We start from the raw sequence: 57,369 nt of genomic DNA on the forward strand, positions 1-57,369 counted from the left end.
AACTCTGTTTAACCCAGTCATCATAGGTATTTTTAAAATTCTCGATTTATAATGTGATCCAGAAATTCTCTTCTTTGCGTAAAAAATTTGCATACGTGAACGGATTTTTTACAAATCAACAGATCATTTTTTCATTGCAAAAATCAGATGTCTGCCACTGTTTCTGTCCTGACGATAAGAGAAGCCATCAGGGCTTGAATACGTGCATGTACGATCGATGGAGATCTGTTTTGTTGGAACTCCAGCCAGCTCGCATTGCTTTTTTACTATTGCTTGATTATCGATGTGGTATTTGGTTGTTCGCTCATTGAAATACATGAATTCTGTGGCATAGCCAAGAGCATCAAATTTTAAAAAGACATCTTCATCGACTTCAAAACGCTGTTGACTAATGGCAGCGCCGATCTGGATTTCCAAATCTGACGGGTTGCATTGTTCTGCCTCAATCAAGTGATGCAGTAATTTAGCTGTAATTTCTTTGATGGTGCCTTGCCAGCCGGAATGGACAACTCCGATAAGACCTGTGTGTGTGTCGTGGAGAATGACCGGCGCACAATCTGCGGCAAAACTGCAAAGAACCAATCCAGCGTCATAGGTATACAAAGCATCCGTGTCGCTGAAGGCATCATTTGTATCAGAGGCACCACGACCTCTATCTTCCAAGGAGACTTTCTTGAAGTTTGCGCTATGCGTCTGTTGTGTACAAACAAAATCTGGGAGTCGAACCTCTAAAAAGCCCGCCAATTTTTCCCGATTTGCTAGAACCAATTGTGAATTCTCACAGGCATGCAAGGCCATATTATTAAGTTCGGGTTCAGCAACATCTTTTAAGGTCATACCTGATATCAACTGAGTATTGTTTACATATAATTTTGTTTTCATTTTAATCACCTTCTTTAAATATAAAGCAAGATAAAATAGTTGTACAGGGAGGATATGGTGTGCAGTCCATACTTAGACAATAAAAAAAGACAGTCCCGCAGCTGCATGAATCACAGCGGAGGTCTGTCTTTGGTGAGTGTTCTTATACTATTGTAGCGGGTTTAGCAAGAGCGTCATCGACAGAAACAAACTCATAGCCAAGGTCTTTTGCGACTGCTTCATAAGTTACGCTGCCGTTTGCTGTGTTGACACCAAGCTTCAATGCCGGGTTTTCATCAACTGCTTTTTGGACGCCTTTATTGGCCATTTGAAGTGCATAGCCGACAGTGACATTCGTCAACGCAATTGTTGATGTGCGCGGAACAGCTCCAGGCATATTGGCAACTGCGTAATGAACCACATCATGTTTTACATATGTTGGCTCGTCATGGGTGCTGATGCGGTCTGCTGTTTCAAAAATGCCGCCTTGATCGATAGCGATATCGACGATAACAGATCCAGGGTTCATCGATTGAACCATTTCCTCTGTCACTAATTTAGGTGCTTTTGACCCTGGAATCAACACTGCTCCAATAACCAAATCCGATTCTTTCACTGCTTGTGCAATATTGAAAGGATTAGAGATCAATGTTGTCACATCTGTTCCGAAAATATCATCCAGTTGGCGCAGGCGTTCCGGGCTCAAATCGATAACTGTCACTTGTGCCCCGAGACCAATGGCCATTTTTGCAGCATTGGTTCCTGCCACACCACCGCCAATGATCGTTACTTTTCCACGTTGCACACCTGGTACACCAGATAGCAGGATTCCTTTGCCGCCATAAACTTTTTCAAGGAATTGAGCGCCAACTTGAGCCGCCATTCTTCCAGCTACTTCACTCATTGGCGTCAACAAAGGAAGAGTACGGTTAACCGATACCGTTTCATAGGCTACTGCAGTTACTTTGTGATCCACTAATGCTTGTGTCAGTGATGGTTCAGCTGCAAGATGTAAATAAGTGAACAACAATAGGTCTTCACGGAAGTATTGGTATTCAGAAGAAACAGGTTCTTTTACTTTCATCACCATTTCAGCAGCCCACGCTTCTTGAGCTGTAGCGACCATTTTCGCACCTGTAGCAGTGTAATCTTCATCCGTAAAGCTGCTTCCAAGACCAGCACCTGTTTCGATGATGACTTGATGACCAGCCCTTACAAAAGCATCCACGCCAGCAGGAGTGATTGCTACTCTGTTTTCATTGTTTTTGATTTCTTTTGGAATTCCAATAATCATTTTTTCTTCCCCCTCTAAAACGTGTGGTGTATATATCCATAAGTATAGCGGGAAGCCCATCGTTCTTCATTGTATGAAATAAAGAAAGAAAGCGGTTTCTTTTGTGAAATTTCACAAAAACCTATTCCTCATCCATTTTTCGAGCTTTCAAATCAAGGAAAATACCGATCTTTTCGTGAACATTGTTTAAGCGGATGCCGCCAATTTCCGATATGCGCTTTATTCGGTAATGAAGCGTGTTGGTGTGCACAAAGAGCTTTTTAGCGGCATCGTTCATATTGCTGTCCTGTTGGATGAAGACTTCAAGTGTTTTCAGTAAGTTTGAATTGTGGGATTGGTCATATTTCTCAAGCTTTCCGATGGCGGGATGTTCATAATGCCTGATCCGCTGTTCTTTTTGGATGAGATCCAAATAGCGGTAGGCTCCCAGATGCCGGAAATGACAAACATTTTTCAGCTCTTCAGGAAAACGTTCTTTCATCTTCAGCACTTTCAATGCTTCCTGATAGCTAGTCTTTGCGTTGTCAAACGCCTGATAACTGGTTCCAGCGCTTCCTTTAATGTCTAGTATTGAAAAACGGTTAGCCATTTCAGATATAAAAAATGAGATGAAGTCGTCAAAGGCTTTGTCATCAGCTTGTGAAGAGTGAGGAGAAGCAATGAGTATCAATTCCTCTTCCATGACTACTAAAAAATGATTAGTAATTTTTTGGCTGGTCGTAATCAAATAAGAAATTTGTTCTTCCATTTTTCGTGTAATCTCCTGCTTAAAGTGGAACACTAAAACAGTAAAGCTGTCTGGCAGCTTTAAATTCAAATCATGAAATTTAGATTGGATTTCTGACAGAGTTTTGCTTTGGCCGGTCAATAGCTGCCAAAGAAAATCCTGATAGTTTTCTTCTTTTCGTTTCCTGTTTTGATGAAGTTTTGACATCAAAGGCGTAGCAGCAATGGCTGCATCCTTCAACAGTTCTAATTGTGCATCATCCAGTTTTTTCGGGCCTTCAACAACCCAAATATAACCTAGAATTTCATTGTTTTTCCGTATAGCGATAGCTACTCGGTCGCGAAGTCCAATGTCTTCGATATGAGGGATGCGTAAAGCGGAATCCGACTGCATCAAATTAGGAATAGCACCCACTTTCCAAAGGCGATTGATGACCTTCTCAGGAACCCGTTGGGAAATGATTGTGCCGATTCGAGCGGAATCAGTATCATCTTCATGGGAGCTGTAGGCATGCAAACGGTGATTGTTGTCTTCGATTGTAGCCGGACACATCAAATTTTCTTGGATGCTGTCGACCAATTCTTTCAGGTCGAAAAAAGATTTTTTAAATGGGTTTTTATGTGGCATGTCGTACATGAAGCAACTCCTTTAGCGGTGCTTTTTTAAAATCCGCTTTCATTAATACTTATACTTCAGTATAACCAAAATAGGCGGCTTACTCTAGAGCTTCAGGGAAGCTCAGCAAGATTTGATAGGGGAAAAAAGGGAAGTAAAGTCTTTACAAGCAACATATCAGGGTTTATGGTTATGGAAAAAAGAAGTATTTGAAACTACTCTATAAATTAGACTGTAAAAAAACATTCATCATCCTAATGGAAGCTCATAAAAAGTTAGCATTTGATCTAACTGAGAGTTTAGTGGAAATTGTTTCAGTGCTAAAAAAGGGGGGGTATTATGCCGATAGAAATTATCCGAAATGATATTACTAAAGTGGAAGTGGATGCACTTGTCAATGCAGCAAATTCCCAATTACAAATGGGTGGAGGAGTGTGTGGAGCGATTTTTCGTGCAGCCGGTGCGGAAGATCTGCAAGAAGCATGCGATGAATTAGGATTTTGTCCTATTGGGGAAGCGGTATTCACCGATAGCTTCCGTCTGCCTTCAAAATACATCATTCACACAGTTGGCCCGATTTGGCGGGGAGGCAGCCATGGAGAGGAGAATCTACTGCGTTCATGCTACCGGAATTCGTTGGAAGTGGCAAAGTCGCTTGACTGTGCTTCAGTTGCGTTTCCGTTAATTTCTGCAGGTATTTACGGTTATCCGAAAGACCGTGCACTGGAAGTGGCGGTTGCCGAGATAGAAGCCTTTTTGAAAGAAAATGAAATGCAAGTGTATATGGTGCTGTTCGGCAATTGAACGTCGCGCCTACCTTCAGCAAAAGTAGATCAAAAATAAAATAAGCCGCATTTTAGTGTTGGAAATGCGGCTTATTTTTGATGTTTTTTTATTTTGGTGTTGATGCGAGTGAATAGGTATTTGTCAAAGGAATATTGTATTTTACGTCTGCAGCGGTTCCTAGTGGACAGGAGTTCAAACGAAAATGGTCGATGGCATCTCCAATGACTTGTGCATGTTTTTGCAGCTGCAATTGATCAAATGAGATGTAATCAATGGACAATAGGGAGTCAGAAACCTTTATCAACCGGATAGCCTGTTCATCTAACACTGCAGCAAGCTGAAGAAACGTCCAGTTTTCGCGTGCTGCGATCGAGTTGAAGTGATTATGGCCATTAATGTATAAACCTACGCCTTGCTTTTTAGAAAGAATCTCCCAAATCGGAATGTCTGGATGGATGCAGCGTTTGTCCTTTGTAGAATTCTTGGTAGTTCCGTAGATCGGGTGATGCCCAAAAACAAGTAAAGGACGATTTTCGGTTTTTTTGATGACCGCCGACAGCCAATTTTGCTGTACTTCGTCCAAAGTCCCGCCCCAATTGGCAAAATTCTGTTCTTGTGCAGTATCCAAAAACGCCAATTCAGCAAACTCTGTTGAAACATGATGAAAACCTTGTTGTCCAGTAATGGCAAGCACTTCTTTGCGTGTCATCCCGTATACATCATGGTTGCCAAGAACATGCTTAAATGGCTTACCGTGCTTTTCGATTATGGAATAGACATCTGCCAATTCGTCCTGTGTTCCAAAGTTGGTCAAATCCCCAATCGATACGTAAAGGTCTGCAGGAATAGAGAAAAAATTTTCTAGAAAAATCTCATAAAAAAGCTGTCTGTCTTTTTTGATAAACGAATAGGATTCTTTTAACGTCGGATAATGCAAATCACCAATTACTGCAATTTTCATCAGATCCTCTGCCCCTTTCATGTTTTTCTAACTCCAGTATCTCAAAAGATTGTTAAGCTGCTTTTGAGGGGGCGTAAAGAATTAAAACATTTAGCAGATGAGGGCATTACTTCGTTTTCAAGACACCGCTATCAACCAAATTATTCAAAGCACCTATGTTTTTAAAACGGAAATATCCGCTCAACCGGTTCAAGTCTTTTTGTGTCCACTCTGCGTACTCCGAATTAAGCTCATAGTTCTGCTCCAATTTCAGCATTAAGGTTTTGGCAAATTCAATTTGCTTTGTAGTTAAGGGCTTTTCTTCAACTTTCGCTTTGTTGGCTGTAAGCTGCTTTGTCACTGCAGAAGGGGAGTTGATGGTTTTATGGATTTCTTCGGTGTAGAATCCTTTTTTTATCCATGCCAGGTCATCTCTCGTAAGGTTGAACCATTCACCTTCCAAGCGTTTATCGGAAAAATGGTGATGGAAGGCAAGTTCAGTCTGATGATGATCGGCTGTTTTAATGAGGAAAATAAGTTTGTTTTCAAAAGGGAGTTTTACATTGAAAACATTCATTCGTCTGTCGATGTGTTTGGTTTTACCAATTTTAAATGATCCGGTCATGTATTCTTGGACAAAATAAACATAGCCCGGAGCTTTTCCGGTCATTACAGGGAGTTGGATGATTCGATCAAGCTCCTGCTGGTTCGATTCAAAAAGATAAATTTTATCTATGTCTATTTTAGAAGTTAAGGCTTGTTTGGCAGAAGGTTCTTGAGTTTTAGTGAATTTATTTAGAAATTTTTTGAACATGATCCATGCCTCCTCGTGAGGATTGTAATATATTAGTTGGATATTTATATTATAGTATAAGCAAAGGCGTTTTAGAGGATAGAAGTTCAAAAAATGTAAAATTATTTACTAACAAGGATGATATTGGAAGGGAAGAAGGGATAATCAATGAAAGTGAAGATGAGCAAGGCGCAGTTACAAACAACAGATGAAATTTGGAATGCGGTTATTGAAGTTATAAGTGAAGATGGACCTTTAGCTGTAGACCCGATTTGGAGTGAAGCCTGTATGGCTTTTCACTATTATTCTGAAATGGAAAGTGGGGGACATGAGAGTTTGCTTAATGGATCTCAAGAATACATAGAACAACAAGGATTTCCACTTTTTTTGGAACAGCTAATCCATACTCTTCAGAAAATCGGTGCTGCAGATTATGCAGAAATCGAGAAAAAATACGGCAATAAGATCGGTCATTTATTTTTGGCTATGGGTAGGGTGGAAGAAGATGAAAAAGCTTTTTATGAAATCATTGAAAAAGCGGATCAAGAATATTATCTCTTAGATGGGGATATTTAAACGATAATGGAACATTATTTTGTAGCGATCCATGAACAATTGATCGAAGTAATCGACCTCTAAATAAGATCGCATCTCCAATAGGAACAGATCTCTTTACTGAGCGTTTCATTTTATTTTTAAAAAATGCTTGAAGAGGGGAGGGGAGCTTTTTGAAGAAAAAACCGAACATATTGATAGCTGGCTCAGTTCTGGAGACGTTTCTGAATGCTGTCTCATTACTGACCTTTTTTTGCTGCTTGTGTTTTTGCTGTTTCAATATGGGACATTGCCAGATCAAGTGCCAGGTCATTATAACAGAGCGGGGGATGTCGATCGCTGGGATAGAAAAGAAGGGCTGTTCATTTTACCGATAATAGCAATTGTATTATGGATCAGTATGACGGTGCTTGAGAAATATCCGCATAGGTATAACTATCTGAATCTTACGGAGAAAAATGCAGAGATCCAATATCAAAATGGCCGTTTGATGGTACATACATTGAAAAATGAAGTCTTGATTCTATTTAGCTTTATCAGTTTTAAAAATGTGAAAATAGCTTCTGGAGCTTCCGAAGATATCGGAGTGCTCTTTATGCCCATTTCCGTGGGAGTGGTGCTTGTCACCATAACATTTTTTGTAGTTAGAATGCTAAGAAACTAAAAGTGGGACAATTTCAACAAGCTTTCCACAGTTGCACACAGCAAATGATGGTTATCCACAATTTCTGAAAGTTGTTAACTTTTTGACAATACAACTGTACTAATAAATAAAGTAAATTAAGATTGCTTTAATACAGTCGTATTAAATAGTTTGAAAATTATTATTATTCTGATAGTATTGAAATATGCCTAAACTAATTGACCTTACTGAACGGAAACAGTTAATCGCACAGGCCACGTGGAAAATCATGCTGCAACAGGGAATCGAAGACATATCAGTTAGAAATATTGCCAAGGAGGCCGGGTTGTCTTTAGGCGCATTGCGCTATTATTTTTCATCACAGGAAGAGCTTATGCTTTTTGCAGAAGCATTGGCTTTTGATCGATTGACAGATAAAACGAGCGAAATCTTTCAGGAAGAGCTGAGCCCATTGGAAAAAATTATTAACGTACTAATGGTATTTCTGCCGAGCAAGGACGAACTGGAGACTGAAGCCAAGGTAAGGTTGATTTTCAAGCTGCATGGCGCTCATAAAAAGAAAGAATATCGGGAACAACAGGATGTTGCATTACAGGCAATCAAAAACATCATGTCGAATCTAATTTTATTGAATTTGCTAAAAAAGGGTCTGGATGTGCCACTTGAGACGGACAGGCTGATCAATTTATTAGATGGTATGGTTTTAGATACTATCGTCAGGCCAGACCATTCAACTAAAGAACAGCAAAGAAAGATGGTTGTCTATCATTTAAATACCATCTGTAAAGAAGATGTTGGTGGATAAAAAGGACCTGCAGCAAAGACGGATAAATCGTCTTTGCTGCAGGTCTTTTTGTATTAGCAGAAGAAAGTTCATAAGACATAATAAAATTGATTATTCAGAAAAAACTAACATCTTTTGATGGGAATATGCTACCATTTAAATAAAGTCTTATTGCACGTAAATTACTTTTCTTCTATATAGAAAGGGTGAGACAAGATGTGATAGCAGGTGTTTTAACACGAATACAGACATCCTCACTGCATTATGCATTAATTTTTTTGCTTTTTACCTGTCTTTTTAGCATAACTAATTTCAGAAGAGAGGGATTCACATGGCTGAAGGTAAAAATCGTGCACGGATCCAACGTTTTGGCAGTCATTTAAGCGGCATGATTATGCCGAATATCGGTGCGTTCATTGCTTGGGGGTTAATAACGGCATTATTTATTCCAGATGGCTGGTTGCCGTATGAGCCGCTTGCGGCATTGGTCGGTCCGATGATTACGTATCTTCTTCCTTTATTGATCGGTTTTACCGGTGGACGCCTTGTTTATGACTTTAGAGGTGGTGTTCTTGGGGCCACTGCTACTATGGGAGTTATCGTAGGTGCTGACATCCCCATGTTCCTCGGTGCCATGATTATGGGGCCGCTTGCAGGCTACCTGATGAAAAAAGTCGATCAGCTTTTTTTGGACAAAATTCGTGCTGGATTTGAAATGCTTTATAACAACTTTTCTGCCGGTATTTTAGGTGCCATTTTGGCTGGTATTGCGGTATTAGGGGTTGGACCGATTGTAAATTCGCTGACCAATAGCCTGGCAGCCGGAGTCGAAGTCATCGTCAACAATGGACTTTTGCCACTGGCAAGCATTATTATCGAGCCTGCAAAAATACTGTTCCTGAACAATGCCATTAACCATGGATTATTGAGTCCGCTTGGTGTGGAGCAAGCAGCTGCAAATGGAAAATCCATTTTGTTTCTATTGGAAACAAATCCAGGACCAGGACTTGGCATTCTATTGGCTTTCAGTATTTTTGGTAAAGGTATTTCCAAAAGTTCAGCACCCGGAGCCGCTATCATTCAATTCCTCGGTGGTATCCATGAAATCTACTTCCCTTATGTTCTGATGAAGCCATTATTGCTTCTGGCAGTTATCGGTGGCGGGATGAGCGGTGTGTTCACTTTTGTTCTTTTGGATGCTGGATTAGTAGCTACCCCTTCACCCGGAAGTATCTTTGCCCTGCTTGCCCTGACCCCACAAGGCAATTACATCGGAGTTGTATTGGGAGTAGTTGTCGCTGCAGCTGTCTCGTTCACTATCGCTTCGGTTGTTCTCAAAACTACTAAAGACGTGGAAGAGGATTTAACTGCTGCAACCGGCAAGATGGAAGAAATGAAAGGTAAGAAAAGTGCAGCAGCGGGATATCTGGCTCCGCAAGCAGCACAGGGACCAACAACCACTTCCGATAATGAGGTATTGCAAGAAGGGGCAGTGGTTACTTCAGATCCCGGTATGAAAGAAGCAGAACAAGTACGCCGTGTCGTCTTTGCCTGTGATGCTGGAATGGGATCAAGTGCCATGGGAGCTTCTTTGTTGAAAAATAAATTTAAAAAAGAGAATATCGATATTCCAGTGACCAATACCGCCATCAGTCAATTGCCGGATGATGCCGATATTGTCGTAACCCATAAAGATCTAACACCACGTGCAAAAGAAAAACTGCCGCAAGCCGAACACATTTCAGTAGAAAATTTCATGAACAGTCCGGAATACGATAAACTGGCTCAACGGTTAAAAAAATAACTGCTGAAATGAAATTATGACACACAAATGGGAGTGATGAAAATGGCACAAGCAGTATTAAAACGAGAGAATATCAAGTTGAATGTCTCATTGTCTACAATGGAGGAAGGAATTCGTTATACCGGAGGAATTCTAGTGGAAAATGGCTATGTCGATTCCGCATACGTTGACAAGATGCTGGAACGGGAAGGAATGGCATCTACTTTTATGGGAAACAGCCTCGCTATACCCCATGGTACAGAAGATGCCAAAGCCAATGTATTGGAAACGGGCATTTCAGTCGTCACTGTTCCTGAAGGAGTCGATTTCGGCAGCGGCAATATTGCAAAAATCCTGATTGGCATTGCCGGCAAGAATAATGAGCATTTGGAGATCCTTTCAAATATTGCTATTGTTTGTTCGGAAGAAGAAAATATCTACAAGATTCTAAATGCTACATCGGAAGATGAAATAATGGATTTGTTCAGCGATGTAAGCTGAACGGCATCCTTTCAATTCAATACGGCAATCTAGGTAAAGCTGACTAGTGGAGTGCTATTATATGAAGAAAGTCTTTGAGAAGATTTTTTATAAAGATGATAGGGTGTCATCGTTACGTTCTGAGATAAACGCCGCTGCGATCGAAGTTTGTGAGGAACAGTAGAGCCAACGAATTACATGAAACAGTAAAACCAGCAGATACCGTTTAGTTTGGTGCCTGCTGGTTTAAACTTTTGAATCAATAAACTAAAAACAGCTTACATAAAGAGGCATAAGTGACGCAATTAATTTTTTTTATAAAACTTCTGTTTGTTAATAGTTTGTTCATATTTGCTCTGTATACTAAAACTATGAAAAATCATTGGAGGTTGATGGAAATGAGCAAAGCCTTATTTTATGAAATTCCAAAAATGAAAACAGCAAGAGAAATTGTCAAAAATTTAAAACAGCAAGGCATTAATGCAGAATTATGTAAAAAGGCAGCAGTTCATTAGTATGTACATAAAATAAACCTAGCTGGCATTAACGCCAGCTAGGTTTATTTGTTTCAAAGTAATGTTTAATAGCTTAATGCTTTTTCATACATCCATCTTTTCAGGTTTCCGATTGAATGAAAAGAGATGGCTTCTCCAGTTTCTTTATGTTCCGCTTTAACAATGATGTCAAACTCGTTTGGGGTAAATAACCAACCTTCTTCCATTAGAATGCGTGCCATTTTTACAATCATGCTGGAGCCTTTTATTGAGTCTAAGTTCATATTAACCATCTCCTTTTTTCGGTAGTTGCTGTTAATTATATTCTATTGTTCAGAATTTTGAAACTATTTTTTCGGGTGTTATAAACTCCTGGTACTTGTCTAATTCTATTCCCAGCCGTTTAATAATTGAAACCAAATTGTTCCTCTATTGTTAGAAGAAAATAAGCTTTGTCACAGATTTGTGACAAAGCTTATTAAGGGGGAAATTAGGCTCAAAAAATGCTCTTGCTTCTTCCGGCACCGACTAAATAATATTACTTTTTATTGAGCTGTCCTACAATAACACCAACGACTTTGTCAATATATGGATCTTTGCTTGTTTTCAATAAAGCAGGAGCAAAGGTGCGGTATTTCATTATTTTGTAATAGCCGTACATGCTGTCTTCCAAGGACATCCCTTTTTCGGCTAAAAAGTTGGAGTTCAGGATTTTTCGTAAAGCGGCATCGTCTTGCGCAATTATTAACGCAGGATTAAGGAGGTTGAAATCTCCGTCAATGATGCCGTTTTCATAAAAAGTTTGGAGAGTCAAAATTCGTTCGTCTGCTAATTGTTTTTTACGTTCATACAAGGAAGGGCAAGTCATTTTCAATTCATGCAAATAGATCTCTGAAGCATAGACCGCTGAAAAAGCAGCTTGTTCAAAGACGGTTGGCATTCGCTGGCTATATGGATAGCGGGGATTGCTGATAAAATCATTGGTTCTTTTTAAATAGTCAATGTAAATTTCGGTAACCTCAAGGATGATGTCTTCTTTGGAAGCAAAAAAATTATACAGAGAGGCTCTGCTGATTCCCATTAAGTGAGCCAAATCTTGAATCGTCAAAGTTATGAAGCCCTTTTTCCGGACCGTCTCCACGATTTTTTCAGCATAGGATCTCCGCATGAGCTGCCGTTCCTCTGGTGAGATTTTTCGCATAAAAACACCTCCATCTTTGTGAAAATTATAACATAAGAAAGTAAGCTATTGATGCCTATTTTTGAAGCAGTTTTGTTTAACTTAAGAGGACGATTGGGTAAAGAGATAAGACGTAAATAATATTAGACTGTTTCATGAAAAAACGTCTAAAGTAAAAGATTGGAGAGGGAAAAATATGACATTGGATAAAACTGCAATCATTACAGGAGCAAGCAGCGGAATAGGTCAGGCAACCGCTAAAGAACTAGCTGATAAAGGTTACCATGTTGTCCTAGCGGCAAGACGAGAAGACCGGTTAAAGGAATTAAAAGAAGAAATTGAAGCTGCAGGAGGCACGGCGGAATACAAAGTGACCGACGTGACTTCTTCAGAAGAGATGAAGGAATTGGCGGAAGCTGCTCTTGAAAAAAATGGGAAGATTGATGTGCTTGTAAACAATGCTGGCTTAATGCCCCTGTCATTTATGAACAAATTGAAAGTGGATGAATGGGACAGAATGGTCGATGTGAATATCAAGGGAGTCCTTTATGGAATTGCTGCTGTTCTGCCAATTATGGAGAAGCAGAAATTCGGCCACATTCTCAATATTTCTTCAGTTGCAGGCCACAGTATATTTAAAGGAAGCGCAGTTTACAGCGGCACAAAATTTGCTGTCCGTGCTATTTCAGAAGGATTGCGCCAGGAAATTGATCCATCGCATGAAATCCGTGTAACCATTGTTTCGCCGGGTGCTGTACAGACAGAACTTACTGATACCATTACAGATGAGGATTTACTGGATGCTATGAAAAAAGGTGGATCGATGAAAGTGCTCGAAGCACAGGATATTGCAAATGCAATTGCTTATTCAGTAGAACAACCGGCACATGTGGATGTCAATGAGATTTTGATTCGTCCAAGACAACAGCCGTAAACAAAAAACAAGAATGGAGACGATCTAAATGAAGACCGATTTTTCAAAGATTTATATAAATGGTGAGTGGATCTCAGGTTCAAGCGACAGCCAGATGAAAAATACCAATCCGTTTACCGGAGAAGAACTTGTTACGACTCAGGCGGCAGATAAAGGTGATTTGGATGCTGCCTATAAAGCGGCAGCTGAAGCGCAAGTCTTGTGGGCAAAAGAATTGCCTCAGACCAAGCGGGCAGTGATTGAGAAAGCGCTGGAAGTTATGCAGGAAAACAAAGAATTGATCATCGAATGGCTTGTAAAAGAAGCGGGCAGTACTGTCATTAAAGCGACCGTCGAGTTTGGTGCATCGATCAATATTTTGAAAGAGGCGGCTACTTTTCCTTACCGAATGGAGGGAAAGATTCTTCCCTCTCAGCAAGCAGGCAAAGAAAACCGTGTATATCGGAATTCACTTGGTGTCATCGGCATCATCAGCCCTTGGAACTTTCCGTTGCACTTGGCCATTCGTTCCATTGCACCGGCACTTGCAACAGGCAATGCCGTGGTCATTAAGCCTGCAACCGATACACCGGTAACTGGTGGACTTTTGTTTGCAAGCATTTTTGAAGCTGCGGGATTACCGAAGGGGCTACTTAACGTAGTGGTCGGAAGAGGATCTGAAATCGGTGATGATATTGTCACACATCCAACGCCGCGGTTGATTTCGTTTACCGGGTCAACACCAGTTGGAAAACGAATCGGTGAGTTGGCCGGTGGCGCATTGAAAAAAACAGCATTGGAACTGGGTGGCAATAATAACTTTATCGTACTGGAGGATGCCAATGTAGATCAGGCTGTGGACTCTGCATTGTTCGGTAAATTTTATCACCAGGGGCAAATCTGTATGGCCATCAATCGTATTTTTGTCCACAAAGACATTTACGATGAGTTCGCAGAGCAGTTTATCACCCGTGCTGGAAAAATGAAGTTCGGCAACCCTGCCGAACAGGATACCCAGGTAGGACCGCTGATCAACCGTGATCAAGTTGACCGGATTCTCAAAGATATCGATGCAAGTGTCGAACAAGGTGCAAAGGTAAGACTGGGCGGTAATGCCGAAGGCAATGTACTGGAACCGACTGTTCTGACTGGGGTTTCCAATGATATGCCGCTTGCTGAAAATGAAATCTTTGGACCCGTAGCGATTTTGATTCCTTTCGAAAGCGATGAAGAAGTAATTGAAATGGCGAATGCTTATCCATTTGGTTTGAGCGGTGCAGTGCATTCAGCGAATATCGAGCACGGTACGAATATTGCACACCAAATCCATACGGGAATGATTCACGTCAATGATCAACCGGTCAATGACGAGGCGCATATGCCATTTGGAGGCGAAAAAGATTCAGGTCTCGGCCGCTTTAACGGCGAATGGGTGCTTGAAGAGTTTACTACTTTAAAATGGCTTTCTGTTCAACAGCAGCGCAGAGAATATGGGCCATTTGTAGACAATACCAAAAAATAACCATTAGTTAAGACGGCCACCTCGTAAGTTGAGGTGCCGTCTTTTTTGTTTGACAAGCTTATTGGTGCTAGTTCCAGCGAACATTTTTTCATAATTATCAAGAAGTAGCTATGTACTAGAAGCTGCTGTCTGGACCGGGTATTCAGGCAGTAACAAGGAAATTAGGGTAGAAAAGTCGAATTTAAAACTAGAAAGCAATAAAGGATAGGAGCTGAGGTAATTGGCTGGGTGGTTTCCCCGAATATATGATGCAGCGATGAAGCCAGTGGAAAAAACACATTTTGAGAAAATTCGCGCCGATCTTATCCGCAGAGCCCAAGGCAGGGTGTTGGAGATTGGTTTTGGTACCGGTGCAAACTTTCGCTATTATAGAAATGTCGATCGGGTCGATGCCATTGAACCAAATCCTGCGATGGGTAAACAGGCAGCTAAACGGATTAAAAAATCTCCTATACCGATTTTTACGTATCAGGCGATAGCGGAAGAGCTTCCCTTTCCAGATAATACTTTTGACTCGGTTGTGGCAACTTTGGTATTTTGCACCATTCCGGATCCTATCCGGGCCATACAGGAAATTCGCAGAGTCAGCAGACCAGGGGCAAAAATTCTATTGTTTGAACATGTTAAAATGGACCGGAAAATTTTAGGGCAAACTCAGGAAGCTTTGACGCCGATCTGGAGAAGGCTTTGTGACGGATGCCATTTGAATCGGAATACCCTAGGTCTGGTAGAACAATCAGGCTTGAATATACAGAAAGTAACTTCTAATTATGGCGGTTTATTTTTAACCATTGAATGCACCAATGCCCTATAACTCCCTGCCCGACTAGAGGTGCAAACTAGTATCAAATTATCGGCAACTACAAGATTTCCCGTTTGACAAAGTATTATTAATTTCTATAATTATTATTAGAAAGAGTGTTTGCTTACACTTCTTTAATCAGAAGTTGAGGGAGGGATAGGCAGTGTAAGAAAAGGCATCGGTTGTATGATTTAATGTACAGCGGATTTCTGGGAAGAAGTTAATTGAAATTCTACTGCGGAGAAATCTGAAAGGAGAGTTTGAAAAATGAGACTTTTACCAAGAAAACGGGATGATTTTTTCCCGAGCCTTTTTAATAGCAACTTTGAGATGGACGTTTTTGACCGTTTCTTTAAAGAAGCTAATTATCCTTCAGTAGATATCAAAGACGCCGACGATCATTATGAAGTAGAAGTGGACCTTCCTGGATTTTCAAAAGAGGACATTTCAGTGGAATACAAAGACGGCTATCTTCAGCTCCAAGGCAAGAAAGAAGAAAACAAAGAAGTGACAGAAAACGATGGCCATTATATCCGGAAAGAGCGTTCCTATGGTTCATTCAAGCGCAGCTTCTATGTTGGGGAAGTGGAACAAAATGATATTTCCGGATCATTTAAAGATGGAGTACTAACGCTGCAGGTTCCTAAATCTAAAGAGGATAAGAAAAAAGAGGAAGGTCATCAGATTCTGATTGAGTAACTCTAAAAAATGTACCGAAAAAGACCGAATAAGCCAATATGGCTATTCGGTCTTTTTGCTGGAATCAGAGAAGCTTCTGGTATTCCCGTTTAATATAAGTTGATAGGTCTTCAGCTTTTTCTCCTGTAATGCGTTCGAAATCCTCTGTCACTTCCGCCATTAACCCCATTGCAGCAGCCTCATATAATGAGACGAGTATAGGCCCAAAGCCTTTTGGTTCATCGTAAAGCTCAGCAAATTGCTGATTGCTGAGAGGTTCATAAATAATCGGTGTTCTGCTAATGTCACTCAATAATTCAGCAAGCTCATTCATTGACCAGGATTTTGGGCCAGTCAACGTGTACTCGCTATTGTGTAAATCTTCTCTAAGTGCAATTTGCATGATGGCTTTTGCCAAATCCTTTCTGGAAATAAAAGAAATCCGCTGATCTGCCACTGGGTAAAGCAGTTGTCCCCGCTTGGCTAGTTCTGCGAGGTAAGGCGGCAATGGGTCGGAGTACATGCCATTCCGTATATACGTATAGGGAACGTTTCCGGATGCTAGGCGGCGCTGGACATAACCGAAAAAAGGGCTCATTTTAAAAGGATTATTGCCGTGATCAGCCATGAAGCCAATAAAGATAAATTGTTTAATGCCCATGTTCTCAGCCGCGACAATAGCATTTTCAAATTCCATAATGCGGGCGACACTTGGAAAAGTCAAACTCGGAATATAGATCAGGACATCCGTGCCGTCAAATGCTGCTGCCAATGCTTTTTCAGAGCGGTAGTTTGCCTGTTTAATTTGTACGCCTTTCTCTTGAAACTGTGCAGCTTTATCAGGGTTACGTACCGTCAGCACTAAATTTTTTGGGGGAATATATTTTAACGCTTCTTCAACAATTTTAACGCCAAGATTACCGGTAGCAGCAGTAATGTTGTAAATCATACTGATTCCTCCCATCGTTTTTTTCTTTTTATAGATGTATTCCCATTTTCAAGAAAAAGTGAACTAAAAGCTCGCTTCATGCGTTTTATAGGTAAGAAGCGTTAAATAATGGCTGTTTCCATATTTTCTTTGGTAATGTGGAAGAGCGAATATTTTACTTCTATTTATATTTATACGAGGCATTAAAATGAATAAGCATTTGAAACGAATATTGCCTAAGCTATTTTGCTTCTGCTGCATCGAAAATTGAGCAAAAATAATTTTTTATGGCCTAATATAGTAAAAAGAGCAGAATCCATGTGACAATGAATCCTTCTGTAGGCAATGGACTTGACAAAAGAAAAGATTTTCCTGTAGCGGGAAGTATAGTATGGTAGAAATACGAAATATGTAAAAAAGGAGACAGGGGATGGAAAAAAGTACCGATACAAGTTTATATATGCGGATAAACGAGCAAGATAAAGCCGCGCTTGAGCAATTATACGACCGCTACGAAAAAATCCTATTTTCTTTTCTATATAAGATGCTGGAAGACCGTGAACTGGCTGAGGAAGCGTTGCAGGAAGTATTCATTAAAATCTGGCGCGGTAAAGGGGTTTACGATGAAAGCAAAGGGAAATTTACATCTTGGCTTTTCAGAATGGCACAGAATACAGCGATTGACTTGATACGAAAACACAAAAAACCGACCGTGCCCATTGAAGAGGCCGCTCAGATGAGCAGCAATGATGCACCTGTTGATCAACAAGTAGAATGGCAGGAAAAGAAAGGGCAAATTGAAACAGCAGTTCAACGCTTATCAGCTGAACAGCAAAAGATGATCGATTTGTTCTATTTTAAAGGACATACACATGAAACGATTGCGGATATGTGCGATATTCCACTTGGGACTGTGAAGAGCCGAATCCGGCTGGCATTAAAAAAATTAAAAATATCACTGCACGGAATGCAGGAAAGGGGGGCTTATGATGACTAACATGGATTGTGACCGTTTAATAGATTATCTAAACGGAACGCTATCGGCAAACGAAATCCAGCAGTTTGAAAAACATATGGAAACATGTACAGAATGCCAGGAAATAGTAGAAGCGACAGGCGAGCTCCCTTATCTTGCAGATCCGGTGGAACCGCCAGCAGGTATGAAGGCGCGAATTCTGTCCAATGTTTTTGAAGAAGAACACGAACATGATACTCCGGCTTCTGCTTTAAATCCAGCGATGTCTCCAATACCGCTGCGCAAGAAGAGCAGCAAAGCACAACAAATGTGGAAACCGCTAATTGCGGCTGTGCTTTTGGCTTCCCTATTAGGCAATGCCTATGCTTTCATGCAGTTGTCTGATCAGCAAGCTGTTCAGGAAACGGCGATCCAATCCGTTGAACTGCAGCCGACTGAAACATTTTCAGGCACTGCAACTGCGGCGATGTTTGAAGAAGAAGGTTCGGTGAATCTTGTCGTACAAGCAGATCAATTGGCTGAATTGGATGCTGCCCAAGTTTATCAGGTGTGGTTGATCAATGACGGCAAGCCAATACCGGCAGGTGCTTTTTCACCTAATCCGAACGGCGAAGGAGCAAGCTATTATCAGCTAGAGAGTAATTCGGATGAATGGGACACAATTGCTATTACGCTTGAACCTAAGACAGGGAATGAATTGCCCGAAGGTGAAGTCGTATTAAGCTCAGAAATTTAACTGGCCGCTTATGCGGTCAGTTTTTTTATTTATTTATTTTAAAAAAAGTGATCTAAATGAAAACGCTCTCCGTTATGTCTATGAAACTATAAAAAAAGAGGAGAGATTAATATGAAATTAAACAAATGTCTATTGGCACTTCCACTATCACTTGCATTATTGGTACCGACGGCCGCACTGGCGGACAGCCACGGCAGTCATTCAACATCAAATGAGTCTGCGATGGAATCCAGCACGGCAACTCCGGCAGCGGAATTGCGCATCACACTCGACACGGCATTGACGGAGCACGCATTTTTAGCTGTTGAAACAATGCGCAAAGGAGCGGATGGCGCAGAAGATTTTGATCAGGCTTCAGCGGCACTTTTGGCCAACTCTGACGACATTGCAGCAGCAGTGACTTCTGTTTACGGAGAAGAAGGCGGAGCGGCATTTCTTGAAATCTGGAATTCGCATATCGGTTATTTTGTAGACTATGTAGTAGCAACAGGTGAAAACAACCAGGAAGCAAAAGACCAAGCACTTGCTTCACTAGAAGAGTACAAACAGGAACAGGCGACTTTCTTTGATACAGCAACGGAGGGCCGTTTGCCAGCTGATGCAGTATTGGAAGGCTTGAATATGCATGTTGATCAATTGCTTACAGCATTTGATGCGTATGTAGAAGGCGATTTTGAAGCAGCTTATACTGGAGAACGTGAATCGATCCATCACATGAGCATGTTCGCTGAAAGCTTGTCAATTGCCATTGCGGACCAGTTCCCAGAAAAATTCGATAACACTAACCCGGATACGCCAGCAATCGATCTTCGCGCTACATTGAACACTACATTTACAGAGCATGCTGGACTAGCAGCTATGGCGATGCAAGACGGTGCGGATGGTGCGGAAAGCTTTGAACAGGCGTCTGCAGCACTTCTGGCCAATGCGGATGATTTATCGGCAGCCGTTGGTTCTGTCTACGGAGAAGAAGCAGGAGCGCAATTTTCTGAAATTTGGAATTCGCACATCGGCTACTTTGTGGACTACGTCGTAGCAACTGGTGAAGGCAATACGGAAGCGCAAGAACAAGCAAAAGCGGATTTGGACAGTTATATCGTTGAACAAGCAGCATTGCTAGATGCAGCAACAGAAGGACGCGTTCCGGCTGATGCATTAGAAGAGGGATTAACTGCACACGTTGAACAATTACTGGCGGCATTTGATTCCTACGTAGCGGGCGATTACGAGACGGCGTACAGCTCGATTCGTGAAGCGTATGCACATATGACAATGCCGGCAGCTGGATTGTCAGCAGCCATCGTTGACCAGTTCCCAGAAGAATTCGGTGCAACGGAAATGCCATCTGAAATGCCTGCAACAGGTATGGGCGGTACAGCGGATTCAGGTACGATTCCTTACCTATGGATCTTAGCTGGCCTAATGCTTGCAGGTTTGACAACAACTCTTGCATTGCGTGCACGCAAGCAGTAACTTCGGAATGAATACGGTTTAAAATTAAAGAGACTGACCTGAATGTCTTAAAAAGGCTGAGGGTCAGTCTCTTTTTTGTGGGAATCATTCTGCTAAAAATTTTACAAAGCTGAAAAGATTAATTGCCATATAAAGCTGTTTTTTGATCAGATAACTGCTAATATATAGAAAAGATTAAGGACTTATTACTTTGAATGGTCTATTTTTAGCTAATGCAGAGTAGTAATATGGGTGTTCCTGTACTTCTTTTACATCAAATTAGCGGAGGGTACGAATGAAAAGTATATTTAAAAGAATTTTTTCGCTTGTATTATTTTCATATTTGGCTTATTTCCTAATTTTAAATCAAGGACTAGTTGGAGGATTCATGATAGCCGGGATGTTCCTGATTACCTGTATGGTTCTTTTTATTGCCAGTATCATGGGAATCATCAAAGGCAGTTTAAAATTTATGAAATTGCAGAATGTTGGGGAAGCAGTCGGATTGATGGTTTATTCAATCCTGTTAACTTTTGTGGTCATTCTAGTTGGTGTCATCAATTCTTTTGTCGTTTACACTACGGGAGATCCACACCAGTCTAAAAATGATAAAGTCAGGCTGTTTGCATCTACTCTTTTTCAAGTGTCTTCCCAAGCTGAACTATTAAAAACTGAAAAAAATGGCGTTACCTATTTTTATTCTGAAAAGAATAAGGATGAAATTTCTAAGATGAATGAAGTTCTTCAGCGGGAACGTGAAATTTTTAATTCATTTCTAGGCACAAATGATGAAGGTGGATTAACGATCGAATTCCATGAGGATTACGATTCACTGGAAGCCGGTTATGGCGCAGAAGAAGTGGCAGGTTACTACAATCTGGGCAACAAAAGCATCCATCTCGTACCAACGGATGAAAGTTGGGAGCTGATTCTGGTGCATGAATACTCTCATTACCAAAGCCATCTTTTTTCCAATCAGCACGGCTTGTCGATTACACGCATTCCTTCCTGGTTTGAAGAAGGCATCGCTGATTATTTTGCAGAGGAATCCAACTTCTGGTATGACCTGGAAAGTGTTGAATTAATCGATTTTCATGATCTTGACAGCCAGCAGGAATTTGATAACGCAGCGACTGATGTCTATGATCCTTATACGCAAAGTTTTTTGGCAGTCCAATCTCTAGTGGAGGCACATGGGAAGGACATCATTCCGGAATTGTTGAAGTCCCGGTCAACGGATGCGTTCTACAAAAAGCTGGAAGCGATGATTGATATGGAAATAGAAGAATATAAAGACCTTTTTCTCGAAGAAATGATAGCGGAGCAAAATCAGATGATGGAGATGCTTGACCTGGCTTATGAACAGCTGGATAAGAAAGAGTATGAAGGCGTACAAAAAACAGTAGCAGAAATAAAGAAAGTGGGAGACATCTACGATATAGATGCCGCTGAATGGATTCTCGTAGATGCGCAACTGGATCAAGGGAATTTCGAGGAAGCTGCAGGTTTACTGAATAGAAAGATTGAAGAAGGGACTGAAGAGTTTCTAATTGAGGATCTGTTTTTTCTTGCCGAAATTTATTTGCTGATTGATCCACAGTTATCGTTGGAGGCTGCCTTAAAGGCAGAAAAAGCAAATCAGAACAATGAATATTATTTTTATGAAGAAGATCTCGTCACCATATACAAGAAAATCAATTCACCGGATTCAAAGGCTGGATATCGCCAGTTATTGCGGGATGAATGGATTTATAATTCATACGTCTTGAAGAACCTTACCGATAAGCTGAGCAAGGAATATCCAGGAGATTTTTAAAGTAGCAGAAGAGGCAAAGACAGTTTCAAGGTCTTTGTTTTTTTGTTTCATACATAACCAAGTACTCAGCGTGCAAGATAGGCTATAGGCAGTTTTTCAGATCAAACAAAAGAAAAGAGGGGAATATACTTGAATAAAATATTGCTTACATCCAATGGTTTTTCTACTGAACGAATTAAAAAGGAGTTTTTGATGGTTTTACAAAATCCCGCAACAATGAGTAGAGCCGTGATTATTACTACAGCATCAATGGAAAAAGAATTTAGTAAGAATGTAATTAAAACAAAAAAGGATTTTGAGAATATGGGTATAGCACAAGTCGATTTCTTTGATTTTGAGATTGATAATCCCAGAGCACTCAAACAGTATGATGTTATTTATCTTAATGGTGGGAACCCTTTTCAGTTGCTCTACTGGATAAAGAAAAGGGAGGGCTTCGAAATTTTTCAGGAACTTGCAGACCAAGAAACTATCTTTGTGGGTGCAAGTGCTGGCGCTATGGTTTTAGGGGAAAATATTAAGATAGCAAATTTTTTCACCCCTGAAATGAATACAGTAAAACTGAAAAACTTCAACGCCTTAGGAATGATTGAAGAACTACTGTTTCCCCATTATGAAAGGGAAGATCTATTTCTCGACCCCAAAAGCAGAACAATTGAACAGCGTATTAAAGAATTCGAAACCTTGAGTCAATCAAAAATCACTAGACTAAGAGATGATGAATTTATTATTAAGTAAAAATATTGAATAAAGAACTATAGCTCAATAAATTAAAAACAAAGAGATGAATTGTATAAAACAAAAGCACCAGCTTTCTTCTTAAATCGGAGGAAAGCTGTTTTTATTATAAAATTTGTCTCTGTATGCTCAAATGTATTCTCAAAAGTGTTAAAAAAGAGATTGCATTTAAACTGTTAAAAGGATATGATTTAAAACGTAATGTTTACGTTTTAAAAATACATAATAACTAGTAAGCTTTTTCATCTATTCAGTATTAAAAATTGGCAAGTAGACAAGGGGAAGAGCAGGCCAAGGCATTGCAATTAATGTCTGGAGGTATGCTCTACAAATAATACCAGCGCAAGTATATTTTTTTTGCTTGTTAAACCGTAATAATTACTTTTTATAAAACGAAGGAGAGTGGATTTTTTGAAGAAGGGATTTATCTTACTATTTATAGCATTATCTTTATTATTGACCGGCTGTAGCTCGGGAACAGCTGAACCACAAGAAGAAGGACGCAAAGAACTTAACTTGCTGTTCAATTTCGCGGCGCGGTCGCTAGATCCCAATGTGGACAGCAGCTATGTACCAGTGCGTGCCGGAATTACAGAGACTTTGGTGCATTTGAATGACGATTCGCTGACGCTTGAGCCATGGCTGGCAGAGAGTTGGGACAGTGAAAATGGACAAGACTGGACAATCCAATTACGAGAAGGGGTCACGTTCCAAAATGGCAATCCAATGGATGGTAAAGCCGTAAAAGCTTCACTGGAACGAGCGATGAAGGATAATGTAGCGATCAAGAATGCCTTGCGGATTGAATCGATTGAAGCTGACGGACAGTTGCTGACGGTTAGAACCACCATGCCGTTCCCTGAATTTCCATCTGAACTGGTTCATCCCAATACCTCAATTATTGATGTCACTGAAACCGATTATATCAACCGGCCAATCGGCACCGGCCCTTTTGCCGTCGAATCATTTACTCCAGGAACAGCAGTGGATCTGATCCGTTACGATGGCTACTGGGACGGAGCTGCCAAATTGGAAGCAGCACGCTTTTCATTTAATGAAGATGCCAACGCCAGATCGCTTGCACTCGAATCCGGAAATGCGGACATTGCATTCCGGCCGGAAGTTGAAAGTCTGGAAAACCTGGAATCCGTTCCGGGCTTAAAAGTCGAGTCGACATCCACTTTCCGGGTTCATCAGATGACCATGAACCTGGAGCGAGAATCCATGAAGGATATTCACGTTCGGAAAGCTGTAGATGCACTGATCAACCGTGATTTAATTTCAGACACCATTTTAAAAGGACATGCAGAAGTGGCAGAAGGTCCATTTCCTTCGACTTTTTCATTTGCACCGGATTACCCTGAAAAACAGACAGGACTGGAAGAAGCCAAAAATCTTTTGGAACAGGCAGGTTATAAAGTAAAAGATGGCATTATGCAAAAAGATGGCGAACCTTTAGTCTGGAAAATGCTGACTTATAGTGCCCGTGCAGATTTGCCGTTGATCGCCCAAGTGTTTCAATCAGATGCTAAGCAATTAGGAATTACGGTAGATATTCAGCAAATCGAAGTGCCTGAGGAATACATGGCAGCCAACCGGGATTGGGATTTGACTACCTACAGTAATTTAACAGCACCGCGCGGAGATGCAGGCTATTACTTGAACGCAACTTATCATCCACAAGGAGCTTTAAACTTCAGCGGTGCTGATGATGAACAGTTGACTGCTTTAATCGATGAATTGAACTTAACAGTAGGAGAAGAAGCGCGCTCGGTGATTGCTGAAAAAATTGCTTTGTATGTGGACGAAAATGTATATAATTCGTTTATTCTTCACCCCAATACCTTGGTAGCTTACAACGCCGATAAAGTTGAGAACTGGGTGACGACTCGCAGTGAGTATTATATGTTGACCAATAACCTGGATGTGAAATAAATGGCACGGATTTTAATGACGAGATTTATCGAAGTGGCGGTTTTCCTGTTATTGGTTACTTTTGTCAGCTTCTTGTTTGCACGACTGGCACCCGGAGATCCTGTAATGTCCATTTTGCGGGTCGATGATGTGTCAGTGACTGCAGCACAAGTGGAAGAGCTTCGGGAGGACATGGGATTCAACGAACCGCTGCTGGTCCAGTACGGCGAGTGGTTCGTTGATTTTGTGAAATTGGATTTCGGAAATTCCTATTTGACCAATCAGCCTGTTTTGGAAATGCTGTTAAGCGGGCTTCCCGCAACTTTGGAATTAACTGCAGGAGCGCTGATTGTTATGGTTTTCATCGCCCTGCCTTTGGGTTCGCTCGCTGCTCTTTACCGCGGCAGTTGGATTGACCAAATCAGCCGCTGGGTCTCATTGGTCGGCGCCGCTGTCCCAAGCTTCTGGCTTGGGCTATTATTGATTGATCTATTTGGCGTCCGTTTGAATGTGCTTCCGACGATGGGCAGAGACGGTTTCGTTTCGATGATCCTGCCATCTGTAACATTAGGACTTGCCATAACAAGTGTTTATGTGCGTCTGCTGCGCTCCAGCTTAATCGATTCATTGAGCAATGACTATATAAAAGCTGCTCGTTCGAGAGGGTTATCTGAAATTCGGATATTTTTTACTCATGCGCTGCGAGCTGCACTGCCTCCTGTCATTACTGTTTTCGGTGTCAGTTTAGGGAGTTTGATCGGCGGTGTGGTCGTCATCGAAGTGATTTTCGCTTACCCGGGAATCGGCAAGATGGTTGTAGAAGCCATCAGAAGCCGTGACTATCCTGTTATTCAAGGGTATTTGTTCATCATGGCCATCATCGTTTTTGTGGTAAACAGTCTGGTTGATCTCTCTTATCGGTATTTAAATCCGGAAATCAGATTGAAGGAAAGGAAGGGAAATTGATGAGCGTTTTTTCAATCAATTACAGCAAAATAAATTGGAAGACAGCCCTTTTGACAATGTTGCTCAGTCTGCTGACTTTGCTCACCGCATATGCCTTCCTCTTTCTTAAACACGATTCAGATTTTGTTGATTTAGGCTCGCGGCTTTTGCCGATGAGCCTTTCTCATCCATTTGGAACGGATCATTTGGGCAGGGATGTGCTGACGCGAATTTTACTTGGCGCCCAACTGACAGTCGGATATGCATTTTTGGCGCTGCTGACAGCGGTAGCCATCGGCCTGCCAATTGGTTTGATTGCTGGATACAAGGGTGGGCTGTTGGAACGGGTCCTCATGCGGATTGCCGACACGTTTCTGGCCTTTCCGGATACCATTGTCGCAATAGTCTTGAGCGGTCTGCTTGGACCGGGCATTGAAAATTTACTGCTGGCCATCATTTTTGTGAAATGGGTCAGCTATGCACGACTTGTTAGAAGCACAGTAGTGAGCGAGCGTCAAAAAGAGTACATAGCAATGGCAAAAATCAACGGCTTGAGTGACGGAAAAATCATCCGGAAACATCTTTTTCCTCATATTATCGGAAATGTACTGGTTCTCGCCAGCCTGGATATGGGGAAAATCATTTTGCTGATTTCGTCTCTGTCTTATATTGGGCTTGGCGCTCAACCCCCAGCTCCTGAATGGGGAGCCATGCTGAATGATGCGCGCCCTTATTTTCAATCAATGCCTTCATTAATGGTTTATCCAGGTCTGGCCATTGTTACTGTTGTGCTGATTTCAAATGTTCTGGGTGACTATTTGCGGGACAAGTTTGATGTGAAGAAGGAAGTGCAATCATGAGTTTACTGAAAGTTGACAAGCTGACAGTCGAAACAAAAGATCAAAAAATCGTCAAAGAAATCTCATTTGAAGTAAATCCGGGGGATTGGCTCGCTATCGTCGGTCAGAGCGGAAGCGGAAAAAGCATGACAGCATCCGCGATCGGACAATTGCTGAAGCCGAATCTGCAAGCAACTGGGACTATTGAGTTGAACGGTAACAATATATTGGCCATGTCCTCAAAGAAAATGAGGGCCATCCGAGGAAAACAGATCGCTTATATTTTCCAGGATTATCAAAGTTCATTTACACCTTTCTTGACCATCGGAAAACATTTTGATGAATATCAGCGGACTCATCTTCGAGTGACAAAAGCACAGCGTATAAAGAATACCCAAGAGGCATTAATTTCTGTAGGGCTTGCTGAAGATTTAGCAAGCCGCTACCCCTTTCAATTGAGCGGCGGACAACTGCAGCGTGCTGCCATTGCGTTAGCGTTGCTGCTCAAACCTGATTTAGTAATTGCGGATGAACCCACTACCGCTTTGGACAGTATTTCATCATTCCGCATTCTTCTGTTGCTGGCAAAACTGCAGAAAGAGACGGGATGCGCCATTTTGTTTATCACACATGATCTGCGCCACGCAAGCAAGTATGCAGACCGTATACTCGTCATGACAGAAGGGCATATTATTGAGCAAGGAGATCAGCACGCCATTCTCGAGTTTCCGAAACACTCATATACACAATCTTTGGTAGATGCAATTCCGGTTTTAAAAAAGCACGAGAATTTTCAAGACAGGAGGATAGATAATGAGGTTAATGACGATCAGCAATGTTGATAAGACTTTTTCGAACGGCAAACAGGTATTGAAAGACGTTTCCTTTTCACTCGAAAAAGGCCAATGCCTCGGAATTATCGGAGAAAGCGGCTGTGGGAAAAGCACGCTGGCACGCTGTTTACTACAGCTTGAAAAAATAGATGCAGGAGAGATTTCCTTAAACGGGCACATGCTTCATAATCTAAAAAATAAAGAACTCAATCCGTTCAGGAAAAATATTCAGGCAGTTTTTCAAAACCCCTCCGCTTCACTGAACCCGAAATTGAAAATTAAAGATTCACTGATGGATCCCTACCAGCAATACGGCAGCCAAAAAGAGTTGCAGCATTTCAATTATACGAGCAAAGAAGCTTATGTTAAACAACTGCTGGAAGCAGTTGAACTTCCCGCCCAATTGGCAGACCGTTATCCTCATGAACTGAGCGGCGGACAACAACAGCGGGTGACAATCAGCCGAGCGATCAGCATCGAGCCGGAAGTGGTCGTTTTGGATGAACCGACTTCCAGTCTTGATGTCCTATCCCAAGCTTCTTTGTTAAAATTGCTGGAGAAACTTCGCCAGCAATTTTCACTTTCCTACGTATTTATTTCCCATGATTTAGCGGCCGTTGCTTCTTTAAGCCAGGATATGCTGGTGATGAAAGAAGGGCGCATTATTGACGGTTTCAGAAGCGATGAAATCTTTTCACAAAACCGGCATCCTTACACGAAAGAACTGGTTTCCATGTTTTAAAGAATAATTTCTGTACTGCCTGAATATATTTGCTAATATGGCATATGGAAGTGATTTCTCAAATTAATAGTTAGGAGCTTCAAAATGAATCATCGTACATATCTTGCCTTGGCGATTCCGTTGACCATCTCAACAATCACCACTCCTTTGCTTGGAGCTGTTGATACAGCAGTCGTAGGACAATTGCCGGATCCCGCTTTTATTGGAGGGGTTGCAATCGGGGCCGTCATCTTCAATACTTTGTATTGGCTTTTCGGCTTCTTGCGGATTGGAACATCCGGTTTTGCTGCACAGGCGAATGGAGCTAACGATTCCTTATTAGGGACACTTGCGCTTATTCGTCCATTGGTCATTGCGTTAATCGTAGGGTTCAGTTTTTTCCTGTTGCAGAAACCGATTGAATTTCTCGCGTTGACTTTGCTTGATCCTGCTGATGATGTATCTGCTTTGGCATCCAACTATTTCAGCATCCGAATCTGGGGAGTGCCGTTTACTTTGGTCAATTACGTCATCATGGGCTGGTTGATTGGCATGTCGCGCATTAAAATTTCGGTGATGATTCAAATTTTCATGAACCTTTTGAATATCTTGCTGGATGTGGTTTTTGTTTTTGGTTTCGGATGGGGCGTATCCGGAGTCGCATCGGCCACATTAATCGCCGAAGTGACTGCCTGTCTGATAGGATTGTTGATTGTTTGGAAAGGAACGTCCTATCAGTTCCAAATGCCTTCAATGAACCTGGTCACCGATGGTTCATCCATCAAGAAGATGATGGCTGTCAATCAGGACTTGTTTATCCGTACAATTTGCCTATTGGCCGTCATTAACTTATTCACTTATAAAAGTGCAGCGTTCGGTACGGAAACACTGGCAGCGAATGCGGTCCTGCTGCAGATTCATTATTTAATGGCTTATTTTTATGATGGATTCTCAAATGCTTCAAGCATTCTTTCCGGAAAAGCAATTGGCTCGAAAGATTCCAGGCTTTTCAAAAAAACGATTAATTTATCGTTTCAATGGGCCTTTTATTCCTCAATGCTGCTGACTGTGATTTATTGGCTTTTCAGTGAACGCTTGTTTTCATTCTTCACTTCGATTCCGGAAGTAATTGAAATAGGCGGAATTTATGGAGACTGGCTGCTGTTGTATCCTTCAGTCGCAAGTTTTGGCATTGTGTTATACGGCGTTTTTACAGGTGCTACTGAAACAGCACATATCAGAAATTCTATGCTTTTGGCATTGGGGGTATTCTTACTTGCTCTTTGGGGAGCCGTCCCGTTTTTGCAAAATCATGGACTATGGCTGGCTTTCATCGTGTTTAGTCTGGGCAGATCTGCTTTTCTAGTGATGTATATTCCAAAGTTGAATTTATTACAGGGGAAATCCCAATAAGCACATGAGGCACTGCAAAATCCTGGCGCTGGCAAGCGAATGTTTTTGTTCTTTGACATCTTCTTAAAAATAAAGTACATTATCATATGGACGAACATTTATTAAGGTATAGAGATATATCATTCGTGTATAGGGGTGTTATTTATGGAAAATGTATTTGATTACGAAGATATCCAACTTGTTCCTGCAAAAGCGGTGGTAAACAGTCGTTCGGAATGTGATACGTCGATTGAATTTGGCGGACGCACTTTCAAATTACCTGTTGTGCCTGCCAATATGCAGACAATCGTAGATGAAAAGATTGCCGGATTTTTAGCAGAAAACAATTATTTTTATATCATGCATAGATTTGAACCTGAAAAGCGTTTAGCGTTTGCAAAAGACATGCAGCAGCGTGGACTTTTTGCCTCAATCAGCGTAGGTGTTAAGCCGGAGGAATATGATTTTGTGCAGCAGCTGGCAGATGAACAAATTACGCCGGAATACATCACCATTGACGTCGCTCATGGCCACTCAAATGCTGTGATTGAAATGATTCAGCACATAAAGAAATTGGTTCCAGGCAGTTTTCTGATTGCCGGAAACGTCGGAACACCAGAAGCTGTGCGCGAATTGGAACATGCTGGAGCAGATGCCACTAAAGTCGGCATCGGACCAGGGAAAGTTTGTATCACGAAAATCAAGACCGGATTTGGTACAGGCGGTTGGCAGTTGGCGGCACTTCGCTGGTGTGCTAAAGCTGCAAGCAAGCCAATAATCGCAGACGGTGGTATCCGTACCCATGGCGACATTGCAAAGTCGGTTCGTTTTGGAGCATCGATGGTTATGATTGGGTCTCTATTTGCGGGTCACGAAGAGTCACCGGGACAAACCATTAACCAGGACGGCAAATTGCTGAAAGAATATTTCGGTTCAGCCTCAGAGTTCCAAAAAGGTGAAAAGAAAAACGTCGAAGGCAAGAAAATGTTTGTGGAATACAAAGGCTCGTTAAAAGATACATTAGTGGAAATGGAACAGGATTTGCAGTCTGCAATTTCGTATGCTGGAGGAGACAAGCTGTTGGCAATTCGCAATGTGGATTACGTCATCGTTAAAAACTCCATTTTCAACGGCGACAAAGTATATTAAATAAATGAAAACCCCTCAATCCGCAGATTGAGGGGTTTTTGCTTGTTTGGTTTTTAGCAAAAGAACAACGCATACAATCAATACGGCACTAAATAGAAGATACTGAATGCTTATCGGAACAATTTGGATGATGCCATAGACGGCGGCCAGCTCTAGCAAAACAGCCGGAAATTTGCCGATTGTGCTGGCTATTAAGAACAGCTTGCCGCTGATTTTTGTCAATGCAGCACCCGCTGTCACGAAACCTGAAGGAATAAATGGCAGCAGGCGAAGAAGAATGACCAGCGTAAAAACGCGCTTTGCGGATTGCTGCTGGAACTTTTGCCAAAAAGGATGGTGCAGCCATTTTGGATTTGCTTTGGAAAATCCGAATCGGTATAGATAGAAACCGAGTATGGCGCCAATTATTTCCCCCGTAAATGTTAACGCAGCAGCTGCATAAAGACCATACGATTGAATGTTAAGCGCTGTTACCAAAACGCTTGGAATAAATCCAACCGCTCCGACTGCTATATTGACTGCGAGCAGTACTAAAAATTCTACTGAAACAATTAATGAAGCGATAATTGGCACCTCCTTCTATTCCTCATAGATCAAGTATTTTGTTTTCATTTTATCATAGCTGCAAAAGAGAGGTTGGAAAATATGAGCCTACTATTTTTCCATTAAAGGTTCTATTTAAACTGGGAAAAAGAGAATTTTTCATTTTTTTGTACTAAAAACATGTTTTATTTTTTGAGAAATGGATAAGGAATAGTAGATGAAAAGAAGGGAGGAGGATTGGCGAAAGATGAGATGACAAATGGGCAGAGTCGCCGGATAGAGTCAGCTGGCTGAGCATAAGTGGTAAATTATTCAGAGGAGGAACTATTCATGAAGATTACAGACATCTGGACAACGGAAGTGGAAACATGCGCTCCTGACATGTCCATTCAAGAAATTGCATCCAAGATGCTGGAACTCGATGTAGGATCCATTCCGATCAGTGATGGCAAGCGTTTGCTGGGAATTGTTACGGACCGTGATATTGTCATTCGCGGAATCGCTTCTCAAATTTCTTTGGATAGCCCGGTATCACAAATCCTGACTTCTGAAATGATTACTGGAACAAAAGATATGGCTGTAGAAGACGCTGCTGAATTAATGTCTGAACATCAAATTCGTCGACTTCCAATTGTCGAAAATGACCAACTGCTAGGCATTGTATCTTTGGGAGACATTGCCGTACGAGACCGCACAGACGACAACGCTAATATGGTACTGGAAGAAGTATCCGAGTCTGAAGATACTGAGCTGCACTGACAGGTAAATAGCGCACAAATAAGGCAAACTCGTTCATCAACGAGTCTGCCTTTTTTGTTGCTTCTGAAACAGCAACGTTTACGACGGACATTACGTATACAAACCTATTGAACAATTTAGGCTATTGCCTCGAAAAATAGGAATAATGAAAAATTCTGAAGAATGTCTTTCAATGATGGATGTACTGACTGTATGATAGTGAAGAAGTTATAAAAAGGAATGCGTTTCGATGAGCCGCGATATTGGTTGAAAGGGGTGGGCATTTGTTTAATCAAAAAAGAATTCGGGACTATGGCGTCACAGTCGGTAAGATGAAGCCTGGATCGCTAAACGCCATAACGGATGTGTCCGGTGTTACAGTGGGGCATGTCACATTGAGCGGAGGGGATATGCAGACTGGGGTAACCGCCATTTTACCGCATCAAGGGAACGTGTTTCAAGACAAGCTGATTGCTTCAAGCCATGTCATCAATGGCTTCGGCAAAACGATGGGAACCATACAATTGGCTGAACTTGGTACGCTCGAAACACCAATTGTTCTGACCAATACGTTAAACGTTGGAACGGCAGCTAATGCCGTTATCGATTATATGTTGGAAAAAAACCCGGAAATCGGAAGTACAACAGGCACGGTTAATCCCATAATCGGTGAATGCAATGACATGTTTCTCAATGATGTCCGTGCCAGGTTTGTCAAAGAAGAGCATGTCCGGCAGGCACTGGATCATGCGGAAGTGGAGTTTGAAGAAGGTGCTGTCGGAGCGGGCAGAGGCATGTTGTGCTACTCGCTCAAAGGAGGAATCGGTTCAGCTTCCCGCATCATTGATTTGGGGCATGGACAGTACACTATAGGGGTTTTGGTGCTGTCGAACTTCGGGATGTTGAGTGATTTGACTATCAGTGCCAACCCGATCGGCAAAGAGTTAAAGAAAAAGATTCTGCAATCCCATCAAGAGGAAGATAAAGGTTCAGTCATGGTCGTCGTTGCTACGGATATCCCTTTGTCTGAACGTCAATTGAACCGTATTTTGAAACGGGCGGTTACAGGACTATCACGGACCGGTTCGATCATTACTAACGGCAGCGGCGAGATCGTCCTCGGATTCTCAACGGCTACCAAGATACCCCACACAAAACCGCAGCAATGTCTGACAGTCGAAAACATTCATGAAGAGGATATGGATGAAGCTTTTCGAGCTGTAGGTGAAGCTACAGAAGAAGCTGTATTGAATTCATTGATTACAGCTTCCTCTGTAAATGGACGCGAGGGCAATAAAAGACCTGCATTGAAAGACTTGCTTCAAAAATTTCAATTGACGCTTGGGAACCCATAAAGGGTTCTTTTTCTTTGCTATAAATAAATTATAAGTAAAAAATTTTTAAAGTTAAAATGAATAATACTTTATTAAATAGTTAAAAGAGAGAAAGGTGCCATATACCAATTAAGTAAACAGTTATCGAAAATAATGTATTGAATAAAAAGTATATGAGTATAAAAGCTTACCATCTGAAAACGAGGGAACCGAACCGAATTCCACTTTGTAAATGATATATAAATATTAAATTAATATTTATTTGTTTACAACTTGTATAATTGACTGTAGTCTAATAGTGTTACATGACAAGAAAGATTTCAATTAAATAGTAAAAAAAATAGGAGGTAAGACTTCTTAGGGATTTTAATGACGGTCATTTCAAATGAATTTTTATCATTTTTTTATTATAAACTCCACATCAAAGAGTTGGGAGGATGAAGAACATGATACTGGCAGACCCGATAAAAGAGATGATGGCTATTTTAAAGGATACTTTAGATGCTGAAGTGGAAATGATTGATATGATCTTTCTGATAAAAAAAATGCGAGAATTAACGGTGAATTCCGGTGATTCTAGTTTTTCTTTCAAAGTGGATTGCGAAATATCATTTGAAGGCATCCATCAACAAGGCAAAACACGTAATAAAGCAGAAATCCTGCTGCTGCCGGAAGAGTTGGCTGTATTTTCATCAACTTTCATCAGCCACCGCCTTCCACTTCCGAGTAATTATTCCCAGCGTCTGGTCATGGAACCGAATGTTTATTGCCTTTACATGGAATCGAGTGAGTTTCCAGAAGAATTCGCCCAACGACTTGCAGCTGCTTTAAACGCAATTAATTAAAACTAACCTGGTTAATTTCTGATTTTTATTTTCAGCAAACAGAAAAGATGGTGTTCTTATGAATGGGAAATGTTTAACTTGCATCTCGGCAGGCCTCTTGCTTTTGACCATGCTCCCCCTGACATTGGCAGCAATTCATTGGTTCAACAAACCGCTCGAACTTCTGTTAAGTTTTAACCAGCATTTGCCTTGTGTGCTCAGTGGATTTGGTATTGTCGCGGCCTTAATCGGCGCAAAAGGCGATATAAAATTCAATCTTGTCCTGTTCAATGTGCTGACTTTGAGCTTATACCTTATTTTCACTACTCATCTACACTCCATATAACCCACTATTCCCTGAAGAACTTAGCTTATTATCTACACTACTGGTATCTGCCAACAGTTAGACTCCAACACAAAAAAGGGATGCAGCCTTCTACGCTGCATCCCTTTTTTCGATTGAGCTCATATGACTGGACGTACCCATAGTCTGGAAAAGTCGACGTAGCCGAAATGGCTGATGGAAATATTCATCAGGTCGACCGAAAACGGGATCTGTCGTTTTTCATAATACAACGGAAGCATAATGGATGATTCGATTAAATCCCGTTCCATTTTCAAATTCAGTTCAGTCCAATTTTCAAAGGGCGTATTGGAATACTGTCGCATATAGTCAACAAATCGCGATTGGGATTTCATGATGGCTGCCAATGGAGAATAGCCATTTGAAAGGAAATAAAAGAATGAGAAATTCTGATTCATTTCAAAAACTTCTCCGTGAATAAATAGATCTGCTTTTTGATCTGTTTTCGTATCCATCAGTTTATCCCGGAAAGAAAGCCACTGGATTTCGACAGGAATGCCTTCACTTTCCAAGGCGTCTTTTAACCAGCGGGTTGCTCCGTTCGTATAGTTTGCTGCCTTGATGATCAAGGGCTGTTCAATACGGGGCGGTTCCGGAAGCGGCGTTGAATACGATTGTTCCTTGCCGATCAGACAGCTCTGATGGTTGGGCTTGGCACGCGAGTGATACTCTCCAATTTTATGCCGATGCTTAGCGATGGCATAATGCACATAATCGCGTACTTCTTGTCGGTTGATGGGAGAATCCCGGAATGCATTGAGAATTACCACACCGAATCCGGAATCGCTTTCCACTTGGAATGTTTCATCCTTAGGTCCATTTACAGAAGAACGATACGCAAAGTCAAATTCTTCAGGTACTTGGATAAATTCCACCATGTCCAACAATGGGCGTTCTAGAAAAAAATCATCGAATGCAGTCAATATGGTTTTCAGCTCATGGTTTTCTGATACGTAAAAGCTGCCTGAACCGATTGGGTGTCGGGTGCCTTCTTTGTAGATGCTGGCATTGATCATGCCGAGCATCTGCAGGCAATAGCTGCATCCGTCAGGAAAAGAAAGTTCAACTACATAAGGGGCTGCTGCCTCAATCGAAGTGATTGGTTTCCATAGCTCCGCATAGTCATCATGCGTCCGAATCTTGTTCAAGCAATCGATCACATCCTCTGCAGTCAGAAAAGAGCCGTCGTGAAATTTAACTTCTTTTCTCAAGTAAAGCCGAAGATTTGTGGATGTCAGATCCCAGCTATGGGCTAATTCTGGACATACATGACCGCTTTCATTGACCGACACTAGACGGCTGTAAACATTTGAGACCATATTGGCGCTATGGATATCTGCTGCTTTTAACGGGTGTAGTGTCATCAACGGATACCTTCTGGGAATAATTAATTTATCAATCTTGCTGCCACTATTTTGCACATAGCCGAAGCTGGAATGGAATTTATGAAGTAAGCGTTGTTTGGCTTCGGATGACCAGTCGAAAAGGAGAAATTTACTGGCAGCATCCACTGCTTGTTCTTCTATCAATTGCACAAGTTTCTGTTCATAAACTTCTTCCACATTTACCTGCCAGTGGAGATGGGAAGTATTGCCACGGCCGCGGCCAGGCGTAAAAGTAAACCAACCTTCATCAGACCACCTGCGCAGATGGCGAGTGGTTTGTTTGCTGCTCAGCCCGAGACTTTCTGCAATCTGATTTTGTTTGATGCTGCCCGTAGGTACAGCCTGCCATAAAGTTAAAAGAGTCTTTTCCATGAAACCTCCTCTAAAAGTGGACATGATTTTAAAAATTGTCTATTTTTAGTATCTTTCGTCTAGTTTAATATACATAAGACAAAGGAGGCTGACAAGATGAAATGGAAAGAGTATCCACAAAATATCAAAGTACGTTTAATTACTTCTTTTTTTAACCGGGCTGTAGCTTCAGCTGTCATGCCGTTCATGGCTTTGTTTTTTGCCCAAGAAATGAGCAAAGTCTGGGCAGGAAGTTTTCTGATCATCACCGTCTTCATCGGTTTTTTTGTCAATATGATTGGTGGCTATATTTCCGATCGCTTTCCACGCAAAAGAGTGCTGGTGCTGACATCATCTTTGAGTGCACTGATGTTCTTGCTGATGACGGTTAGTCTTTTGCCAATTGATAAATGGATTGGCCTGTTCGCGCTGGCTTATGTAGTTTTTATCATCACAAGCAGTTTAGGAAGACCAGCAATGCACGCAATCATCATCGATTCAACCACACCTGAAAACCGTAAGGCGATATACGCCATCGATTATTGGATGGTCAATCTGTCGATGGCTATTGGAGCAGCACTGGGCGGTTTGCTATACCTCAATCATCAAATGGAACTGTTCATTCTTCTGACCGTGACGGCTGCCGGGTTGCCGTTCGCCTATCAGCTCTGGCTGATGGACAAACGCGTAGAGACTTTGAAAAAAAAGCATAACAATGTACTCATCGATTTACTGCAGAATTACAAAGTCGCTTTCAAGAACCGCCCTTTCGTTAAAGTAGTGATCGGTTCCATGTTCATCTTTTCTGCGGAATTTTCCTTAAACAGTTATATTGGTGTTCGGCTGGCTGAAAGCTTCGATACATTCAGTATTGCAGATTTTGAAGTTGGAGGAGTCCGAATGTTGAGTTTGTTGAATATCCAAAATATGCTGTTGGTTGTCTGTCTGACATTTATGGTCAATAAATTTACAGATCGTTTCTCGAAGCAGCATGTACTGCTGACTGGCTTATTGCTTTACAGTGTTGGGTATGTCACGATTACTTCAGCGAACAGCTGGTATCTCTTGTTGTTGTTTAATTTTATCGGAACCATCGGCGAATTGGTTTATTCACCTGTCCGCAATGCCGAAATGGCGAATATGATACCGGAAGACAAGCGGGGCTCATATTCCGCTTTCTCCAATATCTCTTTCAGTGGAGCAGATCTGCTGGCTAGGTCGACTATTATTATCGGTGCCTTTCTTATCCCTACTATGATGTCCGTCTATATCGGCGTGTTGCTGATGATCGGTACACTTCTAGTCTATACGGGACTATTTATCCGAAAGGCTAAAAAAGAGCAGATTGTCGAACCTGAAATCGTTTAACGTTTACAATTAATTAGAAATGTCTGGAGGAATATTATGATTATTAGAAAAGCAGTCCCCTCAGATGCCGGTCAACTCGCTGCTCTTATAAAACACGTGGAAGAATCGAATTTTATGCTGTTTGAGCCGGGTGAACGCAAAACTACTGCCGAGCAGCTGCACATCCGGCTTTTGGCCATGGGAGAAAATTCGATTGTGTTAGTGGCAGAAGAGCAACAGCAGTTAACAGCCTATTTGTTCGCGATCAACGAAGACATTAAACGGAAAAAACATTCTGTTTATGTGGCGATGGGTGTGCGGCAGGGGGAACGTGGAAAAGGAAGAGGAACAAAATTATTTCTGGCTTTGGAAGAATGGGCTCAGTCAAGGAATCTTCACCGGATTGAATTGACTGTGTTGGAACATAATTCGTCCGCAATTGCCTTATATAAAAAAATGGGTTTTAAAGTGGAAGGGCTGAAACGGGATTCGCTTTATATTGCAAACACGTACGCCAACGAACTGTTTATGTCAAAAATTCTTTAGAAAGCGTAATTGTTAAAGCACTTCAATTGCTGTTCATTCCAGCAATTGAAGTGCTTTTATCGATGGATAAACTGCAACGAGGCAGGAATTAAAAATTCCCTTAAAAGTTTAGCTTTTATTTACCTTTAGTTTGTATAATATTGTATTTTGTCTATATTTTTAGTCGGAGAAATTGTAAACTACTAAAGGAAGGTATTTAATTAGGAGTTGGATAAATGAATTCATTACTTTTTTTCTTTCTTGAAAATATGGCTTTGATTATTGCATTGCTCTATCTTGCTTTAAAAGCCAAAGAATTATTATTTCCTGATTTGAGGGAATCCAAACTCCTTTTGGCATTGAGTGTACTTTTTATCAGTTTTTTGACCTTTTCTGTCATGTACAATCCCTTTTTTTATGAAGGAATGAGACTGGATTTACGGGAAGTGCCTCTTTATTTTATTTCTTATGTCGGGGGCTGGAAAGTAGGGGTGCTGTCTGCAGTTTTTCCATCTTTCTACCGCTATTCTTTAGGTGGGCCAACTGTTGTTCAAGGTATTTTGCAGACAGTGGTCTTACCCGTTATTATAGGCAGCCTGTTCCGTAATAAAAGCACAATCAATAAGTTTTTTGCTTTATTGGACATAAAAAGAATGATGATCGGAATGCTTGTCTATGAAGTTATAAAATCTATTTGGATGTACACAACTACACCTGCAACCCTGTTCATCACGCTTTCTATGTTCCTTTTTGCAGGACTAGCTGTTCTGGCAATGGGCTTGATCGCGAATGGTGAGAATCATCATATTCTAGTACGCAAAGAACTTGAATTTTATTCGAACCAGGATCCCATGACGCAACTGCCGAATATGCGTTTTTTCAGGAATAAGGCGCAAACTTTGCTCGCACAGTATGTGCCGGTGGCGGTCGTCATGCTCGATGTGGATTATTTCAAGACCTACAACGATACTCATGGACATCAAAAAGGGGATGCTGTGCTTCGCTCAATCGGGCAGCTGCTCCGAGATCATACCAGGAAAAAAGATTACGTAGCGCGTTATGGGGGAGAGGAGTTCATCTTCTGCATCACGGATCCTTTTGATGATCAGGAAGCTTTGAAGATTGTCGAGAAAGTTCGGCGCCAGATTGAACAACACCATTTTGAAGGCGAAGAGCTGCAGCCTGAAGGCAAACTTACCGTATCAATGGGAATTAGCCTTAACTCATCGAAGAAAACCTTGGATCAGCTTATTGACGAAGCGGATCAGGCACTTTACCAATCGAAGCGGAACGGAAGAAATCGGGTTACTGCTTTTGCAGCCGAAGAAAAACCCGAAACCGTTAATGTATAATCTAAAAAATCAATTCCTGTTAGACAGTTGCTTATTTGTAAAAGCAACTGTCTTTTTTAATTGAGTTAAAGAGTCATACATACTAAGCGTTGAATCGGGTAGAAGAAATTAAGGGAATGCAGCGATAAGTTAATTGACAAATAGTTCACAGTAAAGAGGGAGGAATCACGGTGGACCATAATATGCAGTCGGGATTGGCGGGGGTGGAAGCGGTAACGGTTGTTGTACTCTTTCTGGCATTTCTCATCTATCCTTTAGCTGCCGTCTTGACGAGTTTGCGCTTTCGAGCATGGCCATTGCATCGCTGTTTTTTATGGAGCCTTGGCATTTTAACAATCGCTTTCGTTTTTACGGGTCCGTTAGCGGATGCAGCGCAGAAAAATTTTGTTGGCCATATGTGGACGCATTTGCTTTTGGGCATGCTGGCACCACTGTTGCTGCTTCTTTCGATGCCTATGACACTGTTAATGAGAACAATGCCAATTGCACCAGCCAGAAAACTGTCTGCCATTTTAAAAAGCAGGCCATTTCAACTGCTGAGCCACCCTGTCACGGCCTTATTTCTGAATAGCGGCGGATTATATGTGCTGTATTTGACCAACGCATTTCAATGGATGCATGAATCCACTTTGGCTTATATCCTTATCCATCTGCATGTATTTTTAGCAGGCTACTTATATACCGCTTCCATCATTTATATTGATTTGGCAGCTCATCGGCTAAGCTATTTGCTTCGGGCGATTGTCCTTATTGCATCACTCGCTGCACACAAAATTTTATCGAAATTTATCTATGCCAATCCACCGGCTGGTGTTTCGCAGGAACAGGCGGAAGCAGGAGGCATGGTGATGTATTATGGTGGTGACTTAATCGAACTGGCAATCATTTTCATCCTTTGCTGGCAATGGTACAAATCGACTGCTCCTCGTAGAACAGAGTCAATCGAAGAAGTTTGAAGATGAATCGGTAGGCGATGCCAAATACTTTCGAATGCGAGACGATTTGCCAGTGAATCAAAGAAAGCTAATTCTCCAGTATAGCTATTTCTTTTGAACCTAAATGCCGTTTCCGCTTTTCTTTTTGTCCAGACTCTGGCAGCCAGCCCCTCGCGTTGCTTCAACCTTATTGGTAATGGAAAAAAACGCCATAGCCAGTAAGGTTTCCAGCGTTTATCAAGGCTAGACGGTTGCCTACGCTTTTCTTTTCCCCGGCAAAAGCTTTGGATTTGGGTTAAACTAGAGACAGGTGTTTAAATACGAAAGATCTGCTGTCTTACATAAAATCAAAGAGCTTGGGCATCACCACCATTAGGAGGCAATTCATGAATAGTTTTATAGTTATGCAAGGAGAGACTTATCAGGAAGAACACAATGCGGGAGTGCTTTGGACACCGCAAATAGATAAATCAGGCATGGTTCCGCATTCTTGGAACCGGATGCAGGAGTTGAAGAAAGGCGATATTGTTTTCCATTACGTAAAAGGGCTGCTGGTGGCAATCAGTCGAGTAAGGGAAGATTGCCATAAAGGCAACAAACCGAAAAGTCAGGCTGAACAAGGGCAAGAAGCGGCTTTTATCGCGCACACCGTCTACCGGGAACTGGAGCATCCATTATCGATCAAAGAATATTTCCATGAAATTCTTCCTTTATTGCCAGTGAAATATTCAGCTTTTCAAGAAGACGCGAGCGGCAATTCAGGTTACTTGTATCCCTGTAATGAAGAGCTCGCGATGAAGTTTTTGGAACTGATCAGCTCATTAAACATCTTTACTTTAGAGGTAGAGCAGCTGGAACTCGCCATGGAAGTAGTCAAAAAAACCGAACACAATCCGCTGCTCGGATTGATTGCTGAAGCTGAACTGGAAATCAAAACAAAAATGCGCAGAGGCAAGGAGCAATTTCGCGAAAGCTTACTGCCGCTCTGGAATGGGGAATGTCCGCTTTGCGGCATTGCAATCGAAGACGTCTTAAAGGCAACCCATGCCAAACCTTGGAAAGACAGCTCGGATGCTGAACGGTTGGACCCTTTTAATGGCATCCTGCTTTGCGCCAATCATTCAGCTATGTATTCGGCAGGATTGATTGCTTTTACTGGCGGAGGAAGACTGCACATCTCAAGTCGCATACCAGAAGAACAGTATCCATTATACGGTTTGCGAAAAAGCTTGAAGGTGCCGGTATCATTAGAGCATGCATCTTATTTAAGGTGGCATAAGCGCATCGTTTTCGCAGAACCGAGAAAAGTCAAACTGCTGACCAACCAGGAATAAAAGATGATACATACGTCTTTTGGCGCACAAAATATGCTACACTGAAAACAAATGAATAATCATGCAGAAAAAAGGTGCTGATTCGTCAGCATAACAGGGAACCCGGTTAAATCCCGGGGCTGTTTCCGCAACTGTAAGTGCGTATGAAATAAGAAAATGCCACTGTTTAGGTGACTAACATTATCTGAACGGGAAGGTTCTTAGAGTAAGCCGATGCACAAGCCAGGAGACCTACCTTTTTTTGAACGTATTTTTACTCTTCGGAAGATAAGGGGATCATACGGCAACGTTTCTATTTTTGACTGCTGAAGTATGTCTCTGAATAGCTATGGCGCCGCCCTCTTTTGAGGGCGGTTTTTTGCTGTTTACCGGAGCGTTCATTGCGGCGATTTTCATTAGTAAATATGTGAGGTGAATAGATGAAGAAAGACATGCGTTATCTCTGTTATCCGTTCATGCGTGAATCAGCTTCGACTGTGGACTTTGAGATCAGGACAGATTCACTGACTACACGCATCGGGGAAGCACTGGCGCTGACAACGGAAGTTGAAGCAGTTCAACGGGATCTCCAAATTCTTCAGCCGATGGCCTATCATCTGAATGGTTCTGTTCGCGGGAAATTGGCTATTGATGAAGAAGATTTAAATCAGCTTAGTAGCATGTATGATTATTATGTGAACTTCACAAAAGATCAAATCGGTCATTTTGTGTTGCCGCAGGGAGCACAGGGTGCTTGTGCGCTGCATATTTGCCGCAGCGAAGCAAAGAAATCAGTAAGAGCCTTGCACAAAGTGAGTTTGGAACGCGATGTACCGGAAATCCTGTTTGATTATACCCACCTTTTAGCGAATGTGCTCTTCACAATGGCGGTTTATGTCAATCAGCATCATGATGTAAAAGAAATACCGTTTGTCAGCAAGTCCTATCCAACAAGACCTAAAAAGAAAGAAGTGGCCAAAAACTAATGAAAATAACTTTATTCAAGTATCTATCCATCGGAGCATTTGCCCTAACTCTTGGAGCATGCCAATCTGACACAACTGAACCAACTGAAACAGATTCGCCTGAAACAGCGACAGAATCTGAAGAACAGACTAGCTATGCCATAACAGATGATTTAGACAATGAACTGACCTTTGATGAAGTTCCGGCTACTGTGGTGTCGTTGATTCCGAGCAATACGGAAATTCTGTATGCTATTGGAGCTGGTGATAAACTCGTTGGCGCTACGGACTATGATAATTATCCAGCAGAAGCAGCTGAAGTGGAACGTGTTTCCGATTCAGTAACCTTTAATGCAGAGCGCATCATTGAAATGGAGCCCGATGTCGTTATCGGTTATTCTACAGGTGCGCCTACCGGTTATGAGGACTTGGAAGCAGCAGGAATCCAAGTATTTGTCATAGAGTCAGCCACATCTTTCGAGGATGTCTATGGGGATATCGAGCAAATCTCGACTGTAATGGGACTTGAAGACAAAGGGGAAGAATTGATTGCCTCTATACAAGAGCAAATCGAAGGCGTCCAAGAAAAAGTAGAGTCGGCAGAAGAAAAAAAGCAATTGTATTTGGAAATCAGCCCATCACCTGAAATCTACACAACCGGACAGAATACGTTTCAGCAGGAAATTTTGAACCATGCCCATGTCGAGAATTTATTTGGAGACATGGAAGGATGGCCGCAGATTTCTGAAGAGGAAGTCATTCAACGGAATCCGGAAATCATTGCAACCACTGTTTCTTACGTCGAAAATCCAATTGACGAAATCAAAGCCCGTGAAGGGTGGAGCGACATGGAAGCGATTAAGAATGACCAGGTATTTTTCTTGGATTCTGATATTACGTCACGGCCTGGACCGAGAATCGGTGAAGCTGTCGAGTTAGTGGCAAAAACTGTCTACCCGGAAGCATTTGAATAAATATTGCAAAACCCCCAGCTTTGAAAAAAGCCGGGGGTTTTGTCTTTCATGAGCAATCATTTATTGCATCTGTTCTTCCAAGACGTCTTGATCAATTCCGAATTCTTCCTTCAGCACTTTTCTTTTTTCTGCAGGAGACAAATCGGTTCTTTTCTTTTCTCCATTTTCTGAGCGCGTCAACTGACTGCCGGACAACGTGATCCGTCCGGTCGTTGTAGCGCGTGTGACCAGATCATCATGAGTGAAAGGAGAATCTTTGGAGACTTGGTTAAAGATACAGCCTTCGTGGAAATCAGCCAATTGTTTTTGTTCTGAAGAAAATCTGTACAGCACCTGTTCCTTATCGTCTTTTTCTCTGACCAAATCATAAAAGACTTCGTCTACTTTCTCGACTCGGTAAGTTCCGCTATGGTCTGTGTGGCGCTCGCCGCCAAGAGGGATCGGACTGATGGTCGAATCCCCAAAACCGGCATCTACGAGATAAAGTGTATCAAGCTCCACCAAAATAGCCGCATGCGTATCGGCTTTTGACCAAGTGCCATCAGGCTTTTGAACAGTTGCAGATATCAGTTTTGCATCGAACCCTAATTGATTCAGGAGCCAGTGGAATAAGCCATTTAATTCATAACAATATCCACCTCGGTGCTGGTTGACAATTTTTTCATAAATACTCTCCAGATTCAAATAAATTGGAGTGTGCCGGATAACATCCAGATTTTCAAAAGGTATATTCTGCATATGCAAAGACTGAAGATCTGCCAAGTTTTGTAGGTAGTTTTCCTGATGGGGCGAAGCTTTAAAACGTTTCAAGTATTTTTCTTTATTCATTTTATTCATTCAGTCCTTTCGGTTTTAAAAAACATTAAATCAAAAATGGAAAAATTATTATTCATGACTAGGAATTAATTGTGTGTAATCCAACTCTGCGTGGTATAGTTAATTTGTAGAAAAAGATGAATCGCAAATGCAAATGACTGGATTGTATTGAGTTACATAAAAAAGAAAGCAGGGTGAGGAATATGGTATCTACTACAGACGTTGCAAAACATGCAGGTGTTTCACAGACGACCGTCTCACGAGTATTGAATAAACCGGATCAAGTGAAGAAAGAGACATACAATAAAGTTATGGCAGCAGTAAATGAATTAAACTATTCAGCAGATGCGAAAGAAGAAGCCAGACCCCCAATTACTAAAACCAAAACAATCAGCCTTATTGCTGGGGCAGTGGATGACCCGATTTTTATAGGAGCGGCTCCGGCCATAATTAGCTATGCAAAAGAACGCGGTTATCACGTCAATGTCCATTTTGTTGGAGAAAATTCAATGGATGCTTATAATATAGCGCTTGCAAGCAAAGCAGATGGACTGGTTGTCGCTTCTGTTTTGTTGAATGATTCTATTCATGAAAAATTAATTCATTCGAATATTCCATTCATTTTAATGAACTCCAGTTATAAGAATAGCCAGCATTCAATTGGATTGAATAATGAAGAGGCCGGATATTTGGCAACAAGTTATCTTCTGGCTGGTGAGCATGAAGAAATTGCATGGGTAGGCGGGAAATTAGACAATCCAACTTACAAGGAACGTTTCACTGGATTTATCTATGCACTGCAAGAAGCGGGGAGCAAAATCCGTAAGAAACGTCTTGTAATCGCCGACACGGACAAATCTTCTCTACAGGAGGCATTCAACAGCCTTCAAGAGCTGAAAAAGAAGCCAACTGCCATTGTTGCAGCCACTGATGAAATAGCCATTCAATTAATGGATTTTTACAAAGAGGCTGGGTATCAGATTCCAAAAGACATTAGCATTATTGGCATAGGCAACTCTGAAATTGGACAGCATTCTGTGCTAAGCTTAACTTCTGTCGGCTCAGCTGATGACCTGGCTAACTTAGGCCAAGAGACCATTAAAAGACTTTTTGATCGAATAACATTAGGGCAGGATGAAGCATTTAATGTCAACAGGGAAGTTTGCCTGTTCAAGCGAAATACGACAGGTTAAACGGTTTTCTCAAGAAGACGCCAATACAAGGTGGAATTCCTTTTATTCCTGTCCTTATAGCCTTACCCTAACCCTTAACATCATTAAACCGCAATGAAAAAGCAGTGCTGGCATTCGTGCCTGCGCTGCTTTTTTCCGTTATTTATTAAGCGGTACGGACATATCAGCAATTGTTTCAGCCGTTGATTCTATAGCCTAAGCAGAGTCTGCCGTCATTTCATTTCTTTATGCGTAAATGGGCATTTGCCCTGAATCGGTTCACTGTCATCTCCGATGAAGAATTGTTTCCATTCGTTATGGTCCGGATCGCCAAAGTGGCTGATATCCGGATGTGTGGGAAGGTGGTCCCAAGATTCCACACGTTGACGCACCTTTTCACGCGACATGACACCGCCTTTTTCAGTTCCTTTTAATCCTTCGAAAATACGGCGAGGCTGGAAACCGAGAACCATGGCGTTGCCAAGGTCACGTGTTTTCCGCTGCTTATAAGCCGGTGTATTGCCGAATATGAAGATGGGTTCGCCTTGGAAGGTGAAATCCCATAAGTAATGATCGGGATCCCTCGGAGCATCTTTCGGCCATTCCATTTCATCTTCATCATGCAAGTATTGAAGAATGTCCCAGAACTGTTTCCGGTATGTATCAAGCGAGCCTTCCTCTTTGAAAGGTTCTACAAATAAAAACAATCCGTGCCTTTTATGTTTCGGGTCGTTAAACAGAGTAAGGAACGATTCCACAGCTGCAGGCAAATTGCTCCAGTCTTCTTGTGTGATGTAAGCATAGCGCAGTTCGCCTTTCAACTCACCGCTCATGCCAAAATAACAAGGAAAAGTCTTATCGGTTACAGTTTCATGAAAAGTCTTGTATTCGGCCAGCAGCCATTCCGGCAAATCCGTCCGCGTTTTGAAATCTTCTTTCGTCAATAAAGCTGAGTTGGTTGTTATCATGTAATGTTCCTCCATATGCCAAAAAATTAGGTCTTCTTTCTCTTCCCTAAGATATGGAAGACAAAACAAAAACGGCTGAGAATTTTCTCAGCCGTTTTGATAAAACCTTTAAAAAGCACCAGAGCCGCCACCGCCGCCGCCAACACCGCCAGCCGGCATAGAGCCTGTTCCACTGGCTGAAGCACTGGTTGTAGAATTGGCAGCAATGAAAATGCCTGTCAATAAGACCGGATTGTAAAATACGCCCATATCCGCGAATGCCGACTGGCTATAGGCATTAGTAAAGCTTTGTGTGTTCCGGTTTGCTGATTTTTCATCCGTCCCCAGCACATAGGCATAGGCGCGCATCTTCTCGTCTTGAGTCAATCGGTTCCATTCCGACGCGTCCAAGTTCTCCATGGCGATGCGCAGCTGTTTCCATTCTTGCCGTATGACATGTCCCTCAAAAGTGATTGGCGAGTAGAAACAAAAAGCGACAAAGCAAATACCGATGATGAGGGAGAAGAACATCAAGGGCAACAAGTTAAAAATGCCAAAAAAGATGGTTGCTGCAAACAATGCCAGACCGATCAAACCGGTGGTCCAGCGCAGCACAGGATGCTTGCCGTATAAATCCTGCTGTTTTACTTCTTCAGCGACGCCTTGCTGCCAGGCGGCTATGGAGTCATTGTAGGAAGAGTGGTTCAGTTCGTTTTTCGTATAGCTCTCTAAATCCTGAGTCATAAAGTGCTCCCCGTCCCCGATCTTATCGAAAAGCAGTTCGATCAACCTTGCTTCATGATCGTGTTCAGTATGGCGGTCGAGCAGCCGGAACTGTTCTTCCAATAGCTGTTCAACATTTTTCTTCCGCACCAATTCCATTAAGGCTGCCGCTGTAACTGGCGGTGTCAATATAGCAGATTTAGTAAAATACAGAGTGGCTGGGATGCTCATTTTTTGCTTGGGAACAAAGAAGTCACCGTTAGCCGGTTGTGCCTGCTGCTTAGTTTTGCGTGCCCGGTTCCAAGCCCAAGCGGTTAAGGCAAGCAAGAAAGCACCTGCAGCGGGAATCAGTCCATTGCCGATGGCGGCACCCGTACCCTGTCTTGCTGCAAAAATTATCGCTTCGTCCTCAAGACGTTCTGCTTCTTTTGCCAGCTCTTTCCGAATCATCCCATCCTGTTCGGGAATGGCTGGAAATAAAGCTGGGTCAAATATAACGCGAACGTCTCCATTGGAGCCTTCCGGAACGGTGTTCATGTCAAAGCGGACTGAGCCTTCATCTTGCAGACTGCCTGTTTGATAAGCTTCTTCATATCCAAGAAATGCCGTATCTTCCGACGGAGCGGGTGGGAGGACTGTAACCGTCATCTGTTCATAAGCACTTTCATTGCGGTCATCAAAAAATGGCCAGTAAAATTCAGCTCCATCTTCATACTTTTGGATAGCACTTTGGATTTGATAGCGCAATTCAATTGTTATGGTCTCGTCTTCACCTTGACGGAACACTTTGTACACATCACCATCGCGTTCGGTTTTCAATTCCTTGCCGTTTTCTAAGCCGCTGAAACTTTGAATCGAGGTTCCTTCTTTAGCAACGATTTCCCGCGTAATGCCATTGAATTCTCCATCAAACTCGTACGTATGATGTTCCACAACATCCACTGTGCCATCTGCATTCACCTGCGCATCAATTGTCACTTCTGAAATGGTATAGTCGACAGCCAATGCGTGAAGGGGGAACAAGACAAAAACCAGCAGCATCAATAAAACTGTTATCGATTTCTTCTTGTGCATTTCCATCACCTCTTTCCATATTTACGGGAAAGTCCACGGAAAGTTTCAGAAAGACTGCTCAGCGAAGTACGCCGTGAGGCAAAATCGCATGTACGCCTTTGACGCCATTAACGACTTGAGTGACATGCAGATCAACAGCTACACTCGATAAGGCCGTTGCTTCAGTTCGGGATATGCCATAAAATTTCTGCATGAAGGCAATCATCTCAGCTAGTGCTCCGGCTGCCGCTTCGTTCAAGTCTTGATCAAATCCGAAGGTGATCCATCCTGCAGGGGTATGCGCACGCGGCATAGTTAACTGCATGTCTTCATGTACAATCAATGTAATATCAACAAGATCCATCGGACACTCGATTGCTGTACCGGAACTTTCCCCATCACCTTGGACTGCATGGCCATCTCCTAAGGAAAAAAGTGCACCCTCTACAGAAATGGGAAGAAACAGGCTGCTGCCGCGAACCAATTCCTTGCAGTCAATATTGCCTCCAAAATAGCCTGGCGGCTTAGTCGGGAAGCTTCCTTCTTCTTTTGGTGCTACAGCCATCAACCCAAGAAAAGGAGACAGCCCTACTTTAAATTCCTTTCCTCCAAGTTCACAACTCCCTGTCATTCTTGCTGCATCCAGCTTCCAATCCACTTGCAGCCGATCACTTTCCGTAATTCCTAGTTTATCGTTTTGCCAAGCGGGGGCGCCGCCCGCCCAATTGCGCCCGTACCAACCGGGAACCAACTTATTAGTGCGCACTTCAAGCACCATGCCCGGTTTGGCTCCGGAGACCGCAATCGGACCTATAATTGGATGAGCCAGCTTTTCTTCCTGTTCGCGTGAGGTGAAAATTGTCCGCTCTTCCTGTGGGGATGCAGAATAGCCCCATTGGATGTCTAGCGTCTTCAATTGAATAGTATCTCCTGAATTGACGGTTAAAATAGGCTTGTAGCTCCGATTGTAAGATGAGTGGAGAACACTCGAATCAAGTGCAATGGTATGAATCACTGAAATGCCCCTTTCGATAAAACGGATTTTGTTTATTCAGCTAATTATAACAATTAACTTGGCCTACAGACATAAAAGAATCTTATTCCAAGGTAAGACAACAGAAGAAGCAACAACTGAAGTTTCCTTTATAATAAATAAATCAGATAGTCCCTTATCAAATCTACTAGTTCAAGCCAGAAAGGAGACACACACCATGGAGATTGAAAATTTACTCGATGCAAAAACCAGGCAAGAATTAAGAGACTGGCTCGAAAGCAATTCCACTGCTGAAAAATGCTGTTGGGTGCTTGTCAGTATCTTAGAAAAACCGGGCGTCGTTCAATATTTGGATGCCGTTGAAGAAGCTTTATGTTTTGGATGGATTGATGGCATTATGAAGAAAACTGAAGCCGGAGACCTCGTTCAACGCCTTTCGCCAAGAAAAAAAACAAGCAACTGGACAGAATTGAACAAAGAAAGAGTAAGAAGGCTGCAGGCATTGGGGTTGATGAAAGAGGGGGGATTGAAAATCCTGCCGGACATGCAGATTGAGTCTTTTGCTATCGATAAAGAGATTGAGACCCGCCTGAAAGAAGATAAGCTGGTGTATGAGAACTATTTGAACTTCCCTGAGCTCTACAGAAGAATAAGAATCGATACCATTCAAAGTTACCGCAACGATCCTATTATTTTCAATAAAAGGCTGTCAAAATTTATTGATCATACAAGAGAAAATAAGATGTACGGCCAGTGGAATGACAATGGTCGATTGCTCAATTACAAATAAAAAAACACCAGCCGCAACTGGTGTCAGACTGAAGACAAAGTTATATCAAAATGAATAAAAGACATAATCCAACCGGTCTGGCTACTTCGCTTGACGTGGGCTCTCGGCACTGGAAAAACCCCTGCTCCTGCATCGCCGCGCTAGCTTCGTCGCTGTGCTGCTTCCAACAGGAGTCTTCGTGGCCAGTCCGATTGGGCAGCTTTCTTGTAGAGGGAACTGGTTTTAAAAACTGCCCCCCTACAGAAAACGATGGAGCAGGACACGAGAGATCCTAGCTTTTCAGAATCCGGAGCGCAAGACGGCGACTCCAGCGGGACAGCGAAGTGCCGAAATCCACTCGGGCGCCAGTCCGAGTTAGTTCGGCGCGAGCCCGCGGAAAGCGTCCGTCTGGAGCGAAGGATGCGCTACCTAGCCTATGATGCCTGTATTTTTATTCTCTCGGAGAAGTGATTATTCTTTTGTCTACAAGCTCCAACCAGCCGCGGCTGATGTTTTACATTTATTCTAAACGATGCCACTCTTCCAGAACATCACCGATCTGACGATTGTTGATGACTACATCGGCATAACCATCTAGCGGTGTAGCTTCCTGATTGACAATCACCAACTTTGCACCATGTTCTTTAGCGATGAGCGGGAATTGGTTGGCCGGGGAGACGGATAATGATGAGCCGAGGACGATAAATAAGTCGGCTCGACTCGCTTCATCAAATGCCATTTCAAAAGGCTGTTCCGGCAGCATTTCACCGAACAATACGATGGAAGGACGAAGTGTGCCGCCGCATTGGCAGCGATACGAACCTTCAAGAAACTCTTCACTGCTATAGAAGGTGCCGCATGATTGGCAGTGGACCTTTTGCAAGGTGCCATGAAGTTCAGCGACTTTTTGGCTGCCTGCCTGCTGATGAAAGCCATCCACGTTTTGAGTGATGATGGAATGCAGGCGACCTTTCTTTTCCCATTCGGCTAAAATACGATGTCCCCGGTGAGGTCCATATTCCTTAATGCCAAGCACACGTTTCCGGTAAAAGTCGATAAATTCATCGACATTGGTATTCAGCGCCTGAACACTGGCTACCTGGCTCGGATCTTTTTGCTGCCAAAGACCTTGATTGGCAGAGCGGAAATCAGGCAAGCCGCTTTCCGTTGACATGCCGGCACCGGTGAACACAACTACATGCGTTGATTTTTCCAGCCAGTCTTTAATCATTCGATTCACTCCTTGCCAAAAATCTTTGGGCGTTCCGGCCACGACCGGGCATCTGCTTCTATGCCGCCCAATAGTTCTCTTCTGCGTTCTTCAAGCTCTGCAAATGCTTTTGTATACTCTTTTTCGGGGACCAGCGGGATTCCTGCCTCATGAAGATACGGAAAATCAGGTACAGAAGGAACGGTTTCTGATGGTTTGTAGAAAGATTTATTAAGTGTATTCAAGTAACTCTGTACACTGGAGCGGGCTTCTTTAAGCAATAGGCGGTTTGGGTGGTGAGCAGAAGGTACAGCAAATTTCATGATACTCAGCGCCTCGTCCAGTATCACGACCGCTGAAGGCATAGCCGTTTCATTGCTTGCAGAGTGGTAATAATGCAACACGGGATAAGCGATATGCTGTGCTGTGAGCGTGCTCAACTGTGTCGAATAGGTATTCAACAGCAAGTCGATGTCGTGAAAATCCCTGCCGTTCCAAGTGTTTTCGGCAAGCTCTTCCGCAGTTTCCCCAACTCCATGAATGCTGGCAGCAAAAGAACGCTTTGCTGTAACCGCACTTAAAATCGAAATCAAGTAAGTGACGCCGAAAGTGATGAATAACATGCCGGTCCCAGTTGCAACAACGGAGGCGATTTGCCAAATACCTTCACTGGGGCTAAAATCACCATTCCCCAGAGTAAAGATCAAATACCCTGCATAATAAATGCGGTCGAACCAGGAAATCGGGTCATTGCCTTGAGAAGGGGAAATCGATCCTTCCAAACCTGCGAATACTAAGGTCCAGCCAACCCACAGCATGCCGATCCAGGCAGCTAGTGTCGCACTTAAAACAATGGGTCCAGCCAAACTTAGAGGCTTTGAGTGGCCGCCTGAAAGTTTTCTAAAGATTTTCCAAACGACAGAAGACAGGCGGTCAGTAACTGGGCCGGCTCCACCGTCTATCCACAAAGTGGTCCAAGTAAAGTCGACGATGCACAAGACGATCAAAATAATGCCCATCGCTAAATAAAGAGAATCCAGAAAAAAACACTCCTTTCAAGAGATTGTGACAGATTTCAAAAATTTGCTTTGATTTTAATGATAATGCCTGCATAGCCAAATGTAAAAAAATCTATTTTCAGCAAAGTCTCGCACAATAGGTAAAGAGCGGAAATGTGTTAAAATAAAAGAGAAAATCAGCAAGAAGGGACGTGCAGCAGATTGATCAAGTTTCGATCCGGTGCCCTTTTTGAAAGAGCACCTTTTCTCGCTTCAAAAAAAACCAAAACAACACTAACTATAGAAAACATTGTTATTTTAGGTGATTCCGTGGCATATGGCTATGGTACCAAAGGCGGCATCGCCAATTATCTGAAAGAAACCTTTCCCTCAAGCCGCATCACGAATCTCGGCATTAATGGATTGACGAGCAGCGGCCTGGTACAGAAAATGCGGACAGGCTCCTGGAACCAGCCGCTCGTAAAAGCTGATCTGGTCCTGTTAAATATCGGGGGCAACGATTTGCTGCGTGGGTTCCGTGACGGCGGGGCAACGGGCTTGATCCGTCAATTCGCTATCCTGAAACGGACTTACCGACAAAACCTGCTGGAAATCTATTCGCTGCTTCGCAGTGCTAACGCCGATGTCATCATCGTCCAGAACAATTTATACAATTCGATGAAAAAAGAAGAACAGTATTTTGGCTTCACCAACCTGCTATTTCGTCTGTGGAATACAGCAATTGGTGAAAAAGGCGTAATTGTATCCAAAACAAACGCCATGGGGAAAAATCCATCCATTTGGCTGGATTCCATTCATCCCAATGATGAGGGCTATAAACTTATGCATGAATTGTTGATCAATACATTATCAACTACCGGATTTGCCATTCATGCTGAAAAGAAATAATGTTTTCATAGAATGGATAAAAAGCACAAGGATAAATTCCTGTGCTTTTTTATTATTAAAAAGTTTGATGGATAACTGAATAGTAAAGACAATAAAGGCAGTTAACCTTTTAAAAGCAAGGAGGAAACTGTTGAAAAATCCATTGTTTAGTATGTGCTTATGGTGATGTTTTTACTCTTTTTACAAAGCTGCGGAAAATAGAAAGAAAATTTGGAAGGGGTTGAACAGATGCCTAAAATTACTGGCAATTGGGAAGGGACTATAGAGGTTCCTAATCAGAATTTGCCGATTACTGTTAAATTCCAAGGGCAAGAAGGAGCCAATTCCATACCGGTTCAAGGAATCAGGGATTTTCCGCTTTCATCCATTAACTTTGGGGATCCGTCCCTTCATTTTGAAAATGAGCATTCAAAATCAACAGCTTATTTTTGACGGTGTGCTTGAGCAAGGTAAAGTAATCGGTTGCTTTACTCAACAAGGGCCGTCTTTTCCTTTTGAATTAAACAAAGCCTTGGAAAAGGAGGAATAGGGCATCCAACCACAATAGATGTAACAGGAGGGGCAATGAATGCTTTAATTCTGAAAACTGATGGCAAAGGGCCGTTTCCGATTCTACTGATGCTGACAGGAAGTCGACAGGCCGGCAGACGAAGTCATGATGGCGCAATTAGCGGTGCAGCTGCCGGCATCCTTGCTTGAAAAGTCAAAAAAATAATTGCCCAATTGGGGGCAAGCCGTAGAAGAAGTAAGTCCGGATCTGGCCAGCATTTTCCGGCCATCGGTTCAGCCTTATTTAATTTCCTGGCTGGCATATAATCCAGTAGAAGAACTAAGCAAACTTGAGATACCGATCTTTATCGCGGGCGGAACTACCGATTTGCAAGTGCCAATTCAAGATGCTGAACGGCTTTAGGCTGCAAATGATTGGGCTGATAGAAGGAATCGTAGAATTTTTGAAACAATAAGCTAACACCTTCTGATAGCCGGAAGGTGTTTTTTGATTGCTTTAATGGAATTTATTGATGGCCAATCGCATCAGATTCAATCCTTTCTTATATTTGCCAAAAAAAGATTGACTATTGGAAATTAAAATAATAATATAAAGAATGTTTCTAATTGCTAATTATGTCTTTCGATTGTATGAATCTGTAAAACCTATACTGTCAAGGAAGAGATAGAGGGGGAATTAAAGAATTCCGAAAATCAGGATTGATTATAATCTTTTTTTCGCTATATTAAGAAAGCGTTCTCATAAACGAATAGGGGTGTCCAATGTTCACATTTTTGATTTCCATCGTTATTTTGTTAGTGGCTTATTTTACATACGGCAAATTCATTGAGAAATTGTTTGATCCTGTTGAAGCGAGAAAAACACCGGCTTATGCAAACGAAGACGGTGTGGATTTTGTACCAATGAACAAACATAAAAATGCGTTGATTCAATTATTGAATATCGCTGGAACGGGACCGATTTTTGGTCCGATCATGGGAGCGCTTTATGGTCCTGTTGCATTTTTATGGATCGTCATCGGATCGATTTTCGCTGGAGCAGTCCACGATTACCTGACCGGCATGATTTCTATCCGAAATAAAGGCGCGCACATTCCGGAGCTTGCCGGGAAGTTCCTTGGTGCCGCTTCCAGGCATATCGTCAATCTATTCGCTTTATTGCTGCTATTATTGGTCGGAACCGTGTTTGTGACCACGCCGGCATCACTGCTGTCGATCTTAATGGATGGCAAGCTGGCGGTTGGCATTATCATTGTTATCATCTTCTTCTATTATTTCCTATCGACGATATTGCCGATTGATAAGATCATTGGCCGGTTCTATCCTTACTTTGGGGCTGTATTGCTAATCGGAACATTGGGTGTCGGTATTGCACTTTTGTTCTCCGAATACAAAATACCGGAATTGAACTTCACGAATATGCATCCGGGCGATTTGCCGATCTTCCCGATCTTGTTCTTCACGATCACGTGTGGAGCACTTTCCGGTTTCCACGCCACCCAATCGCCGATCATATCACGGACCGTCGAAAAAGAATCACAGGGCCGCTATATCTTTTACGGCATGATGATTGCAGAAGCTATCATTGCGATGATTTGGGCTGCTGCAGCTATGAGCATTTTCGATGGCCAAACATTAAGTGGGTTGATTAACTCAGGTACCCCGTCAGCGGTCGTCAACGAAGTCTCGATGACATTGCTTGGAGCAGTAGGAGGGACGATCGCGGTTCTCGGTGCTATCGTGCTGCCAATCACTTCGGGTGATACGGCATTCCGTGCGGCACGCTCTATTATTGCGGATTACATTAAAATGGATCAAACCAAACTGATGAAGCGGCTTGTCATCGCGATTCCTTTATTTATTATTTCTGCCGTTCTGACGCAAATCGACTTTAATCTATTGTGGCGTTATTTTTCCTGGGCTAACCAAGCGACCGCAGCGATCGCTTTATGGATCGCCACCATGTATCTCTATATCCAGGGGAAAAATTACTGGGTATCGCTTGCTCCGGCCATCTTCATCACCTATATGGTTTTTGTCTATATACTCAATCAGAAAATCGGTTTTAATTTGGATTTGAGTTTGTCGTTTCTTATTGGCCTGGTGCTCACCGCCATAATCATTGTCATGTTCTACATCAAGGCGAGGAAAAACCGGAAAGAAGATGTGCAGACTGTTGCCGCAGTCGAATAAAACGCTTGGTCAAGCTGCGCTTCCCTTATCAGAAACAACTGATAAGGGAAGCGCAGCTTTTTTATGGAAGTTTGCACAATAAAACCATTCCGGGAATTGACTGAAATAAAAAACTCTTTATTTATCCTGTTTTTTTGATAAAATAAGAAATTGAGATGATTAGAAGCTTTCGCAGAAAAAGCCGGTCACTCTTAAAAAAGGGAGGAAGAGTCAATTTCTAATAATTGGTTATGGTTGCCGATATTGATTTTATTGATGAACTGCATGCGATATGCAGAAATCATGGCGTATAATAGTCTGGCTTCATACCAAGTCATTCTGTTTTCAGTCAGTATCATCGGCATCATTTATTTGCTGTGGATTATATTTAAAGAAAAACTAGTACGCCCAAAACCAACCGGTAAAAGACATTTTAAAATTTGATCTTCGGTCCATAAAAACGGCTTGCCCCTTGTGAAATTCGGGACAAGCCGTTTTTGTTGTTTGTCGATTAAATTGGATAATGTTCGTCCTTCAGCAGGTTCTGCAATGCCTGTTTTTCCAAGTCAATTTCATTCATTGTCCGGACGCCCTTGCGGCGGATTAAAGACAGCGGTGGACACCAACCTTGAAGCGCATGCTGAAGCATGAAAACACTGACAGCTCCGCTTAAGAAAGCCCATTTCCGATCGACTGAAAGTGCCAGTATAGTAGAAACCAGTGCAAGTGATGCCATATTTACTTCCAGAACACGTTCTGTATCCCATTCACGCTCCAGTTCTGAAATGCGTTTCTTAACCGCTTCAGGCTCTTGGCGCTTGAAGGTGTTGATGCGTGCTTCGGTTTCACGCTCGATTTTTTGATTGATGTGATCAGGTGTAGCTTTATTGACCTTGGTCTGCGTTGATGGCAGTGCGTCGATTTGTGCAGTCATAGATGGTTCCTCGCTTTCAGCCTTTTTCCTTTGTATTCCGCATTAAAGGTCTACTAAACCTTTTGTCTTCATAAAAAGATTTCCAGTAAGCCGTGATACGGGGTTAATGCTGCTTAGAAAGTTTTATCGGTGATATAATGGCCGCATACGATTCATAGAATTCGAGTTGCTATACACAGAACAGAAAAACAGGAGTGATGCACATGATCCGCGTATTATTTGTCTGCCTCGGTAATATATGCCGTTCCCCCATGGCGGAAGCGATTTTGCGTGAGCGGCTAAATGAAGAAGGCTTATCCCAAAAAGTTAAAGTGGATTCTGCAGGAACCGGAAATTGGCATGTCGGTAGAAATCCCCATCCTGGAACACTGGAAATCCTTGAAGACAGAGGAGTTTCTGCGAAAGGATTAAAAGGCCGACAGCTCCACCGGGATGATTTTGAAGAATTCGATTACATCATCGGCATGGACCAAGCCAATATCAGGGACATCCGCTCGATGCTGGGCCAGCCGGACCATTCGAAAATTCTCCGGTTTTTGGATCTTACTGAACATGCCAAGGATGTACCAGACCCTTATTACACGGGCGATTTTCAGGAAACGTATGCATTGGTTGATGAGGGCTGTAAGGCTTTGCTCAAAAAAATCAAGAAAGAGAACTCCTTGTAAAGCAGGCTGTTAAAGAAGAACAGGCCGGAAATAACATTCCGGCCTGTTCTTTAACTATGCTATTCAAATCTTGCCCAGACCTCCGGCAGCAGATCTGTCAATTCATGCGCCAATAAGGTGTGGGGCGAGCGGTGTTTTGTCCATTCATCTGCGCAGGCACCGTGGAGATGAACTGCATTTAGAACTGCATGCCTCCAGTCAGAATGGCAGCATAGCATGCCCAGCATCATGCCGGTTAAGGTGTCGCCGGTTCCG

The 57,369-nt window shown here is 42.2% G+C and carries 59 protein-coding genes and 1 riboswitch (1 of these 60 only partly in view); of the genes, 41 read left to right on the forward strand and 18 right to left on the reverse strand.

Features of this window, described 5'->3' with window-relative positions:
* Positions 1-123: 123 nt before the first annotated feature.
* The 3 genes from FQV26_RS08680 to FQV26_RS08690 all read right to left on the reverse strand — a co-directional run bounded on the left by FQV26_RS08680 (position 124) and on the right by FQV26_RS08690 (position 3,518).
* Positions 124-882, reverse strand: coding sequence for a purine nucleoside phosphorylase YfiH/LACC1 family protein (locus tag FQV26_RS08680; RefSeq protein ID WP_146557091.1), 759 nt, complete (start codon positions 880-882; stop codon positions 124-126).
* A 142-nt stretch (positions 883-1,024) separates the two neighbouring features.
* Complete coding sequence (gene ald / locus FQV26_RS08685; RefSeq protein ID WP_146557092.1) at positions 1,025-2,155, reverse strand: alanine dehydrogenase; 1,131 nt, start codon at positions 2,153-2,155, stop codon at positions 1,025-1,027.
* A 121-nt stretch (positions 2,156-2,276) separates the two neighbouring features.
* Positions 2,277-3,518, reverse strand: a complete 1,242-nt coding sequence (locus FQV26_RS08690; protein WP_146557093.1) for a PucR family transcriptional regulator — start codon at positions 3,516-3,518, stop codon at positions 2,277-2,279.
* Positions 3,519-3,836: 318 nt separating this feature from the next.
* Between FQV26_RS08690 and FQV26_RS08695 the strand changes: the two genes are divergently transcribed.
* A complete protein-coding gene (locus FQV26_RS08695; RefSeq protein WP_146557094.1) occupies positions 3,837-4,301 on the forward strand; it encodes a macro domain-containing protein in 465 nt (154 codons plus the stop codon).
* Between the two features lie 88 nt (positions 4,302-4,389).
* Here the strand turns inward: FQV26_RS08695 and FQV26_RS08700 are convergent, their stop codons facing one another.
* Positions 4,390-5,265, reverse strand: a complete 876-nt coding sequence (locus FQV26_RS08700) for a metallophosphoesterase family protein (RefSeq protein ID WP_146557095.1) — start codon at positions 5,263-5,265, stop codon at positions 4,390-4,392.
* A gap of 85 nt (positions 5,266-5,350) precedes the next feature.
* Positions 5,351-6,037, reverse strand: coding sequence for a GIY-YIG nuclease family protein (locus FQV26_RS08705; protein ID WP_146557096.1), 687 nt, complete (start codon positions 6,035-6,037; stop codon positions 5,351-5,353).
* Between the two features lie 147 nt (positions 6,038-6,184).
* Between FQV26_RS08705 and FQV26_RS08710 the strand changes: the two genes are divergently transcribed.
* The 5 genes from FQV26_RS08710 to FQV26_RS08730 all read left to right on the forward strand — a co-directional run bounded on the left by FQV26_RS08710 (position 6,185) and on the right by FQV26_RS08730 (position 10,282).
* Positions 6,185-6,592 carry a hypothetical protein gene (locus FQV26_RS08710; RefSeq protein ID WP_146557097.1) on the forward strand — a complete coding sequence of 136 codons (408 nt, stop codon included), beginning with the start codon at positions 6,185-6,187 and terminating at the stop codon, positions 6,590-6,592.
* Between the two features lie 130 nt (positions 6,593-6,722).
* A complete protein-coding gene (locus FQV26_RS08715) occupies positions 6,723-7,235 on the forward strand; it encodes a DUF1648 domain-containing protein (protein ID WP_186759690.1) in 513 nt (170 codons plus the stop codon).
* A 184-nt stretch (positions 7,236-7,419) separates the two neighbouring features.
* Positions 7,420-8,019: a TetR/AcrR family transcriptional regulator gene (locus tag FQV26_RS08720; protein WP_146557099.1), complete on the forward strand. Its 600-nt coding sequence runs from the start codon at positions 7,420-7,422 to the stop codon at positions 8,017-8,019.
* Between the two features lie 310 nt (positions 8,020-8,329).
* Entirely contained in the window at positions 8,330-9,802 is a 1,473-nt protein-coding gene (locus FQV26_RS08725; RefSeq protein WP_146557100.1) for a PTS mannitol transporter subunit IIBC, read from the forward strand.
* A 42-nt stretch (positions 9,803-9,844) separates the two neighbouring features.
* A complete protein-coding gene (locus FQV26_RS08730) occupies positions 9,845-10,282 on the forward strand; it encodes a PTS mannitol transporter subunit IIA (protein ID WP_146557101.1) in 438 nt (145 codons plus the stop codon).
* 559 nt (positions 10,283-10,841) lie between these two features.
* Here the strand turns inward: FQV26_RS08730 and FQV26_RS08735 are convergent.
* Both FQV26_RS08735 and FQV26_RS08740 read right to left on the reverse strand, forming a co-directional pair.
* Positions 10,842-11,039 carry a hypothetical protein gene (locus FQV26_RS08735; RefSeq protein ID WP_146557102.1) on the reverse strand — a complete coding sequence of 66 codons (198 nt, stop codon included), beginning with the start codon at positions 11,037-11,039 and terminating at the stop codon, positions 10,842-10,844.
* Between the two features lie 254 nt (positions 11,040-11,293).
* Positions 11,294-11,956, reverse strand: coding sequence for a TetR/AcrR family transcriptional regulator (locus FQV26_RS08740; protein WP_146557103.1), 663 nt, complete (start codon positions 11,954-11,956; stop codon positions 11,294-11,296).
* Positions 11,957-12,131: 175 nt separating this feature from the next.
* Here FQV26_RS08740 and FQV26_RS08745 point away from each other — a divergent pair, with 175 nt between their 5' ends.
* The 4 genes from FQV26_RS08745 to FQV26_RS08760 all read left to right on the forward strand — a co-directional run bounded on the left by FQV26_RS08745 (position 12,132) and on the right by FQV26_RS08760 (position 15,871).
* On the forward strand, positions 12,132-12,869 hold the full coding sequence (locus FQV26_RS08745) for an SDR family oxidoreductase (RefSeq protein WP_186759693.1): 738 nt from the start codon (positions 12,132-12,134) through the stop codon (positions 12,867-12,869).
* Between the two features lie 28 nt (positions 12,870-12,897).
* On the forward strand, positions 12,898-14,370 hold the full coding sequence (locus tag FQV26_RS08750) for an aldehyde dehydrogenase family protein (protein WP_146557104.1): 1,473 nt from the start codon (positions 12,898-12,900) through the stop codon (positions 14,368-14,370).
* Positions 14,371-14,590: 220 nt separating this feature from the next.
* On the forward strand, positions 14,591-15,184 hold the full coding sequence (locus FQV26_RS08755; protein ID WP_146557105.1) for a class I SAM-dependent methyltransferase: 594 nt from the start codon (positions 14,591-14,593) through the stop codon (positions 15,182-15,184).
* Positions 15,185-15,439: 255 nt separating this feature from the next.
* A complete protein-coding gene (locus tag FQV26_RS08760; protein ID WP_146557106.1) occupies positions 15,440-15,871 on the forward strand; it encodes an Hsp20/alpha crystallin family protein in 432 nt (143 codons plus the stop codon).
* A gap of 64 nt (positions 15,872-15,935) precedes the next feature.
* Here FQV26_RS08760 and FQV26_RS08765 read toward each other — a convergent pair whose 3' ends face one another.
* Entirely contained in the window at positions 15,936-16,799 is an 864-nt protein-coding gene (locus tag FQV26_RS08765) for an SDR family oxidoreductase (protein WP_186759696.1), read from the reverse strand.
* A 409-nt stretch (positions 16,800-17,208) separates the two neighbouring features.
* On the opposite strand from FQV26_RS08765, the gene FQV26_RS08770 reads away from it, so the two are divergent.
* The 12 genes from FQV26_RS08770 to guaC all read left to right on the forward strand — a co-directional run bounded on the left by FQV26_RS08770 (position 17,209) and on the right by guaC (position 30,289).
* The gene (locus FQV26_RS08770; protein ID WP_146557108.1) at positions 17,209-17,775 is read left to right on the forward strand and encodes an RNA polymerase sigma factor; all 567 of its coding nucleotides are present in this window, start codon (positions 17,209-17,211) and stop codon (positions 17,773-17,775) included.
* Entirely contained in the window at positions 17,768-18,490 is a 723-nt protein-coding gene (locus FQV26_RS08775) for an anti-sigma factor (protein WP_146557109.1), read from the forward strand. Before FQV26_RS08770 ends, FQV26_RS08775 begins: the two co-directional genes overlap by 8 nt.
* A gap of 111 nt (positions 18,491-18,601) precedes the next feature.
* A complete protein-coding gene (locus FQV26_RS08780; RefSeq protein ID WP_146557110.1) occupies positions 18,602-19,963 on the forward strand; it encodes a copper amine oxidase in 1,362 nt (453 codons plus the stop codon).
* 274 nt (positions 19,964-20,237) lie between these two features.
* Entirely contained in the window at positions 20,238-21,758 is a 1,521-nt protein-coding gene (locus FQV26_RS08785; protein WP_146557111.1) for a collagenase, read from the forward strand.
* Positions 21,759-21,887: 129 nt separating this feature from the next.
* A complete protein-coding gene (locus tag FQV26_RS08790) occupies positions 21,888-22,496 on the forward strand; it encodes a Type 1 glutamine amidotransferase-like domain-containing protein (protein WP_146557112.1) in 609 nt (202 codons plus the stop codon).
* Between the two features lie 402 nt (positions 22,497-22,898).
* Positions 22,899-24,431: a nickel ABC transporter substrate-binding protein gene (gene nikA / locus FQV26_RS08795; protein ID WP_146557113.1), complete on the forward strand. Its 1,533-nt coding sequence runs from the start codon at positions 22,899-22,901 to the stop codon at positions 24,429-24,431.
* Positions 24,432-25,376 (forward strand): nickel ABC transporter permease, encoded by a 945-nt coding sequence (gene nikB / locus FQV26_RS08800; RefSeq protein WP_146557114.1) that lies wholly within the window; start codon positions 24,432-24,434, stop codon positions 25,374-25,376.
* A complete protein-coding gene (gene nikC, locus FQV26_RS08805; protein WP_146557115.1) occupies positions 25,376-26,215 on the forward strand; it encodes a nickel transporter permease in 840 nt (279 codons plus the stop codon). The genes nikB and nikC overlap by 1 nt, the downstream gene beginning before the upstream one ends.
* Positions 26,212-27,036, forward strand: a complete 825-nt coding sequence (locus FQV26_RS08810) for an ABC transporter ATP-binding protein (protein ID WP_146557116.1) — start codon at positions 26,212-26,214, stop codon at positions 27,034-27,036. Before nikC ends, FQV26_RS08810 begins: the two co-directional genes overlap by 4 nt.
* Positions 27,008-27,769 (forward strand): ABC transporter ATP-binding protein, encoded by a 762-nt coding sequence (locus tag FQV26_RS08815; RefSeq protein WP_146557117.1) that lies wholly within the window; start codon positions 27,008-27,010, stop codon positions 27,767-27,769. The genes FQV26_RS08810 and FQV26_RS08815 overlap by 29 nt, the downstream gene beginning before the upstream one ends.
* Before the next feature lie 84 nt (positions 27,770-27,853).
* Positions 27,854-29,161, forward strand: a complete 1,308-nt coding sequence (locus FQV26_RS08820; protein ID WP_146557118.1) for an MATE family efflux transporter — start codon at positions 27,854-27,856, stop codon at positions 29,159-29,161.
* A 144-nt stretch (positions 29,162-29,305) separates the two neighbouring features.
* Positions 29,306-30,289 carry a GMP reductase gene (gene guaC, locus FQV26_RS08825; protein WP_146557119.1) on the forward strand — a complete coding sequence of 328 codons (984 nt, stop codon included), beginning with the start codon at positions 29,306-29,308 and terminating at the stop codon, positions 30,287-30,289.
* Positions 30,290-30,304: 15 nt separating this feature from the next.
* Here guaC and FQV26_RS08830 read toward each other — a convergent pair whose 3' ends face one another.
* Positions 30,305-30,862, reverse strand: coding sequence for a TVP38/TMEM64 family protein (locus FQV26_RS08830; RefSeq protein ID WP_146557120.1), 558 nt, complete (start codon positions 30,860-30,862; stop codon positions 30,305-30,307).
* Between the two features lie 300 nt (positions 30,863-31,162).
* On the opposite strand from FQV26_RS08830, the gene FQV26_RS08835 reads away from it, so the two are divergent.
* The 4 genes from FQV26_RS08835 (at position 31,163) to FQV26_RS08850 (ending at position 34,074) form a co-directional block, all read left to right on the forward strand.
* Positions 31,163-31,591: a CBS domain-containing protein gene (locus FQV26_RS08835; protein WP_146557121.1), complete on the forward strand. Its 429-nt coding sequence runs from the start codon at positions 31,163-31,165 to the stop codon at positions 31,589-31,591.
* Between the two features lie 263 nt (positions 31,592-31,854).
* Entirely contained in the window at positions 31,855-32,925 is a 1,071-nt protein-coding gene (locus tag FQV26_RS08840) for a DmpA family aminopeptidase (RefSeq protein ID WP_146557122.1), read from the forward strand.
* Positions 32,926-33,341: 416 nt separating this feature from the next.
* Positions 33,342-33,749: a DUF1259 domain-containing protein gene (locus FQV26_RS08845; protein ID WP_146557123.1), complete on the forward strand. Its 408-nt coding sequence runs from the start codon at positions 33,342-33,344 to the stop codon at positions 33,747-33,749.
* Between the two features lie 58 nt (positions 33,750-33,807).
* Positions 33,808-34,074: a hypothetical protein gene (locus FQV26_RS08850; RefSeq protein ID WP_146557124.1), complete on the forward strand. Its 267-nt coding sequence runs from the start codon at positions 33,808-33,810 to the stop codon at positions 34,072-34,074.
* Positions 34,075-34,193: 119 nt separating this feature from the next.
* On the opposite strand, the gene FQV26_RS08855 is transcribed toward FQV26_RS08850, so the two are convergent.
* Complete coding sequence (locus FQV26_RS08855; RefSeq protein WP_146557125.1) at positions 34,194-35,849, reverse strand: ABC transporter substrate-binding protein; 1,656 nt, start codon at positions 35,847-35,849, stop codon at positions 34,194-34,196.
* A gap of 96 nt (positions 35,850-35,945) precedes the next feature.
* Here FQV26_RS08855 and FQV26_RS08860 point away from each other — a divergent pair, with 96 nt between their 5' ends.
* From FQV26_RS08860 to FQV26_RS08890, 7 genes are all read left to right on the forward strand, one after another.
* The gene (locus tag FQV26_RS08860) at positions 35,946-37,196 is read left to right on the forward strand and encodes an MDR family MFS transporter (RefSeq protein WP_146557126.1); all 1,251 of its coding nucleotides are present in this window, start codon (positions 35,946-35,948) and stop codon (positions 37,194-37,196) included.
* Between the two features lie 36 nt (positions 37,197-37,232).
* Positions 37,233-37,721 (forward strand): GNAT family N-acetyltransferase, encoded by a 489-nt coding sequence (locus FQV26_RS08865; protein ID WP_146557127.1) that lies wholly within the window; start codon positions 37,233-37,235, stop codon positions 37,719-37,721.
* Between the two features lie 215 nt (positions 37,722-37,936).
* The gene (locus tag FQV26_RS08870) at positions 37,937-39,052 is read left to right on the forward strand and encodes a diguanylate cyclase (protein WP_146557128.1); all 1,116 of its coding nucleotides are present in this window, start codon (positions 37,937-37,939) and stop codon (positions 39,050-39,052) included.
* A gap of 170 nt (positions 39,053-39,222) precedes the next feature.
* A complete protein-coding gene (locus FQV26_RS08875) occupies positions 39,223-40,008 on the forward strand; it encodes a cytochrome c oxidase assembly protein (RefSeq protein ID WP_146557129.1) in 786 nt (261 codons plus the stop codon).
* Between the two features lie 365 nt (positions 40,009-40,373).
* Entirely contained in the window at positions 40,374-41,321 is a 948-nt protein-coding gene (locus FQV26_RS08880; protein WP_146557130.1) for an HNH endonuclease, read from the forward strand.
* A 54-nt stretch (positions 41,322-41,375) separates the two neighbouring features.
* A riboswitch (cobalamin riboswitch) is annotated at positions 41,376-41,574 on the forward strand.
* 166 nt (positions 41,575-41,740) lie between these two features.
* The gene (locus FQV26_RS08885; protein ID WP_146557131.1) at positions 41,741-42,286 is read left to right on the forward strand and encodes a hypothetical protein; all 546 of its coding nucleotides are present in this window, start codon (positions 41,741-41,743) and stop codon (positions 42,284-42,286) included.
* Positions 42,286-43,239 (forward strand): ABC transporter substrate-binding protein, encoded by a 954-nt coding sequence (locus tag FQV26_RS08890; RefSeq protein ID WP_146557132.1) that lies wholly within the window; start codon positions 42,286-42,288, stop codon positions 43,237-43,239. Before FQV26_RS08885 ends, FQV26_RS08890 begins: the two co-directional genes overlap by 1 nt.
* 60 nt (positions 43,240-43,299) lie before the next feature.
* On the opposite strand, the gene FQV26_RS08895 is transcribed toward FQV26_RS08890, so the two are convergent.
* On the reverse strand, positions 43,300-44,067 hold the full coding sequence (locus FQV26_RS08895; protein ID WP_146557133.1) for an arylamine N-acetyltransferase family protein: 768 nt from the start codon (positions 44,065-44,067) through the stop codon (positions 43,300-43,302).
* Between the two features lie 191 nt (positions 44,068-44,258).
* Between FQV26_RS08895 and FQV26_RS08900 the strand changes: the two genes are divergently transcribed.
* Positions 44,259-45,248, forward strand: a complete 990-nt coding sequence (locus FQV26_RS08900) for a LacI family DNA-binding transcriptional regulator (protein WP_146557134.1) — start codon at positions 44,259-44,261, stop codon at positions 45,246-45,248.
* A 212-nt stretch (positions 45,249-45,460) separates the two neighbouring features.
* Here FQV26_RS08900 and FQV26_RS08905 read toward each other — a convergent pair whose 3' ends face one another.
* From FQV26_RS08905 to FQV26_RS08915, 3 genes are all read right to left on the reverse strand, one after another.
* Positions 45,461-46,195 carry a YqcI/YcgG family protein gene (locus FQV26_RS08905; RefSeq protein WP_146557135.1) on the reverse strand — a complete coding sequence of 245 codons (735 nt, stop codon included), beginning with the start codon at positions 46,193-46,195 and terminating at the stop codon, positions 45,461-45,463.
* 108 nt (positions 46,196-46,303) lie between these two features.
* Entirely contained in the window at positions 46,304-47,971 is a 1,668-nt protein-coding gene (locus FQV26_RS08910; protein ID WP_146557136.1) for a DUF2207 domain-containing protein, read from the reverse strand.
* 58 nt (positions 47,972-48,029) lie between these two features.
* Positions 48,030-48,965, reverse strand: coding sequence for an acetamidase/formamidase family protein (locus tag FQV26_RS08915; RefSeq protein WP_146557137.1), 936 nt, complete (start codon positions 48,963-48,965; stop codon positions 48,030-48,032).
* Positions 48,966-49,161: 196 nt separating this feature from the next.
* On the opposite strand from FQV26_RS08915, the gene FQV26_RS08920 reads away from it, so the two are divergent.
* The gene (locus FQV26_RS08920) at positions 49,162-49,734 is read left to right on the forward strand and encodes a YdeI/OmpD-associated family protein (RefSeq protein WP_146557138.1); all 573 of its coding nucleotides are present in this window, start codon (positions 49,162-49,164) and stop codon (positions 49,732-49,734) included.
* Between the two features lie 499 nt (positions 49,735-50,233).
* On the opposite strand, the gene FQV26_RS08925 is transcribed toward FQV26_RS08920, so the two are convergent.
* Positions 50,234-50,944, reverse strand: coding sequence for an NAD-dependent protein deacylase (locus FQV26_RS08925; RefSeq protein WP_146557139.1), 711 nt, complete (start codon positions 50,942-50,944; stop codon positions 50,234-50,236).
* 5 nt (positions 50,945-50,949) lie between these two features.
* On the reverse strand, positions 50,950-51,942 hold the full coding sequence (locus FQV26_RS08930; RefSeq protein ID WP_146557140.1) for a potassium channel family protein: 993 nt from the start codon (positions 51,940-51,942) through the stop codon (positions 50,950-50,952).
* A gap of 201 nt (positions 51,943-52,143) precedes the next feature.
* Here FQV26_RS08930 and FQV26_RS08935 point away from each other — a divergent pair, with 201 nt between their 5' ends.
* The 5 genes from FQV26_RS08935 to FQV26_RS08950 all read left to right on the forward strand — a co-directional run bounded on the left by FQV26_RS08935 (position 52,144) and on the right by FQV26_RS08950 (position 55,533).
* The gene (locus tag FQV26_RS08935; RefSeq protein WP_146557141.1) at positions 52,144-52,830 is read left to right on the forward strand and encodes a GDSL-type esterase/lipase family protein; all 687 of its coding nucleotides are present in this window, start codon (positions 52,144-52,146) and stop codon (positions 52,828-52,830) included.
* Between the two features lie 228 nt (positions 52,831-53,058).
* Positions 53,059-53,262, forward strand: coding sequence for a hypothetical protein (locus FQV26_RS08940; RefSeq protein WP_146557142.1), 204 nt, complete (start codon positions 53,059-53,061; stop codon positions 53,260-53,262).
* 132 nt (positions 53,263-53,394) lie between these two features.
* Entirely contained in the window at positions 53,395-53,529 is a 135-nt protein-coding gene (locus FQV26_RS19010) for a hypothetical protein (RefSeq protein WP_261384289.1), read from the forward strand.
* 16 nt (positions 53,530-53,545) lie between these two features.
* On the forward strand, positions 53,546-53,743 hold the full coding sequence (locus tag FQV26_RS08945) for a hypothetical protein (RefSeq protein WP_146557143.1): 198 nt from the start codon (positions 53,546-53,548) through the stop codon (positions 53,741-53,743).
* Between the two features lie 359 nt (positions 53,744-54,102).
* Complete coding sequence (locus FQV26_RS08950; protein WP_146557144.1) at positions 54,103-55,533, forward strand: carbon starvation CstA family protein; 1,431 nt, start codon at positions 54,103-54,105, stop codon at positions 55,531-55,533.
* A 490-nt stretch (positions 55,534-56,023) separates the two neighbouring features.
* On the opposite strand, the gene FQV26_RS08955 is transcribed toward FQV26_RS08950, so the two are convergent.
* Positions 56,024-56,446, reverse strand: coding sequence for a YgaP-like transmembrane domain (locus FQV26_RS08955; RefSeq protein ID WP_146557145.1), 423 nt, complete (start codon positions 56,444-56,446; stop codon positions 56,024-56,026).
* Positions 56,447-56,649: 203 nt separating this feature from the next.
* Between FQV26_RS08955 and FQV26_RS08960 the strand changes: the two genes are divergently transcribed.
* Positions 56,650-57,114, forward strand: a complete 465-nt coding sequence (locus FQV26_RS08960) for a low molecular weight protein-tyrosine-phosphatase (RefSeq protein WP_146557146.1) — start codon at positions 56,650-56,652, stop codon at positions 57,112-57,114.
* Positions 57,115-57,173: 59 nt separating this feature from the next.
* Here FQV26_RS08960 and FQV26_RS08965 read toward each other — a convergent pair whose 3' ends face one another.
* A protein-coding gene (locus FQV26_RS08965; RefSeq protein WP_397431016.1) for an NAD(P)H-hydrate dehydratase crosses the window boundary here: on the reverse strand, positions 57,174-57,369 show its 3' portion. 647 nt of this gene lie beyond the right edge of the window; only the last 196 of its 843 coding nucleotides appear in the window; the start codon falls outside the window, past its right edge; it ends in the stop codon at positions 57,174-57,176.

Source organism: Planococcus sp. CPCC 101016, assembly GCF_007859295.1.
Classification (GTDB): Bacteria; Bacillota; Bacilli; order Bacillales_A; family Planococcaceae; genus Planococcus.

What these genes read in the sequence shown, in the direction of transcription:
- FQV26_RS08680 (WP_146557091.1), bottom strand. Translation starts at nt 882, where the DNA reads ATGAAAACAAAATTATATGTAAACAATACTCAGTTGATATCAGGTATG.
- ald (WP_146557092.1), bottom strand. Translation starts at nt 2,155, where the DNA reads ATGATTATTGGAATTCCAAAAGAAATCAAAAACAATGAAAACAGAGTA.
- FQV26_RS08690 (WP_146557093.1), bottom strand. Translation starts at nt 3,518, where the DNA reads ATGTACGACATGCCACATAAAAACCCATTTAAAAAATCTTTTTTCGAC.
- FQV26_RS08695 (WP_146557094.1), top strand. Translation starts at nt 3,837, where the DNA reads ATGCCGATAGAAATTATCCGAAATGATATTACTAAAGTGGAAGTGGAT.
- FQV26_RS08700 (WP_146557095.1), bottom strand. Translation starts at nt 5,265, where the DNA reads ATGAAAGGGGCAGAGGATCTGATGAAAATTGCAGTAATTGGTGATTTG.
- FQV26_RS08705 (WP_146557096.1), bottom strand. Translation starts at nt 6,037, where the DNA reads ATGTTCAAAAAATTTCTAAATAAATTCACTAAAACTCAAGAACCTTCT.
- FQV26_RS08710 (WP_146557097.1), top strand. Translation starts at nt 6,185, where the DNA reads ATGAAAGTGAAGATGAGCAAGGCGCAGTTACAAACAACAGATGAAATT.
- FQV26_RS08720 (WP_146557099.1), top strand. Translation starts at nt 7,420, where the DNA reads ATGCCTAAACTAATTGACCTTACTGAACGGAAACAGTTAATCGCACAG.
- FQV26_RS08725 (WP_146557100.1), top strand. Translation starts at nt 8,330, where the DNA reads ATGGCTGAAGGTAAAAATCGTGCACGGATCCAACGTTTTGGCAGTCAT.
- FQV26_RS08730 (WP_146557101.1), top strand. Translation starts at nt 9,845, where the DNA reads ATGGCACAAGCAGTATTAAAACGAGAGAATATCAAGTTGAATGTCTCA.
- FQV26_RS08735 (WP_146557102.1), bottom strand. Translation starts at nt 11,039, where the DNA reads ATGAACTTAGACTCAATAAAAGGCTCCAGCATGATTGTAAAAATGGCA.
- FQV26_RS08740 (WP_146557103.1), bottom strand. Translation starts at nt 11,956, where the DNA reads ATGCGAAAAATCTCACCAGAGGAACGGCAGCTCATGCGGAGATCCTAT.
- FQV26_RS08745 (WP_186759693.1), top strand. Translation starts at nt 12,132, where the DNA reads ATGACATTGGATAAAACTGCAATCATTACAGGAGCAAGCAGCGGAATA.
- FQV26_RS08750 (WP_146557104.1), top strand. Translation starts at nt 12,898, where the DNA reads ATGAAGACCGATTTTTCAAAGATTTATATAAATGGTGAGTGGATCTCA.
- FQV26_RS08760 (WP_146557106.1), top strand. Translation starts at nt 15,440, where the DNA reads ATGAGACTTTTACCAAGAAAACGGGATGATTTTTTCCCGAGCCTTTTT.
- FQV26_RS08765 (WP_186759696.1), bottom strand. Translation starts at nt 16,799, where the DNA reads ATGATTTACAACATTACTGCTGCTACCGGTAATCTTGGCGTTAAAATT.
- FQV26_RS08770 (WP_146557108.1), top strand. Translation starts at nt 17,209, where the DNA reads ATGGAAAAAAGTACCGATACAAGTTTATATATGCGGATAAACGAGCAA.
- FQV26_RS08775 (WP_146557109.1), top strand. Translation starts at nt 17,768, where the DNA reads ATGACTAACATGGATTGTGACCGTTTAATAGATTATCTAAACGGAACG.
- FQV26_RS08780 (WP_146557110.1), top strand. Translation starts at nt 18,602, where the DNA reads ATGAAATTAAACAAATGTCTATTGGCACTTCCACTATCACTTGCATTA.
- FQV26_RS08785 (WP_146557111.1), top strand. Translation starts at nt 20,238, where the DNA reads ATGAAAAGTATATTTAAAAGAATTTTTTCGCTTGTATTATTTTCATAT.
- nikB (WP_146557114.1), top strand. Translation starts at nt 24,432, where the DNA reads ATGGCACGGATTTTAATGACGAGATTTATCGAAGTGGCGGTTTTCCTG.
- nikC (WP_146557115.1), top strand. Translation starts at nt 25,376, where the DNA reads ATGAGCGTTTTTTCAATCAATTACAGCAAAATAAATTGGAAGACAGCC.
- FQV26_RS08810 (WP_146557116.1), top strand. Translation starts at nt 26,212, where the DNA reads ATGAGTTTACTGAAAGTTGACAAGCTGACAGTCGAAACAAAAGATCAA.
- FQV26_RS08815 (WP_146557117.1), top strand. Translation starts at nt 27,008, where the DNA reads ATGAGGTTAATGACGATCAGCAATGTTGATAAGACTTTTTCGAACGGC.
- FQV26_RS08820 (WP_146557118.1), top strand. Translation starts at nt 27,854, where the DNA reads ATGAATCATCGTACATATCTTGCCTTGGCGATTCCGTTGACCATCTCA.
- guaC (WP_146557119.1), top strand. Translation starts at nt 29,306, where the DNA reads ATGGAAAATGTATTTGATTACGAAGATATCCAACTTGTTCCTGCAAAA.
- FQV26_RS08835 (WP_146557121.1), top strand. Translation starts at nt 31,163, where the DNA reads ATGAAGATTACAGACATCTGGACAACGGAAGTGGAAACATGCGCTCCT.
- FQV26_RS08845 (WP_146557123.1), top strand. Translation starts at nt 33,342, where the DNA reads ATGAAGAACATGATACTGGCAGACCCGATAAAAGAGATGATGGCTATT.
- FQV26_RS08850 (WP_146557124.1), top strand. Translation starts at nt 33,808, where the DNA reads ATGAATGGGAAATGTTTAACTTGCATCTCGGCAGGCCTCTTGCTTTTG.
- FQV26_RS08855 (WP_146557125.1), bottom strand. Translation starts at nt 35,849, where the DNA reads ATGGAAAAGACTCTTTTAACTTTATGGCAGGCTGTACCTACGGGCAGC.
- FQV26_RS08860 (WP_146557126.1), top strand. Translation starts at nt 35,946, where the DNA reads ATGAAATGGAAAGAGTATCCACAAAATATCAAAGTACGTTTAATTACT.
- FQV26_RS08865 (WP_146557127.1), top strand. Translation starts at nt 37,233, where the DNA reads ATGATTATTAGAAAAGCAGTCCCCTCAGATGCCGGTCAACTCGCTGCT.
- FQV26_RS08870 (WP_146557128.1), top strand. Translation starts at nt 37,937, where the DNA reads ATGAATTCATTACTTTTTTTCTTTCTTGAAAATATGGCTTTGATTATT.
- FQV26_RS08880 (WP_146557130.1), top strand. Translation starts at nt 40,374, where the DNA reads ATGAATAGTTTTATAGTTATGCAAGGAGAGACTTATCAGGAAGAACAC.
- FQV26_RS08885 (WP_146557131.1), top strand. Translation starts at nt 41,741, where the DNA reads ATGAAGAAAGACATGCGTTATCTCTGTTATCCGTTCATGCGTGAATCA.
- FQV26_RS08890 (WP_146557132.1), top strand. Translation starts at nt 42,286, where the DNA reads ATGAAAATAACTTTATTCAAGTATCTATCCATCGGAGCATTTGCCCTA.
- FQV26_RS08895 (WP_146557133.1), bottom strand. Translation starts at nt 44,067, where the DNA reads ATGAATAAAGAAAAATACTTGAAACGTTTTAAAGCTTCGCCCCATCAG.
- FQV26_RS08900 (WP_146557134.1), top strand. Translation starts at nt 44,259, where the DNA reads ATGGTATCTACTACAGACGTTGCAAAACATGCAGGTGTTTCACAGACG.
- FQV26_RS08905 (WP_146557135.1), bottom strand. Translation starts at nt 46,195, where the DNA reads ATGATAACAACCAACTCAGCTTTATTGACGAAAGAAGATTTCAAAACG.
- FQV26_RS08910 (WP_146557136.1), bottom strand. Translation starts at nt 47,971, where the DNA reads ATGCACAAGAAGAAATCGATAACAGTTTTATTGATGCTGCTGGTTTTT.
- FQV26_RS08920 (WP_146557138.1), top strand. Translation starts at nt 49,162, where the DNA reads ATGGAGATTGAAAATTTACTCGATGCAAAAACCAGGCAAGAATTAAGA.
- FQV26_RS08925 (WP_146557139.1), bottom strand. Translation starts at nt 50,944, where the DNA reads ATGATTAAAGACTGGCTGGAAAAATCAACGCATGTAGTTGTGTTCACC.
- FQV26_RS08930 (WP_146557140.1), bottom strand. Translation starts at nt 51,942, where the DNA reads ATGGGCATTATTTTGATCGTCTTGTGCATCGTCGACTTTACTTGGACC.
- FQV26_RS08940 (WP_146557142.1), top strand. Translation starts at nt 53,059, where the DNA reads ATGCCTAAAATTACTGGCAATTGGGAAGGGACTATAGAGGTTCCTAAT.
- FQV26_RS19010 (WP_261384289.1), top strand. Translation starts at nt 53,395, where the DNA reads ATGAATGCTTTAATTCTGAAAACTGATGGCAAAGGGCCGTTTCCGATT.
- FQV26_RS08950 (WP_146557144.1), top strand. Translation starts at nt 54,103, where the DNA reads ATGTTCACATTTTTGATTTCCATCGTTATTTTGTTAGTGGCTTATTTT.
- FQV26_RS08955 (WP_146557145.1), bottom strand. Translation starts at nt 56,446, where the DNA reads ATGACTGCACAAATCGACGCACTGCCATCAACGCAGACCAAGGTCAAT.
- FQV26_RS08960 (WP_146557146.1), top strand. Translation starts at nt 56,650, where the DNA reads ATGATCCGCGTATTATTTGTCTGCCTCGGTAATATATGCCGTTCCCCC.